This is a genomic window from Mesorhizobium waimense (assembly GCF_003601975.1).
Taxonomy (GTDB): Bacteria; Pseudomonadota; Alphaproteobacteria; order Rhizobiales; family Rhizobiaceae; genus Mesorhizobium; species Mesorhizobium waimense.
In genome coordinates this window covers 228128-283551 of the sequence record NZ_QZWZ01000002.1, presented here as the reverse complement: position 1 = coordinate 283551, position 55424 = coordinate 228128, and the positions used below count along the sequence as shown (strand labels likewise).

Genomic DNA, 55424 nt, shown 5'->3' with positions numbered 1-55424 from the left:
CTGCTCCAGCACATGCGGCGTGCCGCGCGTCACGATGGTGATGCGCGACAGATGTTTTTCGTGCTCGGTCTCGGAAACGGTGAGGCTCTCGATGTTGTAGCCGCGCCCGGAAAACAGGCCGATGACCCGGGCGAGCACGCCCGGTTCGTTGTCGACCAGCACGGAAAGCGTGTGGTTCTCGGGCTTTTCTGTTTCCTTGGCGATGAAATAGGCGGAGCCGGTTGGTTGCAGCTGTGCGTTCATGACATGAATCTCGATTTCAACTCTTGAGCTAATTATCTGTTTCCGCACGGCTTCTTCCGACAGCCCTGCCTCGGCTGATATCACACCAGTTCCCTGCCCTTGGCGTCGATGGCGTTGGCCACGGCCTCGTCGGTTGCCTCGTCGGGCAGGAGCATCTCGTTATGTGCCTTGCCTGATGGGATCATCGGGAAGCAGTTGGCGAGCGTGGCCACGCGGCAGTCGAACAGCACCGGCTTCTTCACCGAGATCATCTCCTTGATCGCGTCATCCAGTTCGTCCGGCTTGTCGCAGCGAATGCCGTGGCCGCCATAGGCCTCGGCCAGCTTGACGAAGTCCGGCATCGCCTCGGTGTAGGAATGCGACAGCCGGTTGCCGTGCAGCAGCTGCTGCCACTGCCGCACCATGCCCATATACTGGTTGTTGAGGATGAAGATCTTGATCGGCGCATTGTACTGCACCGCCGTGCTCATCTCCTGCATCGTCATCTGCACCGACGCGTCGCCGGCAATGTCGATGACCAGCGCATTGGGATGCGCGATCTGCACGCCGAGCGCGGCCGGCAGGCCGTAGCCCATCGTGCCAAGCCCGCCTGACGTCATCCAGCGGTTCGGCTTCTCGAAATGATAGTGCTGCGCCGCCCACATCTGATGCTGGCCGACCTCGGTGGTGATGTAGGTGTCCATGTCCTTGGTCAGCGCATAGAGCCGCTGGATGGCATATTGCGGCATGATCACGTCGTGGTTCATCTTGTAGGCGAGCGAGTCCCGCGCGCGCCATTTGGCGATCTGCTCCCACCAGGGGTGCAGCGCTTTCTTGTCGGCCTTGGCGCTTGCCCGCCACAGCCGCACCAGATCCTCCAGAACCCGGCCGACGTCGCCGATGATCGGCACGTCGGTGTGGACGTTCTTGTTGATCGACGACGGATCGATGTCGATGTGGATCTTCTTCGAATTCGGCGAGAACGCGTTGAGCCGCCCGGTGATGCGGTCGTCGAAGCGCGCGCCGATGCAGATCATCACATCGCAATCATGCATGGCCATGTTGGCTTCATAGGTGCCGTGCATGCCGAGCATGCCGACCCAGTTCTTACCGGAAGCCGGATAGGCACCGAGACCCATCAGCGTCGAGGTGATGGGAAAGCCGGTGAGATCGACCAGTTCGCGCAGCAGATGGCTGGCCTCGGAGCCGGAATTGATGACGCCGCCGCCCGAATAGATGATCGGCCTTTTGGCCCCGGCCATCAATTCGACCGCCGCCTTGACCTTGTCGAGGTCGCCCTGGACCTTCGGCTGGTAGCTGGTGCGCGGCGCCGTCTGCGGCGGCACATACATGCCCTTGGCGAACTGCACATCCTTCGGGATGTCGACCACAACCGGGCCGGGACGTCCCGTCGTCGCGACATGGAAGGCTTCATGGATGGTCGCGGCCAGTTCGTTGACGTCCTTCACCAGCCAGTTGTGCTTGGTGCAGGGGCGCGTGATGCCGACGGTGTCGCATTCCTGGAACGCGTCGGAGCCGATCAGCGAAGTCGGCACCTGCCCGGTCAGGCAAACCAGCGGGATCGAATCCATCAGCGCATCCTGCAGCGGCGTCACGGCGTTGGTGGCGCCAGGGCCAGAGGTCACCAGCATGACGCCTGCCTTGCCGGTCGAGCGCGCATAGCCTTCCGCCGCATGGCCAGCGCCCTGCTCGTGGCGAACCAGGATATGCTCGACGTCGTCTTGCTGGAAGATTTCATCGTAGATTGGGAGAACGGCGCCGCCCGGATAGCCGAAGACATGCTTGACGCCATTGTCCTTCAGCGCCTGCACCACCATTTCGGCGCCCGTCATTTCGCGCCGCTCACTCTGTCCATTGCTCATCGGTCTGGTCCCGTACTGTCCGCCATCTGGCGATTGCTGGTCGTTTAGTCGTGTTTCGGGCAATAAAAAAGGCCCCCGAGGGAGCCTGTGTGATGCGCATGGGAGGTTTTCGCCCGGCGGTTACACCGCCTTGCCCACGCGCTTTCCTACGAGAATGAGTGCCGTTTTCATGGTGGCGGACACTAGAGGCGGGCACGGCGGCCTGTCAACGGCAAAAATGACACCGTGCGGCCCCCTGCCCGTTCAAGCCCTTGAAAACGCGCCAAACTATTGGAGGGCGTGACGCGATGGCGGTTTTGGCGAAATACTTTCGTCGCGCCGGACAATGCCCCCGCCACGCGCTCACCCAAGAAGCGATCTCAAGACCCGGAGGAAACTGATGCTGGAAAAGGCCCCGAACAAGAAGCTTGCCGACCTGCTCGGCACATTTGGCTCGGCTCTCGCCGCCGGCGATATCGACAAGGCCGTCGCCTGCTTTCAGGACGACTGCTATTGGCGCGATCTCGTCACCTTCACCTGGAACATCAAGACCATGGAAGGCCGCGACCAGGTGCGCGACATGCTGGTCAGCCAGCTGGCGAAAACGAAACCTTCGAACTGGGCGATCGCCGAAGGCGAGGATGCCACGGAAAGCGACGGGCTGCTTGAAGGCTGGATCAGCTTCGAAACGGAAGTGGCGCGCGGCTTCGGCCATATCCGGCTGAAGGACGGCAAGATCTGGACGCTGCTAACCACCATGGTCGAGTTGAAAGGCTACGAGGAGCCGGCCGGCTTCGCTCGGCCGATGGGCGCCAAGCATGGTCACGGCAAGAACCGTCCAACCTGGAAGGAGGAGCGCGAGAGGGAAGCCGCCGAGCTCGGCTTCAAGACGCAGCCGCACACGCTGATCATCGGCGGCGGCCAGGGCGGCATCGCGCTCGGCGCGCGGCTGCGGCAGCTCGGCGTACCGACCATCATCGTCGAGAAGAACGAGCGCGCCGGCGACAGCTGGCGCAAGCGCTACAAGTCGCTCTGCCTGCACGACCCGGTCTGGTACGACCATCTGCCCTATATCGATTTTCCCAGGAACTGGCCGGTCTTCTCGCCAAAGGACAAGATCGGCGACTGGCTGGAAATGTACACCAAGGTCATGGAGCTGAACTACTGGTCCTCGACCGAGGCCAGGAGCGCCATTTATGACGACAAGAAGAAGGAATGGACGGTCGTCGTTCGCCGCGACGGCAAGGACATCACGTTGAAGCCGAAGCAGTTGGTGCTGGCGACGGGACAATCCGGCAAGGCCAACATGCCGAACTTCAAGGGCATGGACAGCTTCAAGGGCGATCAGCACCATTCCTCGAAGCACCCTGGTCCCGATGTCTATGCTGGCAAGAAGGCGGTTGTCATCGGCTCGAACAATTCAGCCCACGACATCGCCGCAGCCCTTTGGGAGGCCGGCGCCGATGTCACCATGGTGCAGCGCTCGACCACGCACATCTCCAGATCCGACACGCTGATGGAAATCGGACTGGGTTCGCTCTACTCGGAAAAGGCCGTCCAAGGCGGTATGACCACGGCCAAGGCCGACCTCATCTTTGCTTCACTGCCCTACAAGATCCTGCATGAATTCCAGATCCCGGCCTACGCCGAGATGAAGAAGCGCGACGCCGACTTCTACAAGGGCCTGGAGAAGGCCGGCTTCATGCTCGACTGGGGCGATGACGAGTCCGGCCTGTTCATGAAATATCTCAGACGCGGCTCGGGCTACTATATCGACGTCGGCGCGTCCGACCTGATCATCGACGGTTCGATCAAGCTGAAAAGCGGCGTCGAGGTGAAGGAGATCAGGGAGCATTCGGTCCTGCTCAGTGACGGACCGGAACTGCCGGCCGACCTCATCGTCTATGCCACCGGCTACGGCTCGATGAATGGTTGGGCGGCCGACCTCATTTCCCGAGAGGTCGCCGACAAGGTCGGCAAATGCTGGGGTCTCGGCTCCAGCACCACCAAGGATCCGGGTCCCTGGGAAGGCGAATTGCGCAACATGTGGAAGCCGACGCAGCAGGAAGCGCTGTGGTTCCATGGCGGCAATTTGCACCAGTCACGCCACTATTCGCAGTTCCTGTCGCTGCAACTGAAGGCGCGGCATGAAGGCATCCCGACGCCGGTCTACGGGCTGCAGCAGGTGCATCACAAAGGGTAGTCCGCGGCACATCCCTCTTGCGGACCCCGCGCGGCGTTTCCGCCGCGCGGGGTCTTGCGTTTCAGGCCCCGAGCACCACGCCCCTCGCCTTGGCCCAGCGCTCGACGATCTTGCGCTCCTCCAGCGTGGCGACGCGATTGCCGAAACCGCGCACCTGCAGCGCACGGTTTTGCGGGTCGAGCTCGATCGTCAGCAGCCGCTCGATCTTGCCGAGCGCGGTGCGCCGCAGCACCCAGATCGAGGCGTAGCCGGCGATGCATTTGGCCGCGTACATCGAGACGCAGTGATGCATCGCACGGCTCTCTGCAACCAGGTCCTCGGCCGTTTTCAACTGGCGAACGAAGAAGCGTTCGCCATGCGCCTTCGCCTCCTTGGCCGACGGCTTCCAGTCCCAGTCCTCGAGGCGCGAGCCGTCCCAGGCGCGCCGCTCCGACTGCGATCCGGCAGTACCTGGAACCCGCCCGGCGGCGCGGCGGCGCATTGCCTCGATGCGTTCTATCGCAGCAATGTCGCGGTGCCATTCTAGCATCTGCCGGCGCAGCGAGGCGAGCGTGCGGCCCTTCAGGCTGTACGCTGCATCGCGCTGGTGCATGGCGCCGATGTAGTCGCAGAGATCGTCGATCTCCTCCTTCGACGCCGGATGCCCACAGAAGAACCGCGCCACCTCGCGCCAGAAGGCGAGCTCCCCGCGCGGCGTCCTCGCGATCTTCGTCCGCGCAAGGCGAGTGGCCAACCCGGGATCATCCGTGTAAGACCGGGCGATCGCCAACCAGAACGCCTCATCGAAGGTGAAATCGCTGGCCACGTTCAGGAAGCAATGCACCTCCTTGCGCGACAGCCATTCATTGGCGCCAGCCTTGTAGAGCGAGTCGCCACGCGCGACCGCGACGTACCAGGCCTTGCGGAACGCCACCTCGTTGGCATCCAGCCCCGAAGCGTCCAGCCAGACGGCCTCGAGCGCGACCGAGACCGGGTAGCGCGCATAGAGATGGCGCGCCGCGGCCAGTCGCAGGCGCGCGCGGTCGCGCGTCTTCAGCTTCGGCCGCCACAACGCACCATCGCGGATCGCGACGCCGGCAAAGCCCCGGCGTGCCTCATCGAGCGCCCGCTCGAAATCCGGAGCGGGACGCGGGGCGGGCGAAACCCGCCGCAGTGTTGCGGTATATGCTTCAATGCGTTCGCGCTCGGCGTCCTGCCTGCGCTGGATCATGGACTTTGCCATGGCCGTTCTTCCTGATTGGAACCCTGTCAGCCGCACGCAATTCCAGCGTCGGCACGGACTGTGTCGATCTGGACTGCCGGGACATTGACGGGTCTCCTTTCAGGAAGACGAGTTAGGAATGGGCGGCGTCTCTACGCTCGCAACGAACTCGACGCAAGAGCTATTCTTTCAATGTTTACAATGGGCTGAGAGGGTGTTGCGAAAGCGCATCTCAGGCCTTCGGGCAGCCGCCATCGTCGGCGGAGAGCTCTCGGCTCTCCGCCGTTCTGGTGGAACGTTGCGACGCGACGAACCGCGTGCAGACGATGACCATGCATCGCAGCGCGGCGGTCGTCAGATTGTCAGGAAGTGGGGAACCCGCCGTGGCGCGAGCCAGCTGACCGTCCGCCGCGGAGGCGCAAAATGCGTGAACAAGATCTCATCGTCGCCTCCATCAAAAGCGTGGTTGACACGATGCGGCAAATGAAAGGAAGGCCGCATGTTGGGCGCGGCTAGTACATTGGAACAAGCGCGGCAGCAAGATGGTGAACCTGCCTGGCATCGATGGGTTCGAGCGCAGCGGCGAGCCGGCTGGGCTCGCGGCGGGAAGCGATCGGCCGCAAGGTGGGAGCGCCTGCGGCAGGCAGGCGCTCGCGGCAGTCATCCGGCCGGTATGCAGCAACCGCATTTTCGCCGTCGAAGCAGAAACACATGGGCTGTCTCCTCCCCAGTGATGAATTGCGTCAGGTGCGATCGCGAAACTCGCGAACGACCCGCTGCAGCAACGGCACGTAGTCGCGAAAGGTCCGTGTCTTCATGTTGGCGACCTTGCCGCCCTCGTCCCAGATGCGGACGCGCACCGCTTCTTCTTGGAACGGGTTCTTACGGAACGCCGCCACCTCCTCGGCGCTCATCGGCCCACCTTGCAGCGACAGCGTATGGACAGAGGCCTGCGAGAGCTTGCCGAAATAGGTCGGATCGGTGGCGCACAGATAGCGCTTGGCCGAGACGTGCAGCCTGACGCATTCGACGATCACCGGCGGGAAGAACGGCGCCAGCACTTCGCCGCCGGCCTCGTCATGGTGCTTGTCCTCGACATCGTCAGGCGAATAGGTGCCGAACTCGCTGGTGTAGTGGCCGATATCGTGCAGGAGTGCTGCCGCCACCAGGACATCGGGCGCGCCGTCCTGCTCGGCCAGCCAGGCGCCTTGCAGCATATGCTCGGACATGGTCACCGGCTCGCCGAGATAGGATTCGGCACCCCGGCGCTCGAAGATGTCGGCGATGAACTCGACGATGTTGTCCGCGTTCAGGTCCTGGCCGCTCATTCCGCTGCCTCCCTGAAACCGTGTTCGATCGCCGCGAGCGTCGACAGCAGGCCGTCTTTGTCGGCGTAACAGCCTTGCAGCCAGCGCTTGCCAGTGCCGGAAAACGCCTTGCGCGCATGCATGACGCGGGTGTTGTCGACGATGAAGGCCTGCCCGGCTTCGAGTTTGAATGTCACTTCGAAACGGGGATCCTCGATCAGTTCGGCGAACCGGCGATAGGCCGCATAGTATTTTCCCATCTCGGCGAAGGGCACGTCGACCGTCGGCGCCAGAGAGCGGTTGTTGAAGCGAATGCAGAGCAACTCGCCATCCGGTCCGAGTTCGATCATCGGCCGCTTGGCCTGCAGCCGCACGCCGGACGAGCCGGCATATTCGAAGCGCGCCGGATACGAGCTTAGCAGACGGAACCCTTCCGGGCTCTCGGTCTGCAATGCCTCGGCAACCGCAAAGCCGTCGACGACGCTGGACTCGCCGCCCTCCACCGTATTCTCGATGCAGGACAGGATCTGCAGCGTCGGCACCGGATCGCGATAGGGATTGTCGGTATGCGCCTGCAGGCCGAGATTGGTGTAGGCGAGATTGCTCGGATTGACCTCGGCGCGCACTTCGAACCAGCGGCCGTAATTGGTCTCCCTGATATAGCCGAACAGATCGGACACTTTGCACAGTGCACCGGATTCTGTGGGCACCCCGTCCATCACGGCAAAGCCGAAGCGCCTCACAGCCGAAAGCCATTCACGCAGGGTTTGGCGATCATGACCGGCGGCGGCGTAGCCGGCGCGCGGCACCGAATTCTGCATCGTCGTCTTGGTCCAACGCTCGATCGCATCGCTCGTCCAGCCCCCTTTGCGCAACTCGACGCGGTCGTAGGCGTGCGCGCTCAGCCATTGCGCGGGAAAGCTGACCGTCCTTCCTTCCGGCACGAAGCTAAGTTCCAGGGCACCGGGCCTGATCTGAGCCGCGCCGATGCGCGTATCGGCCGGGATGTCGAGAATGGTGATCAGCCGTTGGCCGTTGCCGGCGCTGCGGGTCTTGTCGTCGAGCGCATTGTCGCGCAGCCACATCGCATGGAAGCGGGTGCGCGTCCCGTCCTGCCAGCCAAGTTCGATCGTTCTTCCTTCGTCGCCGATGAGCGCGTGGGTCAGCATGGATATCCGTTCCTGTTGCTACCCCGGGGCTTGCTCCACAGGGTTTCGATTGCATGCTGACGGCACGACAGGCATAATTCAAATTATGATTTTTCAGCCAATGGCTATAAACTACTAATGGCTCGGACAACCCCTTTGCCCCCTCTCGATTGGCTGCGCAGTTTCGAGGCAGCCGCGCGGCTGTCGAACTTTACGGCCGCGGCTGCCGAGCTTGGCCTGACACAGGCAGCCGTCAGCCAGCACATCCGGTTCCTCGAGGAACGGCTGAAGATCCGGCTGTTCTCGCGCCTGGCGCGCGGCGTCGCGCTATCGCCGGAGGGAGCGGCATACCTGCCCCACATTCAGTCGGCATTCGCCACCATTCGCGACAGCACACGGGAGCTGTTCGAACCACGTGCGATCCAGACCGTCACTGTCCGGGTGCCGATCTCTTTTGCCTTGCTGGTGCTGGTGCCCGCAATGCCGGACCTTGCGAAGGCGCTTCCGCAGATCCAGCTCGACATGGTGACGATCCATCGTCCCGCCGATTACGATCAGTCAGGCTCGGCGCTCGACATTCGCTTCGGCAACGCAACCTTTCCCGGCCGCGAAGCCGACAGGCTGACCATCGAGCGGCTGGTGCCGGTGGCCTCCCCGGCCCTCGCCGGCAATGCCGACTGGGCCTCGCTGCCTTTGCTTCTGGTCGCCGGAGCGCGTGAAATGTGGGCGGAATGGTTCGCCGCCGCCGGCGTGCCGGGGCACCCCAGGTGCTCGCATCGCTTCGACAGTTTCGTTGCGGCCATGGAGGCAGCCAAGGCCGGTGCCGGCGTGCTGCTGGGTTCGCGGCCACTGATCGACGCCGCACTTGCCGGCAAGCATCTGGTGAGGCTTTCCGACTTCGAACTCTCGAGCAGCTCCGGGCATTTCCTGACACGAGCGTCGGCCGCTCCGCTGACGCGCGCCGAACAAGACTTCCGTCAGTGGCTTGTGTCGCGCCTAGCCGGCGCGGCGCCGACGTAGAGTCAGCGAGTCCCACCGATGCGCTTCCAATAGATAAGCGTACCGGTCAGCCCGCCATGCGGTTTCAATGCAAAGTCCGGGATCTCACCGGTGAGCGTGAACCCGAGTTTCTCGTAGAGGCCGGAAGCCCCCTCTTCGGTCGCGGTGTCCAGCACCAGCAGGGTCCGACCCTTCTCAACGGCAAGATCCTCTGCGGCTCGCATCAAGCGGGTTGCGATGCCCTTGCCACGATGGGTGAGCCGGGTCATCAGCTTGGCGATCTCGGCCCGGTGCGGCTGGTTGGGAGGAAAGTCGAGCAGCAAGGTGACGGTGCCGACCAGAGCCTTGCCATCCCATGCGCCTAGCACAATCCTTTCACCGCGCGCCGCAACCGCCAGAGACTGGTCCCAGAATGCCTCCGCCGCTTGCAGGGTCAGCGGATGCATGAAGCTGACCGATCCTCCGGCGGCAACCGTTTCGACCAGCATGTCGGCCAGTACTTCCCGGGTTTTCGCGCCATGGCTCAGAACCTTGATTTCAACGGGGCTCATAACTGTGACGTATCCCTCAAGTAGCGATTGTTCGGTGGTGGGCGAGGCGAGATAGCTGTTCGGGGTCGCCGGCATTCGAAGTGGTTGAAGCGCCTTCGCTTCCGCGCCCGGCGGATTTCCGCGATGCGCTCGGCGTCTTCTTCCTGCAGGTGCCGACCGCGCTCGAGGATTTCGAGCGTGTATTCCTCATAGGTCAGACCGAGCCGCTCGGCCCTGTCGAGCCGCATCAGCATGACGTCGCGGCTCGGCGCTTTCCAGGCTTTCGCATGGGCTGCCTGCCAGGCAAGGAAGACATAGGCATCGCGCTTGCCCCATGGCGGGCCGTCATAGTCGTCGAGCGGCGGCCCGCCATTGTGGAAGCGTCGGGGACGTCGAGCCACGCGATCACCCCCTGACCAGCGCAACCACATAGTCGGCTGCCTCCGGTCCCGGGGCGTGGAAAGTGCAGTCGGACGGCGCGCCGAGCGCCAGGCAGTCGCCGGGCCGCAGACTGTGCACGACCTCGCCTTCGGTGAAATCGAGCCGCCCGCCGATCAGCCAGATCTGCTGCTTGATGAAGGCATAGGAGGCCGCCGGGAAGCTGACCCTGGCGCCCGCCGGCAGCCGCACCTTGATCAGTTCGAGCGGCATGTCCGAGACCGGCGAGAGGTGGCGCCGGACATAACCCGTATCGGGGTCGCGCCACACCGGCTGATCGCTTTCGCGCAACAGGCCGCCGCCTTGCAGTTCCGCACGCGCAATGAGGGTGGAAAGCGTCATGCCGAAGGCCGCGGCAATGCGCACCAGCAGTGCCGCCGTCGGGCTGGTCTTGCCGCGCTCTATGGTGCTGAGCATGGCCTTGGAGACGTCCGACCGCTCCGCGAGCTCCGCCAGCGACCAGTCGCGCAGCGCCCTTTCGGAGCGTATCCTCTTGCCGATGCTGGACGAAATGTCGTTCGCTATATCGTTCATTGGTTCGATATAGCGAAATTCAAACGCGAGGAAAAGAGGCCGATAGATTGAATTTTCGTGCCGGCCTTAACGCCGCCTACACCATCCGACCACACCCGGCTTTAACCCCATTTGTGTAAGGTGGACGTTGCTGGGAATGGGATCAGATCGCTTATGTTTGTCGAACGCGAAGCCTCCGTCGGAGAACCGACCTCGCAGGAGCGCCGCCACGCGGAACAGAACGACAAGCGCATCCTGGGCAATGTCGTGCAATGCGACGGCGCGCGCGCCACCATCAGCGCCTATGCCGACGACATTGAAGGCGCGATCACCGGCCTGTGGACGGTCGGCAAGATGATCTCCATCAATCTCGGCTCGACGCGAACCGTCGGCCTTGTCTATGAAATCGGCAAGTCGGACCGCGCCTGGAGCAATGAAGGCCAGAACCCGATCGAGGTCAGCATCGAGCTCATCGGCGAAGTGCGCGATGCCACCGAGCCCGGCGCCAAACCGGTTTTCGATCGCGGCATCACCACCTATCCGCATATCGGCGCCATCGCCCACCGCATCCGCAGCCGCGACCTGCAGGCGGTCTACGATCTCGCCGGGCGTCATTCGATCACCATCGGTACGCTGTCGCAGGACGAGGCGATCGACGCCAACATCGCCATCGACGACACGCTGGCGCGTCACTTCGCCATTGTCGGCACCACCGGCGTCGGCAAATCCACCGCCGTCTCGCTGCTCCTGCGCAAGTCGATCGCCGCGCGGCCCGATTTGCGCATCCTCATTCTCGACCCGCACAACGAATTTGCCGCCTCGCTGCCTGAGCATTGCGTCAGGGTCGATTCGAAAACGCTGGACCTGCCCTTCTGGATGTTCAGGCTGGAGGAATTCGCCGAGGTGCTGTTTCGCGGACGCGAGACGGTGGCGGAAGAAGTCGATGCCTTGCGCGATCTCATCCCCGCCGCCAAGAACCTCTACCGCAACCCTGGTTCCGGCACCTATCTGAGGCGTGGCAGCGACGCGCTGACCGCCGATACGCCGGTGCCCTATCGTATCGCCGATCTCATCAAGCAGATCGACGAACGCATTGGCATGCTGGAAAGCAAGAACGATCGACCCATCCTCAAATCGCTGAAGACGCGCATCGAATCGGCGGCGTCCGATCCGCGCTACCGCTTCATGTTCAACTCGCGCCTGATCGAGGACACGATCCACGAGACGATCGGCAACATCTTCCGCGTGCCGCACCATGGCCGCCCGGTGACCTGCTTCGAGATGGCCGGCATGCCGTCCGAAGTCGTCAACTCCGTCTGCTCGGTGCTGGCGCGTCTGGCCTTCGACCTCGCTTTGTGGAGCGAAGGAAAGCTGCAACTGCTGCTGCTGTGCGAGGAAGCGCACCGCTACATGCCGGCCGATCCGCGCCTCGGCTTTGCGCCGACCAGGCACGCGCTGTCGCGCATCGCCAAGGAAGGCCGCAAATACGGCTGCTATCTCGGTGTCGTCACCCAGCGCCCGGGAGAGCTCGACCCGACCATCCTGTCGCAATGCTCGACCTTCTTCGCCATGCGGCTCGCCAACGAGCAGGACCAGGCGATCATCCGTTCGGCAATCGCCGACTCCTCGGCCTCGACGCTCGCCTTCCTGTCTTCCATGGGCCAGCGCGAGGCCATCGCGTTCGGCGAGGGTGTGGCAACGACGATGCGGCTGAAATTCGAGAGACTGCCACAGGATTTGATCCCCGGCACGGGCAAGCGCGAGCAGGCCTCGTCGTCCGAGACCGGCGACGACGTCGATCTCGCGGCGATCGTCGAACGGCTGCGCAACGTCCCGAAACCGCAGCAGCAGATGGCCTTCGCCGAGGTCGTCGATAGCGGCCGGCAGGCCGGCGACCCCGATTACCGCAAGCCGGCCACCACTACCCCACGCATCCAGCCGGACGACGATTTCGACATGCGCTACGGCCTAAAGCCGTCGACCTTCGGGCTGCGCCCGCAGAACGATTGAGCCGACGGCATTGGGTCCTTCCGCCAAACAGATTTGAGCTTCCAACGGCTCAGCTTCGTTGGACGGCGTGGGTAAAACCCGCAAGGGAATTCATCAGGCCGGATTGAATGACGTGGCTTTCGAGAACCCGGAGCGGAGCGGACATTTCAGTCCGCAGGCAACGGAAGTCGAGAAAGGCGCGTCAGTCGGCCGGCCTGATGAATTCTTCTGCGGGATTTTAGGCGCAGACGCGATTGCGGCCCTGCCTCTTGGCTTCGTAGAGCTGGCGGTCGGCGCGGCGGTAGAAATCCTCGGCCGTTTCCTTGCGGTCCCAGACGGCCAGGCCGACGCTGGTGGTGATCTTCAGGCGGACATTGCCTGACAGCACGGACATGTTGGCGATCGCCTTGCGGATGCGTTCGGCGAATTTGGACAGCAGTTCGGCGTCCATGTTCGGCGTCACCACGGCGAACTCCTCGCCGCCGAGCCGCGCCACCACGTCGTGATAGCGGGTCATGCCCTTCAAGCAGCCGGATACCGCCTTCAGCACTTCGTCGCCGACATCGTGACCATGCGTGTCGTTGACCTGCTTGAAGTGGTCGAGGTCGAGGATCATCAACCCGACAGGCTTCTCGATGCGGCGGAATTCTTCGAGATATTCCTTCAGCGCATCGTCGAAATAGCGGCGGTTCTGCATGCCGGTCAGGCCGTCAGTCAGCGCCGCATGCTCCAGCGTTTCCGAGCGCGCGCTGAGCGAAACCGTCATGGCGCGCAGCTTGCCCTCTTCCGTCGCCTGACCGCGGATCATCGGGTAGATGAAGAACACGCCGAAGAACAGCGCCGTCGCCAGAAGCACGCCGGTCGCAAACAGCAATTTGTTGAGATAGATGATCTTTTCGATGCGCGAGGCCGTATCCAGATCGGTCGCGATGCCTTGCAGAAGACCATAGGCGTGCAGCGTCACCAGGCCGGCGGCCAGGATCACGAAAATAAACACGAAAAATGCGGATTCCGCTTTATGGAAACGCATTTGCTCCCCGTAGCAAAACTGCCCATCGACTTTATGACATGCCGCCGCCTTACGGAGGGTTAATCAGAACAACCTGAGCGGGAAACTCCGGTTTTGTTTTCAGTTTCTTGATTGCATTAGGAACGGGGCATTAAACCGGGAGCGCCGCGCCATCGGACGGATGCAATCGTTGCCATTCTGGCCCCAGCTGATGCCGAAACCAGGTCGCCTGGCGCTTAGCATACTGCCGCGTGGCGATCTTGGCGCGCTCGATCGCCTCGGGAAAACCCATCTTCCCGGCCATTGCCGCCTGCAATTCGCGAACGCCGATCGCCTTCATCGCCGGGAAATCCGGATCGAGGCGGAGAGCCACCAGCCGCTTGACCTCGTCCAGCGCACCCTTGTCCAGCATGCGGTCGAACCGCGCCTCGATCCGTTCGACCAGTTCCGCCCGGTCCGGCTCGATCACCAGGAAGCGCGCGCTGTCGCGGTCGATCAGCGGCCGGCCGCGCGCGGCCTGCCATTCCGCAATGGAGCGACCCGAGGCGTCGAGCACTTCCAGCGCCCGCACGATGCGCTGGCTGTCGGTCGGTTTCAGCTGCATTGCGACCGCCGAATCCTCGCGCAGCAGGATGCTGTGCAGCTTGGCCGCGCCCTGCTCCTTCAATTCGTAACGCCAGCGGTCGCGGATCGCTGGCGGAATGTCGGGCATGTCCGAAATCCCTTCCGCAAGCGCCCTGAAGTAAAGCCCGGTGCCGCCGACGAAAATTACCGGCCGCTCCGAAAGCATGCCGTCGTCGATCAGCTTCGTCACGTCGCGCAGCCAGGCGCCGGTGCAATAGGCGACGGATGGATGGACATGGCCGTAGAGAAAATGCGGCACGCGGGCGAGTTCGGCTGCACTCGGGCGCGCCGTCAGCACATCGAGCACGCAATAGCCCTGCATGGAATCCGTGTTGACGATGACGCCGCCGCTGCGTTCGGCGAAATCGAGCGCAAGCGCCGACTTGCCGCTGGCGGTCGGCCCGGCTATCAGGATCGCGTTCTTCACGCGGCCCTCGCCCGCCTGCCCGCCGGAATTTTCGATGCCGCTGATTGCCACGCTTGTGTCCCATCCCGAAGGCCGCGCCGTATCGGCCGCGCTTGCGAATATGGCCTCGCGGTCGGTCGGCGCAAGCGCTGTTGATTGGCTGGCTGAAGACATCGCCTGCGATCTCGTTCTGCCCGAGCAAGCCGAAGCCGGCGAAATGACCGCCAGGCTTCGCACAGCACTGGCCTCCGAACCGGTCGACGTCATCGTGCAGCCGGCCGTCGGCAGGAGAAAGAAAATCCTCCTCGCCGACATGGATTCGACGATGATCGACCAGGAATGCATCGACGAGCTGGCCGACGAGATCGGCGTCAAGGATCGCGTCGCGGCGATCACGGCGCGGTCGATGAACGGCGAGATCGCCTTCGAACCCGCCTTGCGCGAGCGTGTCGGCCTGCTGAAGGGTCTCGACACGGCTGTCGTCGACCGCATCATCGCCAACCGGCTGACGCTGGCTTCCGGCGGGAGCACGCTTGTCCAGACCATGAGGGCCAACGGCGCCTGGACGGCACTCGTCTCTGGCGGCTTCGACGTCTTCACCAGTCGCATCGCCGCCATGCTCGGCTTCCAGGAGAACCGCGCCAACCGGCTGATCGAGGAGAACGGCCACTTCACCGGACTCGTCGCCGAGCCGATCCTCGGCCGCGCCGCCAAGGCTGAAGCGCTGCTCGACATCTCGGCAAGGCTCCGCCTCACTCCGGCGGATGCAATCTCGGTGGGCGACGGAGCCAACGACCTCGACATGATCCGCCTCGCCGGCACCGGCGTCGCCCTGCACGCCAAGCCCACCGTCGCTGCCGAGGCAAAGGTCCGCATCGATCACAGCGATCTGACGGCGCTGCTCTATCTGCAGGGTTACCGCCGGGAGGACTTTGTCGAATGAAGCCGATGCGCACCGAGCGCCTGATCCTGCGCAATTGGGAAGAGCGAGACCGCGAACTCTTCCACCGCATCAATTCCGACGAACGTGTCATGGAATTTTTTCCATTTCGCCGCGACCGGGCTGCGGCGGACGCCAAAATGGACGAGTTCCGCGCCTGGGTCGCGGAGGATGGTTACGGGTTCGCTGCTGCCGAGATTATTGAGACGCACGAATGCATCGGCTTCATCGGTCTCCTCGATACCGATCATGTGCCATCCCTGCCGGCCGGCACGATCGAGATCGGCTGGCGGCTGGCGCCCGAATTCTGGGGTAAGGGCTTTGTCACCGAGGCGGCGGAGGCCTGGCTGGCCTTTGGTTTCGAAACGCTTGATCTCGAGGAGATCGTCTCCTTCGCCGTGGCCAATAACCATCGCTCTACCGCCGTCATGAAACGCCTCGGCATGAGCGCCGACCGATCAAGCGACTTCGACCATCCCGGTATTCCCGACAGCCACCCTTCGCTCAAGCGGCATGTCCTTTACCGGTTGTCACGCCAAGACTGGCAGGCAAGGAAAAGGGCGGCCTGTTAGCCGCCCTTTTCCTTTCTAAATCAGACTATTGCTGGCTTTTCCGGACTCAGTCCATGCGGATCGTCACGAACCGCAACTCACCCGTCTTCGACGCCAGCATGAGCAGCGCATTCTTACGCCCCTGCTCCTTCAGCGCGCCGATACGATCCATCACGTCCTTCGGCGTCGCAACCGATTCCTGAGCGATCTCCGTGATCACCTCGCCGGGCTGGATGCCGCGCTCGGCCGCGGCCGAATCCTTGGTCACGTCTGTGATGACGACGCCCGACACATCGGCGGCAATGCCGAATTTGGTCCGCGTCTCGTCGTTGAGCTCGCCGATGGTCATGCCGAGCACCGCCGCCGTCGAAACCGCAGGCGCCTTGTCGCCATTGTCCTGGTCCGTATTGCTGCCGTCCTCGCCGCTGGACAGCTTCTCGCCGTCCTCGAGCCGGCCGAGTGTCACCTTCACGGTCTGCTCGACGCCCTTGCGCACGATGATGACGTCCACCGCCTTGCCGACCGGGCTTTCGGCGACGACGCGCGGCAGGTCGCGCATCTCGTTGATGTCCTTGCCGTCGAACTTGATGATGACGTCGCCGGCCAGGATGGTGCCGTTGTCAACTGGTCCGCCCTTGATGACGCCTGCCACCAGCGCGCCCTTGGCGGTCGCCATGCCGAGGCTTTCGGCAATGTCGTCGGTCACCGGCTGGATGCGCACGCCGAGCCAGCCGCGCCGCGTCTCGCCGAATTGGCGAAGCTGGTCGACGACACCCGAGGCGAGCTGCGCGGGAATGGAGAAGCCGATGCCGATTGAGCCGCCTGACGGCGAGATGATCGCCGTGTTGATGCCGATGACCTCGCCGACGCTGTTGAACAGCGGTCCGCCGGAATTGCCGCGATTGATGGCGGCGTCGGTCTGGATGAAGTCGTCATAGGGGCCGGAATTGATGTCGCGGTTGCGCGCCGAGACGATGCCGACCGTAACCGTGCCGCCAAGGCCGAACGGATTGCCGATCGCCATCACCCAGTCGCCGACCCGCATCTTGGTGGAATCGCCGAACTTCACCGCCGTCAGCTTGTGGCCCTTCGGATCGACCTTCAGTACCGCGACGTCGGTCTTGGTGTCGGTGCCGACCAGCGTCGCCTTCAGCGTCACGCCATCGGAGAAATTCACCTCGATATCGTCGGCATCGGCGATGACGTGGTTGTTGGTCACGACGATGCCTTGCTCGGCGTCGATCACGAAGCCCGAGCCCAGCGACTGCACCTTCTGGGCGCCACCATCCTTGTCGCCGCCGCGGTTCTTGAAGAAATCGTCGAAGAAATCCTGGAAGGGCGAGCCTTCGGGCAGTTGCGGCATCGGCACTGCGCCCGGTCCCTCCGAACCTTTCACCGTCTGCGACGTCGATATGTTGACCACGGCGCCAAGCAGCCCCTGGGCAAGGTCGGCGACCGAAGCCGGTCCGTCGGCGGCGATCGTCGGCGTCACGAAAGACGGGACGGCAAGCGAGCCGACGAGAAGCGCGGCGGCGCCGGCGACAAATGTCCGCCTCGCAGCGCGCAGAACGGTCTTGGTTGTCATCGAGGGCCTCCGGGTGTTTCTGAAAAGAAAAGCGCTTCCGCAAAAACGCCGCGTCGCGTCATGTTGGCAAGAAATACGGCACGTTTGCGGCTATGCCTATCGGCTGAGGATAAATCCTCCGTTACGCCGGGACTCATTTCCCCGACAGCCATGACCATGTCGCCATCGTCAGCCGCGCACCAGCCAGACGATGCCGACGCCGATGGCGATCGCCGCCAGCCCGGCTATGCGCAGTGCATTCTCCGGCATCGACAGCACCTCACCGGCCAGTCTCTTGGCGAGGTTCGGAAAGCCGCCATAGATCAGGCCCTCGACAACGAGGACCAGACCTATGGCTGCCAGAAAATCCTGCACCGGCCGCTACTGGCCGGTGCCTGGCTGCGCCGCCGGTGCGGCGGGCGCTGGTTGCGGCGCTGTTGGCGTCACCGGTGCTTCCTTACTGCTCGGATCGCGAAAATAGCGGAAGAACTCGGATTCCGGCGACAGCACCATCGTCGTGCCCGTATTGTCCAGCGCCGTACCATAGGCATTCATCGAGCGGTAGAAATCGAAGAAGGCCGGATCACGCTGGTAGGCTGCCGCGAAGGTCGCACTGCGCTGGGCTTCGCCCTCGCCGCGCAGGATTTCCGATTCCTTCTGCGCCTCGGCGACGATCTCGACCACTTCGCGGTCGGCGCGGGCCTTGATGCGCTGCGCCGCCTCATTGCCTCGCGCCCTCAGCCGTTCGGCTTCGGCCAGGCGTTCGGCCTTCATGCGGTCGAAGGTCTGCTGTGAAACCTCGGCGGTCAGGTCGGTCCGGCGAATGCGCACATCCTCGATCTGCAGGCCGAGCGACGTGGCGTCGGGCCGCAGCTGATCGCGCACCTCGCGCATCATCACCGCGCGCTCTTCCGAGAGCGCCGCTTCGAAATCGCGCAGACCGTAGACACGGCGAAGCGCCGCATCGAGACGCGTCCGCAGCCGTGCCTCGGCCAATTCGATCTGACCCGAAACCGCCGCACGGAAGACGCGCGGGTCCGAAATGCGATAGGCGATGAAGGCATCGACCTCGTAGAACTTGCCGCCCGACACCTGGACGCGGATGTTGTCGAGGTCGAAGCGCAGCACACGGTTTTCGATCAGCTGCACGCTGTCGGCATCGAAGAAGGCGAACGGCGCCTTGAAATAGATGCCCGGCTCCGTCTTGACTTCGACGATCTCGCCGAACCTCAAAACGATGGCCTGCTGGCGCGCATTGACCACGAAAACCGACGAATAGAGCAGGAACAGGATGACTGCCGCGACGACGGCGATGATGGGGAGACGGTTGGCCATCACTGGGTTCCTCCCGTCGTGGCGCCCAGGGGAGCCGGCGGCGGCGCCTTCTGCTGCAGTGCCGGCAGCGGCAGGTAGGGAACGACCCCCTGCCCGTTGCCCTGCTCGACGATGACCTTATTCGAATCTTTCAGCACCCTCTCCATCGTTTCCAGATAGAGCCGCTTGCGCGTCACCTCCGGCGCCTTGGCATATTCGTCATAGACCGAGATGAAGCGCTGCGCCTCGCCTTCGGCCTCCTGCACGACACGGTTCTTGTAGGCGGCCGCGTCTTCGCGGATCTGTGCGGCCTCGCCGCGCGCCTGGCCGAGCTTCTGGTTGGAATACTGGTTGGCCTGCTCGACGAATTTGTCCTCGTCCTGCTCGGCGCGCTGCACCTCGTCGAAGGCATCGGCCACCTCGCGCGGCGGCGCGGCATCCTCGATCGAAATGGCGTTGACGTTGAGGCCGGCCTTGTAGCCGTCCAGCGTCGTCTGGATGATCTCGCGCACCGATGCGGCAATACCCTGGCGGTCGTCGCGGAAAATGTCCTGGGCCGGCCGGCGGCCGACGGCCTCGCGCATGGCGCTTTCAGCAACCTGGCGCAGCATGCCGTCCGGATCGGAGACGTCGAACAGATACGCCCTCGGGTCGGAGACCTGATAGGCCACCGAGAACTGGACGTTGACGATGTTCTGGTCGCCGGTAAGCATCAGCCCGGACGTGTTGCCACTCGTCGCACCACCGCCGCCGATATCGACGAGCTGCTCGGCGATGTTGGCGGTCTCGACCGTTTCGACGGGCCACCAATGGAAATGCAGGCCGGGCTGGGAGAGCTCTGCCTTCGGCTTGCCGAAGCGCAGTTCGACCGCGACCTCATCGGGCTGCACGGTATAGACCGCCTTGAACGCCCACAGCACCACAAGTGCCGCTGCGATCAGCGCGAATACGGCCGGACTGGCGCCACCGCCGCCCGGCAAGGCGCGCCGCAATCTGTCCTGGCCGCGCCGGATGATGTCTTCCAGATCGGGAGGTGACCCTTGCGGGCCGCTCGGTCCCTTGGGTCCCTGCCCCCAGGGTCCCTGATTGCCGCCGCCACCCCATGGGCCGCCGCCGCCGCTCTTGTCGTTCCAGGGCATGAATGTCCTTTCGCTTGGAATTCCCTCGGCGCCAGCCTGATGGCGCAAAATCCAATGTTGTTCTTCTATAGGGACGCCAAGCCTCGCTTTCAACGCGATCTGCTGCCCGGCCATCCGTTTTGGGCGGTTCGCGACCCTTTATCGTCTTCAATGTGTGTCGCGGCGCCGTTCATAGACCGTATAGCGTGTCGCGTGGCTGTCCTTTTCGCCTGCCGGGACGTCCTCGGCGCTGACTACGGCCCATGTCTCGGGGTCGATCGGCGGGAAATGCGCGTCACCGGCGACCGAAGCCAGCACATGGGTGACATGCAGGCGGTCGGCCAGCGGCAGCGCCTGGGCGTAGATCTCGCCGCCGCCGACCACGCAGATCTCGTCGGCGCCGGCCATGCAGCGCCCGCGCACATTGGCGAGCTTGATCGCCTCGTCGAGTGAGTTGGCGATTTCGACGCCCTCGGCCCGCCAGGCTTTGTCGCGTGTCACCACGATGTTGAGCCGGCCCGGCAACGGCCGGCCGATGCCTTCATAGGTCTTGCGGCCCATGATGATGGGCTTGCCCATCGTGTCGGCCTTGAAGCGCTTGAGATCGGTGGACAGCCTCCAAGGCAGCCCGCCGTCCCGCCCGATCACGCCGTTTTCGGCGATGGCAACGTAGATCGCGATGTCCATCAGCCGCCGTACCCACCTTCGCCGCCGACACTGTCGTCCGACAGCTCCAGCAGCAATATGTCGATGTCGCGCTCGGGATAGAAATCCTTGCCCGTCATCTCAAACGTCGTTGGCCCCATCTTCTTGACGTCGCGGAAGACATAGTCGACCGTCACCTTTTCCGGCGAGATGATGAGATCCGCGCTCTCCATGGCGACCGCATCGATGTGCGACAGGATCAGCCCGCCGGTGCCCAGTTCGGCGATCGAATCGTTGGCGAAGGCCGTCGCGGCCGAAAGCGCCAGCGCTGCGGTCAGGACATAGCGAAACATGGACCCCCCTTCGGCAACAATCCAAGGCATGACCCCGGATGCGCATCACATCTAGCCGTTTCAATGTGGCGTTTCAAAGCCCTTCCGAGCTCTCGCAACGCTTGTCCCACGCTGTCTGGACACCGGCGTCCCGATCGGGCAGGAGTTCGCCATGCGCAAGCTTCTCGTCATCGGCATCGGCGCCGGCAATCCCGAACACATGACGGTCCAGGCCATCAACGGCCTGAACCGCGCCGAGGTGCTGTTCATTCCCGACAAGGGCGCCAAGAAGAACGATCTCGCCGAATTGCGCCGGCAAATCTGCGATCGCTTCGTCACCAACCCGAACTCGCGCCGCGTCGAGTTCGACGTGCCGGTGCGGGCCGAGCCGTCGCCCTCCTACCGCGCCACCGTCGATGACTGGCACGAAGCGATCGCCGCGATCTGCGAGGGCCTAATCCGCGACGAGCTTGTCGAAGACGGCTGCGGCGCCTTCCTGATCTGGGGCGATCCTTCACTCTATGACAGCGCGCTGCGCATCCTCGAGCGTGTGCGTTCGCGGGGCAATGTCGAATTCGAGCTTGAGGTCATTCCCGGCATCACCGCCGTCCAGGCGCTGGCCGCCAGCCACAAAATGGCGCTGAACCGCATTGGCGACCCCATCCTGATCACCACCGGCCGCCGCCTGACACAGGAAGGCATGCCGGCAAACGCCGGCAGCACCGTGGTCATGCTCGACGGCAAATGCGCCTTCAACACGCTGGATGACGAGGACTTGGTCATCCATTGGGGCGCCTATCTCGGCACGCCCGACGAAATCACCCTGTCCGGCCGCCTCGGCGATGTCGGCAAGGAAATCGCCGAAGTCCGGGAAAAAGCCCGAATGGAAAAGGGCTGGATCATGGACACCTATCTGCTGCGCAAACCCGGCGAGCCGGAAGACAACTAGCGAGAGCCCTGCTGCAGCTCTCGGCGTCGCGCGGGGTAACATGATCGGCGAGACGGGTCGGCAGCCCGCAAGAGTCAGAAAAAACAGCGTTTTATGCTAGTTTGATAATCATCTCCCTGCCTCGCAGAGAGCGACGCTCCGGCAGATATCACACATATTGACGTTAAATTCACAGAATTGTATGGTCGGTTGTGTTGGTTCGAATCTCGCCGCTGTTCATCCGGTGGTCGAATTCGGCAGCCGCCAATCCCGGCGAGGATAAATTCCATGATGCTCAGCGCCACCATCGTTCGGGACCAATTCGCAATGCGTGCCGGCAGGCGCTGACCGAGAAAAATCATGGCCAGCCTGCTTGGAATCGACAACGGCCTGACGGTGACCAAGGCGGTGGTCTTCGACGCCGACGGTTCGCAGCTGTCGGTGGCACGGCGCCGGGTGCCGCAGTCGATGCCGCAGCCGCGCTGGGTCGAGCGCGACATGGCGGGCCTCTGGCAAGCGACCGCCGAAGCGGTCGGCGAAGCGATCGCGCTCAGCGGCAGGCCGGCGCGCGACATCAAGGCGGTGGCGGCAACCGCGCATGGCGACGGCCTCTATCTGCTCGACAAGGAGCGCCGGCCGCTCGGCCCCGGCATATTGTCGCTCGACAGCCGCGCCGGCGACATTGTCGATGCTTGGTCGAAGAGCCCGGTATTCTCCGAGGCGCTTGCCCTGACCGGCCAGGTCCCGCATGCCTCCGCCCCCTCGGCGCTGCTCGCCTGGCTGAAAAATCACGCGCCAGAGCGTTTCGACCGGATCGGCCACATCATCGGCTGCAAGGACTGGCTGCGCTTCTGCCTGACCGGCACTATTGCCACAGATCTTACCGAGGCGAGCACCTCGTTCACCGACGTGCGCACGCAAGGCTTTGCGCCGGAGGCGATGCGTGTCTTCGGCCTGGAAGAGCTGTTCGCGGCCTTGCCGCCGGCTCTGCATCCGGCCGACATCGCCGGCTACGTCACGGCGGAGGCCGCGGCTTTGACCGGGCTCGCCGAAGGCACGCCGGTCGCCTGCGGCCTGCATGACGTCACCGCCTCGGCGCTTGGCATTGGCGGTCATGAAGACGGCGTGGTCAGCATCGTTGCCGGCACCTATTCGATCAATGAAGTGGTATCCAGCGAACCGCGCGTCGACCAGCGCTGGTTCTGCCGCAACGCAATCGATCCCGGACGCTGGAACAACATGTCGATCTCGCCGGCCTCGACGGCGAATTACGACTGGTTCCTCGACACGCTCTGCCGTGCCGAGCAGGAGGTAGCCAAAAGGACCGGCGGCTCAATCCACGAGATGCTGGCGGCCGAAATCGACGCGGCGCGGAACAAGCCGTCGACCCTCCTCTTCCACCCCTATCTGTTCGGCTCGCCCTACGGCAATTCCGCCAGCGCCAGTTTCGTCGGCCTGCGCGGCTGGCATGATCGCGGCGACATGCTGAAGGCGGTGCTGGAAGGCATCGTCTTCAACCACCGTACCCACGTCGAAGCCCTGCGCGACGGCTTCGCCGTTCGCGAGGTGCGGCTGACCGGCGGCGGCTCGCGTAATCCGGCGCTCGTGCAGATGTTCGCCGACGTGCTCAAGGTTCCGGTCAGCGTGACCTCGACCGATGAGGCGGCGGCCTTTGGCGCTGCACTTTGCGCCGGTGCTGCGGTCGGCCTGTTCGCCTCGCCGCAAGAGGGCGCGCGCGCAACCTGCACGGTGAGCCGGCAGTATCTGGCGGACCCGGCGCGCAGCGCCGTTTTCGACGAGCGGTATTCCGTTTATGGCCGCATTGCCGAGCAGCTCAGGCCGAAATGGGCGGAGATCGAAAGCCTTGCGGGGCAAAGCGTGGGGGGCACGGAATGATCAAGGCCGATGAACGGCGCGAAGAGATCGCCGAATACGTCATCAAGCTCGGCCAGGTGCGCATCGACGATCTGGTCGAGCATTTCGGCGTGTCGCGCATGACGATCCACCGCCACATCGACCAGCTGGCGCATCAGGGTGTGCTCCGAAAGCTGCATGGCGCCGTCACCGTGCAGCCGTCCGGCCTCTATGAAAGCGCCTTCCGTTACCGGGTGACGGTGGGCAGGGCGGAAAAGGACGCGCTGGCCCGTGCCGCGATGGACTATGTCGAACCTGGGCAGGCGGTGATCCTCGACGATTCGACCACGGCGAACGCCGTCGCGCCGCTGCTGCTCGAGGTCAAGCCGCTCACTGTCATCACCAACAGCGTCTCGACCGCAGCCCTCCTGACTAATGTCGACGACATCGACTTCATCTGCCTCGGCGGCCAGTACCACCGCACCTACAACGCCTATATCGGCATCGTTTGCGAGAACGCGATCTCGCGGCTGCGCGCCAACCTTCTGATCTGTTCGGCATCGGCGATCAGCGGCACCACGGCCTTCATCCAAGATCAGCATGTCGTGCGGGTCAAGCAGGCGATGATGGCCGCTGCGATCAAACGCGTGCTGCTTGTCGACCATTCCAAGTTCGACAAGGTCGCATTGCATGTGCTGGACGAGCTGACCAGCTTCGAGGCGGTCCTGGTGACCGACGGTATCAGCGACAAGCATGCGCAACAGCTTGAGCAGGCCGGCGTCAAACTGCGCATCGTCAAGACAAAGACGCCATGAAGCAGCCCGACGAAACCCGGGAGGACGCTCTGGCCGGCAAGGCCGGCGATGTCGATGTCGTCATTCTCGGTGCCGGCATCAACGGGGCCGGCCTGTTCCGCGATCTCTGCGCGCAGGGCGTCAACTGCTTTATCGTCGACAAGGCGGATTTCGGCTCGGGCACCAGTGCCGCGCCCTCGCGCCTGATCCATGGCGGGCTAAAATATCTGGAGACCGGCGAGTTCGGACTGGTGGCGCAGTCGACGCTGGAGCGCAACCTGCTCTTGAAGAACGCGCCGCACTATGTCAGCCCGCTGCCCACGGTCATCCCGATCTTTTCCTGGGGCAAGGGCATGTGGGCGGCGCTGCGAACGCTGCTCGGCTCGACTAGCGCGCCGCGCAGCCGTGGTGCCATCCTCATCAAGATCGGCCTCATGATCTATGATTTCTATGGCTCGCGGCACCGGGTCATGCCGCGCCACAGGCTGGTCGGGCGGCGCAAGGCGCTGCGCGACATGCCGGCCCTGACCGGGTCGATCGTCGCCACCGGCACCTACTACGACGCCAAGATCAGCCACCCCGAACGGCTGGTGGTCGAGCTGATCGCCGACGGGCTGGAGGCCAATGCAGCCTCCACGGCCGCCAATTATACGTCGCTGATCTCCTCTTCGAACGGGGTGCTGAGGTTCAACCGGAAAAATGGCGGCGCCTTTTCGCTGCGGCCAAAGCTGGTCGTCAACGCCGCCGGCCCATGGATCGATTACGTCAACGCCGCGCTCGGCGCACCGTCAAAAATGATCGGTGGAACCAAGGGCTCGCACATCCTCCTGAAGCACGACGCGCTGGTGCAGAGCCTGGCCGGCCGCATGCTCTATTTCGAGGCCGACGACGGCCGCATCTGCCTCGTCTACGACTATCTCGGCAAGGCGCTCGTCGGTTCGACGGACCTTCCGGCCGACAACCCAGACACGGTCCGCTGCGAGCCGGAGGAAATCGACTACCTGCTCGAAAGCGTGCGCACGCTTTTGCCGGGCATGAGCTTCGAACGCGACCAGATCGTCTATGCCTATAGCGGGATCAGGCCCCTGCCCTCATCCGACGCCTCGATCCCCGGCCTGATCAGCCGGGATCATTCGGCTCTCGTCGCCGAGCCGGATCTTTCGAGGCCCTTCCCGATCATCTCGCTGATCGGCGGCAAATGGACGACGTTTCGCGGTTTCGCCGAGGAGGTCGCCGATACCGTGCTCGATCGGCTCGGCCGCAGCCGCAAGGTGACGACGCAATCGATGCCGATCGGCGGCGGCAAGGGCTTTCCGATGGACGCAGCGGCGCGCGCAGCCTGGCTGGCCGATGCCGCATCGGCCAGCGGCATCGACATGACTAGCCTCGACCAGTTGCTGTCGCGCTACGGAACCAGCGCAGCCCTGATTGCGCGCCACCGGAGCGCTTCCAGCAATGGAGACCGCTTGCCGGATTCGAACGACTACAGCCTGTCCGAGATCGATTACATCGCTCGCAACGAATTCGTTGAACATCTCGCCGACATCGTCATGCGGCGCACGACCCTGGCAATCAGCGGTTCCCTGACGACAAGCGACCTGCAGCAGATCGCCTCGGTTGCCGGCCAGGCGCTCGGCTGGAGTCCGCAGCGCATGGATGAGGAGATCGATGCCGTCGTCGCTCAGCTCAGCGGCAACAATTTGATGCAACTGCAACCCGACAGCCACGCGCGAAGCGCAGGCGACCGCGCCAAACAGGCCTGAGGACGATATGGCCTCATCACCGTCACAAAGCTCGCAGCATCACAGCGTTGTTGAGATATTGCTAAGACTTATAAAAAATAAACAAAAACAATATGTTGAACCAGAATGCAGTCAAAGTTCGCTCACGCACATGTTACAATGCGGGGAAAGTATCACAGTCATTGACGGTAATTTAACATCACGGTATGGTCGATTGCGCTTAAGGAGCGCGCTACGGGAGGTTTTCGATGGACACTGCCCGCATAGCGGCTTCAGCGGCACCTCGCGCAACAGCAACGAAATGCCATCCCTGATCGCCGCGACAGCACGGGTCGTCACAGCATGAGTTCGCAGCCTGCCACCCCAACGATGAACCGGCGACCGGCCTCGAATGTTCGCTGGATTGTCCTTGCGGCCGGAGTGCTTGTCGTACTTGGCGCGATGATCCTCGACACCAAGGTCGTGACGATCGGCTCGGCGGAAGACACGCGCAAGGCCGCCTTTTCGCCGGAGGCATTCGGCAAGGCTGAGTTCCCGAACGTGCAGGCCGCTGTCGAGCAGCGCGCCGTGGATGCCCCAACTCTGGCTTCGGCCATCGCCAAGGACAAGGCTGCTGCGGAGAAGCAATATGGTGTGCCGGCCAATGTCGGCACTGAATTCCCGGTCAAATTCTCAGGCGTCGTCGGCGAGGGAAAATCCGGGATCTACACCGTCAAGGTCGCCGACGTGCCCGACACCCTGGTCGTTCGCGTGCAGACCGGGCCGGCAATCAACGGCACCGACCTGCGCGATGCCACCGGCGCCATCACATTCGGCCAGTTCATCAACCAGATCGAGTATCAGAACGCGGGTTCGGCCCTGAACAACGAGATGAAGAAGCAGGTGCTGTCGACCATCGACAACACCAACCTCACCGGCAAGACCATCTCGGTCGTCGGCGTCTTCAAGCTGATCAATCCCAAGGGCTGGCTGGTCACGCCCGTGAAGCTGAGCGTCCAATGAATGCGGCGCCCGAATTCGAGCCTGCGGCCGGCGACACCGTGCTTGCGGCCCGCAACATCGTAAAGACCTATGGCGGCACGCATGCCCTCAAGGGCGTCAATTTCGATATCCACCGCGGCAAGGTCACGACGCTGTTCGGCGAGAACGGCGCCGGCAAATCGACCCTGATGAAGATCCTTTCCGGCGTGACGACGCCGACATCGGGAAGCATCGAGCTCGATGGCCAGTCCGTTACCTTCTCCTCGTCTTCCGATGCCCGCAACCGCGGCATCTCGATAATCCATCAGGAGCTCAGCCTCGCCCCCAATCTGAGCGTGCGCGACAACATCTTCATGGGTCGGGAAATACCCGGCGCGACCGGCGTCGATTTCGCCGAGGAGGCCCGCCAGACGCGACAGCTGATGGCCGACCTTGAGGAAGACATCGATCCGATGACGCTGGTGCAGGACCTGCGCCTGGGGCAGCAGCAGATCGTCGAGATCGCGCGCGCGCTCTCGGTGGATTCGCGCATCCTGATCATGGACGAGCCGACCTCGGCGCTGAGCGCCACCGAGGTGGAGGTGCTGTTCAAGGTGATCCGCGACCTGACGGCCCGTGGCGTCTCGATCGTCTACATCTCGCACCATCTCGAGGAGGCGCTGCAGATCACCGACTATGCCGTGGTGCTGCGGGATGGATCGATCACCGCCACTGCCAATGCCAGGCACATCAATCTCGAATGGATCGTCCGCAACATGGTGGGCGAGAATTTCGACCTGGGTACGCCACCCACCGGCCATGCCTTCGGCGAGATCGCCTTGTCGGTCTACGAGGTCAGCGTCGCCGATGTCACGAGTTCGGAACGCCTGGTCGTCGACAGGCTTTCGCTTGATGTGCGCAGCGGCGAGATCGTCTGCATTTACGGGCTGATGGGCGCCGGACGCACGGAATTGCTCGAATGCATTGCCGGGCGCCTGTCTGCCGCCGGCGGACGCATGCTGCTTGAAGGCAATGACATCTCCCGGCTCAGCATTGCCGAGCGCATCGCAAGGGGCCTTGTGCTGGTGCCCGAGGACCGCCAGCGCGACGGTCTTGTCCAGACGATGTCGGTCGGCGCGAACCTGTCGCTCGCCAGCATCGGCGCCTTCGTCAAGGGGATGTTCTTGTCCCGCTCGCAAGAGCGATCGCTGGTCGATGGGTCCATCCGCGACGTACGCGTCAAGACGGCGGGCGGCGGCGCGCCGATCGGATCGCTGTCCGGCGGCAACCAGCAGAAGGTGGTCATCGGCAAGATGCTGACCACCAGCCCCAAGGTCATGCTGCTGGACGAACCCAGCCGCGGCATCGACATCGGCGCCAAGGCGGAAGTGTTCCGGCTGCTCAGCGAGCGCGCGGCACGTGGTCTCGCCGTGGTGTTCTCGACCTCGGAAGTCACCGAGTGCCTGAGCATCGCGCACCGCGTCATCGTCATGCGTCGCGGCAGGATCTCGGCCGAGTTCGGCGCCGATGCCACCAAGGAGGAGATCATGGCCGCTTCCGGCGAGGCCGTGGTCTCCGACCATGAAGAACACAGGAGCCATCACCGTGACCGACGCTAGCCCCGATCGCAGCCGCTCCCGTCCTAGGGCATCGGGCGACGGCTTCAGCCTGGCCAAGCTGTTGCTGGAGGGCCGCGCCTTCTTCGCGCTGATCGCCATCATCATCGTCTTCTCGATGCTGTCTCCCTACTACTTCTCGGTCGCCAATTTCCTGACCATGGCCTCGCATGTCGCCATCTTCGGCATCCTGGCGGTCGGCATGCTGCTGGTCATCCTCAATGGCGGCATCGACCTCTCGGTCGGTTCCACGCTCGGTTTCTCCGGCGTGGTCGCCGGTTTCTTCATGCAGGGCGTGCAGCTGACCTCGCTCGGCGTCATCCTCTACCCGCCGGTCTGGGTCGTCGCGGTGCTGGTCTGCGTGCTCGGCGCGCTAGTCGGCCTGGTCAACGGCGTGCTCATCGCCTGGCTGAAGGTGCCGGCCTTCGTCGCCACGCTCGGCATGCTCTATGTGGTGCGCGGCGCAGCCCTGCTGATGACCAACGGCCTGACCTACAACGACCTCGGCGGCAAGCCGGAACTCGGCAACACCGGCTTCGAGTGGCTGGGCTTCAACCGCCTGCTCGACATTCCCGTTGGCGTGCTGGTCATGGCGGTCATCGCGATCATCGGTAGCATCATCCTCAACCGCACCGCCTTCGGCCGCTGGCTCTATGCCTCCGGCGGCAATGAGCGTGCCGCCGAACTTTCCGGCGTGCCGGTCAAGCGAGTGCAGGTCTCGGTCTACATGCTCTCCGGCATCTGCGCCTCGGTGGCAGGCCTGATCCTGTCTTCGGAGCTGACCTCGGCCGGACCGACCGCCGGCACCTCATACGAGCTCACCGCCATTGCGGCCGTCGTCATCGGCGGCGCCGCGCTCACCGGTGGCCGCGGCAACATCCGCGGCACGCTGGTCGGCGCCTTCGTCATCGGCTTCCTGTCCGACGGCCTCGTCATCATCGGCGTCTCTGCCTACTGGCAAACAGTGTTCACCGGCGCGGTCATCGTGTTGGCGGTGCTGCTCAACGCCATTCAGTATCGCCGCCGCGTCAAGCTCCCGAGCTCGACCGGCAGCCCCCCGACTTCTCCACAAAAGGACAAGGCCCAAACGGCCGATCCCGCTCTCGAGAAGACTGCCGGTTGACCGGCACGATTGCTAACCAAAGGAGGAACTCCATGTATCGCAGTGCCCGAATTCTGATGCTCTCGACGCTCGCCCTCGCCGCCCCGATCCTCGCAGGATCGGTAACCGCGGCATCGGCCGAAGGCCTCATCTCGATCATCGTCATCGATCCCGCCAACCCCTACTGGCTGACCGAAGGCAACGTCGCCAAGGCCGAAGCCGAGAAGCTCGGCTATACCGCGACCGTCGGCGCCTCGAAGGCCGACACCAACACCGAGAGCAAGCTGATCGACACCGCGATCACCAACAAGTCGGTCGCGATCATCCTCGACCCCGCTGACGCCAGCGGCTCGATCGGCGCGGTGAAGAAGGCGATCGCTGCCAACATCCCGGTCTTCCTGGTCAATGCCGAGATCAATCAGGAGGGTCTGGCCAAGGCGCAGCTCGTCTCGAACAACGCACAAGGCGCGGCGCTCGGCGGCCAGCAATGGGTGACCGACATCGGCGAGAAGGGCAACTATGTCGAACTGCTCGGCGCGCCCTCCGACAACAATGCCGCCACGCGCTCGAACGGCTACGAGACCGTGATCAGCCAGTATCCCGATCTCAAGAAGGTCGGCTCGGAAGTCGCCAACTGGGACCGCACCCAGGGCCACGACAAGATGCAGAGCCTGCTGCAGGCCCACCCCGACATCATCGGCGTGACCAGCGGCAATGACGAGATGGCACTCGGCGCGATCGCCGCGCTGAAGGAAGCCGGAAAGCTGTCGAGCATCAAAGTCGGCGGCTTCGACGGCTCGCCGGACGCCGTCGCCGCCATCAAGGCGGGCGAACTGCAATACACGGTGCTGCAGCCGGTGGCCGTCTACTCGGCCAAGGCCGTGCAACAGGCAGACTCCTTCATCAAGACCGGCAAGACCGGAGCCGCGACCGAGAAGCAGCTCTTCGACTGTCTGCTCATCACCAAGGACAATGTCGACAAGTACACGGCTCCGTTCACCCTTTCGGAGTAATGTCGGAAGAGGGGTGTCCTTCGCGTCACCCCTCGCCTGCCCTGCAGGCCATTCAGCCCGCGTCGATTTCCGCCTGCAGCGCTTCCATATGCCCAGCCGCCGCGGACGCCGCCGCCCGCTCTATTGCCCGGAAGCGGCTGACGACCGCCAGGCCGACCGAGGTCAGCTGGGCGCCGCCGCCCTTCCTGCCGCCGGTCTGCGCCGCTACCAAAGGCTTGCCGAACACCCGGTTCATATCCTCGACCAGGTCCCAGGCGTGCTTGTAGGACATCTCCATGCGACGCGCCGCGGCCGAGATCGAGCCGAAGGCGGCGATCTGCTCCAGAAGCTCGATCTTGCCGGGCCCGACGCGCCCATCGGGATCGAGGTTTATGCGCAAACTCAGCGACGGCATGTCGTCCTCTCCGCTGTCACGCCCAGACTAGCCCTTCCGCGGCCAAATCGCTATTCCAAAGCAACATAGCGGTATTGTCCTTTGGGTTACCCATCGGCCTCGACCGGTAGCCCGGCGCCCGTGGTCGCGCTGTCGAAGCTCACCGTCTTGATCACCGCAAAAACCTTGCCGCCAAGCCTGAGCCGCAGCGTGTGTTTCGACTGCTCGGTGATGCGCGCCAGCACGATCACGCCGTTGCAGTCGATAGCGATTTCCACCGTAGGCCCCATGCCCGGCCTGACGGCCACAATCGTTCCCGGCAGTATGTTGAGCGCGCTGAGGCCAACCGGCGGCTCGGTTGCGATCATGACGTCGCGAGCACGAACACGGATGCGGACCGGCGCCCCCATCGGCACCGCCAGACGCGGCACGCGGATTTCGCCCGCCGCCGAGCCGAGCACGCTCATGCCGAAGGCCTCATCGTGGCGCAGCACATTGGTGTCCAGCACCGCGCCGCCCTCGCCGCGCTCTTCGGCGGGTAAAAGGTCGAGCCGCTGCATGATTGCTCCGGTCGCTCCTGAGGCCACGACCTTGCCTTGCGCAAGCACCACGACGTCGCTGGCCAGCCGCGCCACCTCGGCGACGGAATGGCTGACATAGACGATCGGGATCTTCGTCTCGTCGCGCAGCCGCTCGATATAGGGCAGGATCTCGGCCTTGCGGGCTTCATCCAGCGAAGCCAGTGGCTCGTCCATCAAAAGCAATTTTGGGCTTGCAAGCAGCGCCCGGCCGATCGCCACGCGCTGCTTCTCGCCGCCGGAAAGCTTTGCCGGCCGCCGCTCGAGCAGATGGCCAATGCCGAGCAATTCGACCACGGCATTGAAGTCGGCATAGCGCTCCGCCGCCGGCGTGAACCAGCGACCGTAGCGCAGATTGCCGGCGACGCTCATATGCGGGAAGAGCCGCGCATCCTGGAACACCATGCCGATGCGACGCTTGTGCTTCGGCACGAAGAGACCGGCATCGGTATCGACCAGCACACGGCCGTCGACCGCGATGCGGCCCTTGTCGGGGTGGATCAGCCCGGCAATCAGATTGATCAGCGTCGTCTTGCCCGATCCGGAAGGCCCAAACAGTGCCGTCAGCCGCCCGGCGCTCTCTAAACTGGCGTCGACCGCGAAATCGCCAAGCCGGTGGCTGATGTCGACCAGGACCGTCATTCGATGTCCATCCGCCGGCCAACGCGCTGTGCCAGCACCTCCGAGGCGACAAGCGCCGCCATCGAAATGACGATTGAGATCAGCGTCAGCCTGAGCGCGCCGGCGTCGCCGCCCGGTACCTGCGTGAAGGTGTAGATCGCCGACGGCAGCGTCTGGGTCTCGTTCGGGATGTTGGAAACGAAAGTGATCGTGGCGCCGAATTCGCCCATCGCCTTGGCAAAGGACAGGATCGCGCCTGCGATCAGCCCGGGCAGGATCAGCGGCAGGGTGATGGTGGCGAACACCCAGAGCGGATTGGCGCCGAGCGTGCCGGCCGCCGCTTCCATCTTGCGGTCGACCGCCTCGACTGACAGCCGGATCGCCCGCACCATCAGGGGAAAGCCCATGATCGCGCAGGCGAGTGCTGCGCCTGTCCAGCGAAAGGAAAAGACAATGCCGAATTGCTCGGCCAGGAATGCGCCGGCCAGACCGCGCCTGCCGAAGGTCAAAAGCAGAAGATAGCCGGTCACCACCGGCGGCAGGATCAGCGGCAGGTGGACCAGCCCGTTGAGCAAGGTCTTGCCCCAGAACCGGCCGCGCGCCAACACCAGCGCGATCAATATGCCGGGCGGCAGGCTGGCGAGCATCGCCACCGTCGCCACCTTGATGGACAGCCGGACCGCATTCCATTCGTCGGGAGTGAGGTCCAGCAGCCAGTTCATGCCTTGGTGTCGTGCCTCAGTTGCTCGGCGCCAGAATGGTGAAACCCTGCGCCTTGAAAAGCTCGGCCGCCTTGGCGGACTCAAGGCATCTCAGGAAGACCGGTGTGTCCTTGTCCTTCGAATCCGCGGTCTGGGCAACCGGATAGACGATCGGCGGATGCGAATCCTCGGGGAAGGTGCCGATCACCTTGACGCCCTTTTCGGCATGCGCGTCGGTGGCATAGACGATGCCGAGCGGGGCTTCGCCGGTCGAGACCAGCTTCAGTGCCGCGCGCACGTTCTCGGCCTGCGCCACCTTACCCTCGACCGAGGACCAGACGCCGAGCGATTCCAGTGCGGCCTTGCCGTATTTGCCGGCCGGCACCGCCTTGAAATCGCCCATGGCGAGCCTGCCGTCGCCGATCAGCCTGGCAAGGTCAAAGCCCTTTTCGATCTTGGTTTCGGCCTTGGAATCTTTCGGCACCACCAGCACGATCTGGTTGCCGAGCAGCTTCACTTCGGTGTCCGGCTTGGTCAATTTCTTGTTGGAGAGGTAATTCATCCAGTCGAGGTCGGCCGAGATGAACACATCGGCCGGCGCACCGCCCTCGATCTGCTTGGCCAGCGCCGAGCTTGCCGCATAGGAGATGGTCGCCGCTTCGCCGACATCGGCCTCGCAGACCTCGTTGACGGCGTCGAGGCCGTCCTTGAGGCTGGCCGCCGCGAACACGACCACCTTGTCTTCGGCACGGGCGGCCGGCGCTGTGGCCATCAAAATTGCCGTCAGCCCGCCGATCGCGATTGCCTTCAACCCGAAATCAAGCATGAAAACCCTCCCAGGGTTTGAAAAATCCGTTCGGCTCAAAGCCTGCAATCGATATATCCGTATGAATATAACAAGGAAAGGCCTTTCGCGAGCTACAGCGTTGTGTGTCGAGGTTTTCTCGGCCTACGATGACCTTCATTAAATACAGCGACGGAGACTCCCATGAAGATTAGCGCCCGCAACACGCTCAAGGGAACTATCGTCGAGATCGTCAAGGGAGCCACCTCGCATGTCCGCATCGACATCGGCGGCGCCATCGTCACCGCGTCGATCACCAACGAGGCGGTGGACGACCTCAAGCTCGAAAAGGGCAACCCGGCCTATGCCGTGATCAAGGCGTCCGACGTCATGGTCGGCATCGACTGACGGATTGTACGCAAAGCACCAGGCAAGGCCTGGCTTCCGATCAGACGGCGATCGGCGCCTTGATGGTCGCGTCGGCAAAGTAGTTCTCTAGCCGGAAGTCTTCGAAACGGAAGGCGAAGAGGTCTTTGACCTCCGGATTGATCCACATCGTCGGCAGCGCCTTGGGCGTGCGCTGCAACTGTTCGCGCGCCTGCTCGAAATGGTTCGAATAAAGATGCGCATCGCCGAGCGTATGGACGAAATCACCGGGCTTTAGCCCGGTCACCTGCGCCACCATCAGGGTCAGCAGCGCATAGGAAGCGATGTTGAAGGGAACGCCGAGAAAAATATCGGCCGAGCGCTGGTAGAGCTGGCAGGAGAGCCTGCCCTCCGAAACGTAGAACTGGAACAGGCAGTGGCAGGGCGGCAGCGCCATAGCCTCCACCTCGGCCGGGTTCCACGCCGAAACGATCAGCCGGCGCGAATTAGGATTCTTGCGTATCTCCTTCAGAAGATTCGTAATCTGGTCGATCTCACCGCCATGGCCGTCCGGCCACGATCGCCATTGCTTGCCGTAGACAGGGCCGAGATCGCCATTCTCGTCGGCCCATTCGTCCCAGATGGAGACGCCGTTATCGTTGAGGTATTTGATGTTGGTGTCGCCGGCCAGGAACCACAGAAGCTCATGGATGATCGACTTCAGATGCAGCTTCTTGGTGGTGGTGACCGGAAAGCCGCGCGACAGGTCGAAGCGCATCTGGTGGCCGAACACCCCACGCGTACCGGTGCCGGTGCGGTCGCCGCGATCGACGCCGTTTTCTAGCACATGCTTCAACAGGTCGAGATACTGGCGCATCGGCTTGGCCTCGATTCGGGATTGCAGGCATTATAGCTGCCAGACAGTCGGCTGAACACAGCAAAGCGAAAATGGCTCTGGATATCACCCCGCAGCCGGCGCGAAAATCGCGCCGGTATCCATCTGCGGCGGCGCCGTGACCGATTAAAGGGCGCCGAGCTTGCCCAGATCTTTCGCGACCAGATAGTAGAAGGTCACGCGGCTCTTGGTGTTGTCGGCGGCCATCGCCTTGCAGGTCTTTTCGATCGACGCGTCGGCTTTGCTGGCGTCGGCGACGCCGAGCTTCTTCGCGGCCCAGTTGTCCCTGACGCGCTCCAGTTCCTTGGGATCGGTGCAGGACACCAGCGAAGAATCCCGGTTGCGCAGCGCAATGCCCAGATGCTTCACGATCTTGTCGACCGCATCGGCGCTGGCGCCGGCGTCGTACTTCTTCACGTCTGCGAGATAGTCGGCCATGAAAAATTCCCCTCGTCGGCGCCACGGATCCGGTCGATGAGGATTGTGGCGCGCTGACGCAACTTGTGCGCTAGGCTGAAACTCCTCACCGCCCGGAAGCTTCGGTTGAGCGCGCGAGCAAGTCAACCCTCAACGATCCAATTTGACACATGCACGAAAGGACATTGCGGCCTTTCATTTTCCACGATCGGCCCCTATATTCGTTTTGTCGGCTTGACCGACTATGGCGATAAATGGGCGATGAAATAAGCCGTTCGGACCCGGGGGCGGTACCCGGCGCCTCCACCAAAAACCGCTCTTTCAAAAGAGCGGCTTTTGCTGGGGGCGAAATAGGATCGACGAAGGTGTAAAGATCGTACTTTTGCCCGGCATTGTACCACCGTCATCGGGCTAAACTTATAGTTGCCAACGACAACTATGCGGAAGCTCGTCTCGCTGCTTAATGCAGTGCGAACGCTTCAAATCAAGCCCTAGAGGTTCGCACTTCTAGGCGGGGTTCGGAGGTACCTGGCAACAGAAACCTCCACTTTCTCCTCCTCTGTACATGCATGCCAAAGGCCTTCCTGGCTTGGCTTTCGCACCTGAGACACTGCTACGACAGGCGCAAAAAGGCCGGGACTGACCCGGCCTCTTTGGTTTCTATCGATGTCTGTTATTCCGCCGGCGCTTCCACAGCATCGCGCGACCGGCAGAGCGTTACCTTGGCCAGGCTGAACGAAATCACCGCGCAGAGCGTGATGCCGGCAACCATCGGCAGCGGCGTGCCGTCGAAGAACAGGCCAGCGACACCCATGGCTAAAGCGCCGATGGCGAAGTGCAGCGTGCCCATCAGGGCCGAGGCCGTTCCCGCGATCTCGCCATGCTCTTCCATCGCCAGCACCGACGTCGTCGGGATGACCAAGCCGAGGAAGCCATAGCCGACGAACAGCAGCGCCGCCATCATGTCGAGCCGGTCGACACCCGTCGCCATGATGGCCAACAGCACCACCATCGTGGTTGCGTAGCCCGTCACCGCGACGCGCACCAGGCGCCTCAGCCCGAACCGCTCGGCCAGCATTCCGGTCAGCTGCGACATGCCGATGAAGGCAACCGCGTTGATCGAGAAGAACACGCTGTAGACCGACGGCGACAGCCCATAATGGTCGATCAGGATGAAGGACGAGCTCGACAGATAGACGAAGAAGCTGGCAATGCCGAAGCCCGCGATCGCCACCAGACCGAGGAAATTGCGGTCGCCCATCAGGAAGCGATAGCCGGAAAGCGCTGTGCCGAAAGAGGAGCCGGCGCGTTCCTCGACCGGACGTGTCTCCTTGAGCGAGGTCGCGAGCAGGATGGTGGCGAGCGCTGCGGCACCCGTCACCGTCCAGAACACGGCGCGCCAGCCGAACATCTCGATGATCTGGCTGCCGGTCAGCGGCGCCAGGATCGGCGACACCGAAAACACCAGCATCAGCAAGGACATCAGCTTGGCGGCTTCATTGCCGGTGTGCAGGTCGCGCACGATGGCACGCGGCACCGCCATGCCGGCACTGGCGCCGAGCCCTTGCAGGAAGCGGAAGGCGATCAGCCACTCGATCGAAGGCGCCAGTGCCGAGCCGACACCGCCAACCATGAACAGCACAAGACCGCCATAGAGCGGCAGCTTGCGCCCGACCATGTCGGAGATCGGCCCGACGATGATCTGGCCGAAGCCCATCGACAGGAAGAAGATCAGCAGGCTCATCTGCACGGCCGACGTGCCGGCCTTCAGATCCTCGCCGATCGAAGGCAGCGCCGGAAGATACATGTCGATTGCGAACGGGCCTATCGCGGACAACAGACCGAGCACGACCGCGATGCGGAGGAATTTGGGACTCATGATAAAGGCTTCTTTCGAATCTGGTTGCCGCCGCTAACCCGACGTCTAACCCCAGGACGTTGCATCCTGTGACATTGCGACACCTCAGAGCGAATTCATTCGTCTCTCCGGCGCGAATGTCCTTATGTTATGTCCACAAAATTAGACACTCTTGTCCAATTCGTCAATCACCGCTATATAGATTTTTATGAAGCTCGGCGTTTCTCCTGACACTTTCCCGCCACGCAGCCACGAGGCAAAACGCATTTCGGTTGTCGGGGCTGCTGCCTCGGTCTTTTGCCGCGAAGGCTTTGCCGGCGCCAATATCGACCTGATTGCGGCCGAGGCCGGCGTGTCGCGCCAGACGGTCTATAACCACCATGGCGACAAGGAAAAACTCTTCGTCGCCGTGGTCCGCGATCTCACCGAGCGCTGCAACGCCGGCATCTTCGCCACCATCGCCACCTTCCCCGACCAGCCCGGCAACCTCGAAGCCGATCTGATCGGCTTCGCCATGCGCATGAACCGCAACTGCATCTGCAACCGCGACGGCAGATTCCTGCGCAAGCTGATCCAGACAGAGGGCGAGCGCTACCCCGAACTCTTTGCCGAATGGCGCGAACAGGGGCCAGGCCGAACCTGGTCGGCGCTTGCCGCCCGCTTCGCCCGGCTTGCCTATGCCGGTCACCTCGCGATCAAGGATCCTGACGTGGCGGCACGCCAGTTTCTCGCGCTGATCAACGCCGAGTTGCAGATAAGCTTCATGCTTGGCGGTATGCCTGATGACGAAGAGGTGCTTCAGTCCGCCACCAACGGCGTGCGCACCTTCCTCAGCGCCTTCGGCAGGCAAAAGAGCGCAAGCCACGCGGCCAGAAAAAGCGCTCTGGTCGGCGCCTGAACGGTCAAATCGTCGCCAATGGCCTTCGCTTCGAGGCGCCTGCGATCTATATCCGGTTTACGCCGCGCTCAAGCTTGATTACAGCTAGGCGCACGATTCAACGGAACCCGACCGCCACATGGCCGACGACCACATCCGCTACGACATTCTGGCCCAGGAGGCGTTGCGCGGCGTCATGCGCAAGGTTCTGGCCGAAGTCGCGCGCACCGGCCTTCCCGGCAACCATCATTTCTTCATCACGTTCCTCACCGGCGCGCCGGGCGTGCGCGTGTCTTCGCGGCTGCGCGAGCGCTATCCCGAGCAGATGACCATCGTCATCCAGTTCCAGTACTGGGACCTGAAAGTGACCGACACCGGCTTCGAGGTCGGACTGTCCTTCTCCGATGTGCCGGAAAAACTCGAGATCCCCTTCTCCGCCGTGCGCGGTTTCTATGACCCGTCCGTCAATTTCGAACTCGAATTCGACGTCAAGACGGACAGCGCGGCAGAAGATGAGCAAGCCGCGCCGGCTCCTGAACCACTCGCCGTCGTTACCGAGAAGAAGCCGGAGACGAAGAAGAAGGCTGCAGCCGAGGCCGAGAAGAAGCCTGCCGCGACCGACGCCGCCGGCAAGGGCGCCGACGTCGTATCCCTCGACGCCTTCCGCAAGAAGTGATCCGAAAGGCGGCGCGACATGGGCGACGTCGTCAATCTCCGCCAGGCCCGCAAGCAGAAGCTGCGGAGCGAGAAGGAACGGCTCGCCGAACAGAACCGGGCGCTGCACGGCCGTTCCAAGATCGATCGAGACAGTGAGCGGCTGACATCCGACAAGGCCGAGAAATTCATCGCCGGCCATCGCCGCGAAAAACCCGGCGACCCGGACGCCTAGCGCAAGTGAGCCCGGTCGAAAAACGCTCCGTGACAATCCGCGGCCACCGCACCAGCTATTCGCTCGAAAAGCCTTTCTATGACGATCTCGTCGCCATCGCCGCGGCGCGCAACCTCACGCTTGCCGCTTTGGTCGCGGAGATCGACGAAACCCGCCCCCGCGACGCCAACCTCTCCTCCGCACTAAGGCTTTTTGTGCTGGACTGGGCCAAGAACAACGCAGGTGGCAGGGCTTAGACCAGATCGGCCGCGCTGTCCTGCTTCCGCCGCCGAACTCCGAAGCCCAGCATAGCTGAGCGGTCGCGTTCCTCGGCCTGCTTCTTGGCCCTGACCCGCATCAGATCCTTCCAGCCGATATAGCCGACCAACCTCGCATCCTCGCGCGCCACCACCGGCAGATGCGAGATGTTGGCCGTCAGCAACTTGTCTGACAGGCCTTCCAGATATTCGTCGGGATAGGCGAGCGTCACTTTGCTGCCGGCCAGCAGCTCGCCGAGTGTCGTCGTGCGGTGCTTGCCGGCGCGGCGCCAGCGCAGGATCGCCGGTGGATCGATGACGCCAAGCACATGGCCCTTTTCATTCACCACAGGGAAGCTCGGATGCCGTGTTTCCGGCGCCGTCAGGAAGGCGGCCGCGCCATGCAAGGTCATCGTTTCGGGCACGCTCTCGACCTTGATGGTCATCACCTCGCGCACCCTGGTCAAGGCGAACGGATCGACGCGGTATTCGCGAACGAGGTGATGCCCTCGCCTTGCGACTTTCTCGGTCAGGATCGAGCGTTTCATCAACAGCACGGTGACCGCATGCGCGGTGGCGCAGGCGGCGATCAGCGGCACCAGCATATGCGTGTTGCCGGTCAGCTCGACGGCAAAGAAGGTGGCGGTCAGCGGCGCGCGCATGGTGCCGCCCATGGTCGCCGCCATCGCCAGCAGCGGCCAGAAGCCAGGCGTTGCCTCGGGCAGGATGCCGGCGAGCACCGCACCCATGGCTCCGCCCATGATCAGCAGTGGCGCCAGCACGCCGCCCGATGTTCCCGAACCGAGCGCCACCGACCAGATGATCGCCTTGACCACCAGAAGTGTTAGCGCCGCGGCCGCCAGGGTACGGCCGTCCAGCATGTTGGCGATGTTGTCGTAGCCGACGCCCAGCGCCTGCGGTTCGATCAGCCCACCTATGCCGACCACCAGGCCGCCGAGCATCGGCCACCACATCCAGTGGATGGGAAGCTTCTGGAAAGCGTCCTCGCAGGCATAGACCATCTGCGTCAGCAGTCCCGACAGCAGGCCGGCGGCAATGCCGATCGACACCCAGCCGCCAAGCCCGAGGAATGATGCCTCCATGCTGCCGTGGAAGGGAAAGATCGGTCCCGGCAGATGCAGCATCGTGCGTTCGACTTCGGCCACTATGGCCGCGGCCGCAACGGGGATGAAGCTGCGCGGTGTCCATTCGAACAAAAGCAGTTCCACCGCCAGCATGATGGCGGCGATCGGCGTTCCGAAGACGGTGGTCATGCCCGCCGCCGCACCCGCCACCAGCAGCGTCTTGCGTTCATTGTCGCTGACCGGCAGCATCTGCGCGATCAGCGAGCCGATGGCGCCGCCGGTCATGATGATCGGGCCTTCGGCGCCGAACGGGCCGCCAGTGCCGATCGAGATTGCCGATGACAGTGGCTTCAAGATCGCCACCTTGGCATCGAGACGCGAGCGCCCGAGCAGGATTGCCTCGATGGCTTCGGGAATGCCGTGGCCGCGGATTTTTTCGCTGCCGAAGCGGGCCATCACACCGATGATCAGCGCGCCGATCACCGGCACAATCACTGCGGCATAGCCGAGCGGCGTATTCTCGAGCCTGAGCTCGGCGAGCGTGAACTGGCCGAAATAGGCGATGTTGGTGGCAAGCCGGATCAGCTTCAGCAGCGCGATGCCGGCAAACAGCCCCGCCGTCGCCACCACAACGGCGATGGCCGCGATGAACAGCACCCGCGCATCGGTGGTGAAGTCACGGAGGTGGCCGTTTGCGGCGTTAGGGGATTTCATTGGAGAGCCCAGCTTTCTGGCGGCGCATGCACCGTCGGTTGTCAGGCGAACTCATATCGTAATACGATATAAATATTCAAGGCCGTTTTCGGCCACTGCTCCGCGTCATTTTGGACGGCGCCACGCCGTTGAGCTTTTTTGGGAAAGGACCATAAGTCGGGAATGACCGCTTCGCAGAAATCACACCCCGATATCAGCCTCGCCGACTACCAGCGGCTGTCCGAGTTTCGCTATCTGATCCGCCGCTTTCTCGAATTCAGCCAGGTCCAGGCGCACGATGCCGGCCTGACCCCGCGCCAGCATCAGGCGCTGTTGGCGATCAAAGGCTTTCCGGATGGCGGGCCGGTGACGGTCGGCGATCTGGCGGAGCGCCTGCGCATCCGCCACCACAGTGCGGTGGAACTGGTCGACCGTCTCTGCGAAGCCGGACTTGTTGCAAGGGATCAGGACAAGGAGGATCACCGCCGCGTGCTGCTGCGGCTGACCGAGCGTGCCGACGACTGCCTCGCCGATCTCTCGGCCGCGCATCTCGACGAGCTCTCGCGAATAGAGCCGATGCTGAGGCGCCTGCTCGTTCGCCAGGAGTAGGCAGCCGCTGTCGGCGGTTCGCCGTGCCTTCAGCGCACCACGATCATCCGCCGTCCAGCGACTTCAGCAAATTGTCGATCGTGAACGGATTGGCCTTGGGCTTCTGCGGCGCCGGGGCCGAATTGTCATTGACGCCGGGAAGTGAGCGGTCGACCTTTTGCGCCTGCTCGGCGGCCTTGCGTTTGGCTTCGAGCCTGGCCCTTTCTTCCGACGCGATCCGCATCGCCTCCTCCGCCTTCCGGCGCTCCTGCTCCGCGGCCTTGGCTGCATCATCGGCCGCCTGTTGCTCCGCCTTGGCCTTTGCATCGGCGTCAGCCTTGGCTTTCGCGTCCGCCTCGGCTTGTGCTTCCGCATCGGCCTTGGCTTTGGCATCCGCTTCGGCTTGCGCTTTGGCATCAGCCTCCGCCTTGGCTTGTGCCTCGGCTTCGGCCTGGGCTTTTGCCTCGGCGTCGGCTTTTGCCTTTGCCTCGGCCTGCAGCCGCGCCTCTTCCTCTTGCCGCCGCAATTCCTCGGCTGCCCTGTCGCGTTCGGTCTGCAGGGCGGCGTAGTAGCGCACCTCGCGCCGCAGCCGCTGCTTCTCCAGCAGTGCCGCCTGCATCGCCTCGACCCGCTGCTGCTCCTTCTCCAGCGCGCGCTGCGTCAAGAACTGCGCCAGCGGTTCGCTGTCGAATTCACGGTTGGCGGCGCCGAGCGGACCCTCGACGCTGAAGTTCACCGCCGGGTCGGAGCCGACCAGCGCCTCGTCGCCGGGCCGGTAGGTGATCGACCCGCTTGCGTCGACGGTGCTCGCGTTGAGATCCGCAGAGATGTCGGCAGACAGCGTTGCCGCCGGATTTTCGAGACGGATCGGCGGCGCCCGCAGAATGCCGCCGGCAAGTGTGAAGGCAATGTCGGTATCACCCGCCGCAAAACTGCCGGCGGCGGCGATCTCAGGCGCGAAGCCGGCGGTCTTGGCCGCATCGATATCGCGCCCCATCGCATCGGCCTTGGCGATTAAAGGTGCAAAGGCACCGGGATTGACGCCGGCGATGGCGAGGCCCTTCAGCGCTGCCGTGCCGGAGCCGGACAGCGCCGCCACCATGGCATCGACCGATTTGCCGCTAGTCGACAGCGTTGTCGAGACATCGCCGCTGCCGCTCAAGCCGGCCCCCGGCAGCACGGCCGAGAGATCGCCGCCGGCAAGTCTCATCTGGCCGGAGAAAAGCCCGGTGCCGTCATTGTTCTTCAGTTCGAACAGGCCGGTCAGCGCGCCGCCGAAGAGCTTGGCCTTCAGGTCGGAAACGCGCATGCCCTCCAGGTCGAGCTTCAGCGACAGCGCCGCGTCATAGGCGGTGGCGAACGGGCCGGCGGCAAGTGCCGCTGTGGTGAGATCGAGATCGGCGGTGAACGGCAGGTTAGGCTTCTGGCTGAACGGCGCCGTCGGCCAAGCACCTTTGCCGGCGAGGAAGGACGGGTCGCCGAACAGCGCCACCGCCATCGGGTCGAGGTCAAGTTCGTCGAGCACCAGCGCCCCGGCCAGATGCGGCACCCCGTCCTTCACGTCGACATTGACGTCGCCTGAAACCGCCGCTTCGTTGAGGGCACCGCTGAGCTCGTTCAGCACCAGCAGACCATTGCCATAGTCGGCCTGTGACGTCAGCGACGCCGACATGCCGGTGCCCATGCCTGGCAATCCGACTCCGGTCGTCATCAGCCACGGTTCGATGTCGGCGGCGTCGAGGCTGATCTTGCCCTTTGCGGTCGGCCCCTGCGGCGTCTCGGCAACCGTTCCCTCGAACCCCGCCCTGAAATCATCGCCCGTAAGGTTGAAGCTCGTCGCAAGGCCACCGCCAAACGTGCCTTTCGCCGAGATATCGGTGGTTGCCTGGCCAAGCATGCCAAGCGGCAGCGCCGGCAAGCCATAAAGCGCGAGCAGCGCCGTGGCGTCGCCGCTCCTGGCATTGAATGTCAGCATCACCGGCGCCTCGAGAAGCCTGTCGGCCGCCCCCTTGCCGGAAAGCGATGCCGAAAAGGCCGAGCCGCCGGCCTTGCCCTGCGCGCTCACCGCCAGCCCTGTCGTGCCGTCGCCATTGTCGGCCGCACTCGTCACCAGATCGATGCGGGCGTCCTGGAACAGTTCGGGATAGGCGGCCGCGCGGGCCGCCAGGCCCTTCAGCACCTCATTGCCAGGATAGTGCTGCGTGGCGACATCGACCAGCGGCTTCAGATCGACGGCGACCACCGAGGCGTCGAGCTTGCCGGTCGGGCTCTCGGGAAAATCCTTGATCCGGCCGGTCGCGCTGATCGAGGCGCCGGCCAGGTCGCCAACCGAAAGTCTATCGATTTCAAGCAGGCCTTGGCGCAACCTCAGCGCCGTATCGACCGTGTCGGCGGTCAGGCCGCCGGCGCTGACCGGCCCGGCCTTGATCTGGAAATCGAGATCGCGGTCTGAAAAGCGGTTGGCACCCTTGTCACTGACGAAGATCGAGGCGAAGGCGGTCAGCCCGTCGACGTCGAGCTCGCCACCCTCCAGCCGCATCAGCACCGACGGCCTGGCGTCGTCGGGCTGGCTGGAATCGATGCGGCCGGAAAACCTCGCTTTGCCGAGGATCAGTTCGAGATCGCTGAACGCCTGGCGCTTCTCGCTGAGATCGACCTTGGCCTTGAAGCCGGCGGCGGGCAGCCGGCGGATCGCTTCGTCGACATCCTTCGACAGCCAGGCGGCAAAGCCGGAAGGCTGCGCCACGGCGAGCAGCAGCGAGCCGGTGAAGCCAAAGTGATCCTGGACGCTGAGCATGCCGTTGGCTTCCAGCGTGGCGCGGCCGGGCAGAGTCGCGGCCAGCGACTTCACCGACCAGCCGCCATCGGTCGGCTCGGCCGACACATGCACGTCGCGCACTGTCGTATCGCCGGCCACCACCGCCGGCAGCTTGACCTCGACGGTGCCTGGTATGGTCGGCTTGGGCATTTGCAGCAGCGCCCGCTCCAGCGCGTCGACCCGCTGCGACAGCGTCAGCCCGGCACCAGCCGCACCCACGGCCTCGTCGAACTGCACCTGCGCACCATTCGCTTCAATCGAGAAGCGCGGATCGACACCGAGATCGACCGAAGCCTTGCCGTCGGCCGAATAGGGATTGTCGAGCGGCCCGGTCTCGAAGCGAAACTCATCGAAGGAAAGTTTGTGGTGGTCGAGCGAGAACTTGCCGTTGAGCCGGAAGCCGGGATCAGGCTTGCCGGTGGAGATCTTCACCGTCTCGCCATCGGTGCCGCGCAGCTCGGCCGAGTTCTTGTCGGCGTCATTCCTGCCGGAGCCATTCTTGTCGGAGGCCGAGATCTTGAACTGACCCGAATACACCGCGGCGCCCTTGACGATGCCGGCATTGCCGTCGGTCTCGATGACCAGCGGATAGGCGTCCGGATCGGCCTTGAGCCGCAGCCGCATCTGCCCATTGCCTTCAGCCTTGCCGGTCGACGCGATGACCTCCGTGCGCAGCCCGTCGAAGCGCAGCGAACCGTCCATCCGCCATGGCCCGGCGAGCGACTTGGCCGAGATGGTCGAGTTGATCTCGGAAATCAGATGATCGCGCCCGCCGGCGGCATGGTGCAACGCGACCTCTCCTTCGGTCACCGTCAGCTTCTCGATCGAAATCTGGTTGATGTCGAAGGGCGAGGTCGGCCGCATCGCCCAGTCGACCGTGCCGTCGGCGGCGATATCGATCGTCGCCTTCGGCCGCACCAGCCGCATGTCGACGATTAGCACCTCACCGCTCAGGAACGGCGCCAGCTCCGCATCCATCGAAAATGTCTCGACGGTCATCGCCGGCTGGCCGCCGGGGCCGCCGGCAACCGCGACATTGGAAAAGGTCACCGAAGGAAACGGCAGCAGCCTCGCCGTGGCGTCACCTTGCACGGTGACCTTGCGGCCGAGAATGGCGCTCGCCTCGCGCTCGAAATCGGCACGGTAGCCTGTCCAGTCGACGAAATGCGGCACCACCAGCGCCGCGCACAGCACCAGCACAAAAAGGCCACCGAAGATCACGAACAGGCGTGCGAGCATCTGCTCCGATTGGGTTGATTGAAAATCAGCCGCACTCTACCCGCATCCGCGTGTCTATAAAGAGGCAATTCAGCTGCGTCCGACAGTCTCCATCAGCACGGCCAAAACCGCTCCCTCATGAAGGCTGGTCGAAAAGCTCTCGGCGATGAATTCCAGCGTCGAGTCATGGAACGTCAGGATGAAATGCCGATAGTCCGAAAACAGGTCCGGCGTATGCGACGAGTGAACGCGATTTGCCTTTTCCAGGGAGCTGATCCACGACGAGTTGAGAACCTCGAATACGGAATAAGGCCGCAAGCCCAGAACGTACAGGCGGTGCCCGCTGATGGCTTCGTCGTTCGGCGGACCGAATTGCAATGCCAGATAGGGATCGACTGTCAGTATCGCGACAGTCTGGTTGCGCGTCGTAGCCGAAACCGAGCGCGGATTCGTGCCATCGAATGACCGATCCGGAACATTGGCGAGATGGGCAATGAGCAGACTGCCTTCATCCGCGAAGATGTGAGGCGATGGCGCGCCGGCGGACGATGGCGGCACCTCGATCGGCAGAAGTGTCTCGAACGCCGACATCTAGTGGTCGGTGCCAGGCAATATCTTGCCCGGGTTCATGATGTTGAGCGGATCGAGCGCCTGCTTGATCGTGCGCATGATGTCGACACCATGGCCGAGTTCGTGGCGCAGGAAGCCGATCTTGCCTTGGCCGATGCCGTGCTCGCCGGTGCAGGTGCCTTCCATGGCGATCGCCCGCATGTTGAGCCTGGCCACGAATCTCTCCGCCAGCGCGATCTCCTGTGGGTCGTCGACATCCATCAGCACCAGCACATGGAAATTGCCATCGCCGGCATGGCCGACGATCGGCGCGATCAGTCCCATCTCGGCGATGTCGGCCTCAGTCTCGGTGACGCATTCGGCAAAACGCGAGATCGGCACGCAGACATCGGTTGACAGCCCTTTGGCGCCGGGCCGCAGCGTCAGCGACGACCAATAGGCATCGTGCCTGGCTTTCCAAAGCTTTGTCCGCTCTTCGGCGATGCTGGTCCACAGGAACGGCCCGCCGCCATTCTCCTCCGCGATCATGCCGAAGGTCTCCGCCTGCTCGGCGACGCCCGCGTCGCTGCCGTGGAATTCGACGAACAGGCACGGGCTCTCCGGATAGTCGAGCTTGGAATAGTTCTTCATCGCCCGCATCTGCAACGCGTTGACCAGTTCGATGCGCGCCACCGGAATGCCCATCTGGATGGTCGCGATCACCGCATTGCAGGCCGCTTCCAGGCTGGGAAACGGGCAGACGCCGCCGGAGATCGCCTGCGGAATGCCCTGCAGTTTGAGGGTCAACGCGGTGATGATGCCAAGCGTGCCTTCCGAGCCGACCAGCAGCCGCGTCAGGTCGTAGCCGGCCGAACTTTTCTTGGCGCGCTTGCCTGTCGTCACCGCCTCGCCATCGGCCATGACCGCCGTCAGCGACAACACGTTCTCGCGCATCGTGCCATAGCGCACGGCATTGGTTCCGGACGCGCGCGTCGCCGCCATGCCGCCGAGCGAGGCATTGGCGCCGGGGTCGATCGGGAAGAACAGGCCGGTGTCGCGCAGATGCCGGTTGAGGTCCTCGCGCGTCACCCCGGGCTCGACGGTGCAATCGAGATCCTGGGGATTGACCGAAAGGATGCGGTTCATCCGCGACGTGTCGATGGAAATGCCGCCACCCGGCGCGTTGGTGTGGCCCTCGAGCGATGAGCCGACACCGAAGGCGATCACCGGCACGCGGTGCGTGGCACAAGCGCGCACTATCTCCTGCACTTCTGCCGTTGTCTCGACAAAGGCGACGCCATCAGGTGCCTGCGTCGGGATATAGGTGGTGGTGTGGGCATGCTGGCCGCGGATCGCCTCGCCGGTCTGGAACCGCTCGCCGAGCGTCTGCTTGAGGATGCCGAGCACGGCGGCGATGCCCTCCTCGTTGCGCTCGACCGGATTGAGGTCGCTCAGAGCCATGAATTCCTCCGCGAATGGACCAGCGGCCACCCTTGTTGTGCAGCTATGGATGCGTAGTCTCACCTGCCACGCCCTGTCCAGCGATCCAGAAGGAAAACAAGATGCCAAACCCCGCCCCCTTCCTATCTCGGGCCATGGATATCGAGAAGGACTGGATCGACTACAACGGCCATCTCAACATGGCCTATTACAACGTGCTGTTCGACCGTTGCTCGGACGACGCCTTCGAGATGATGGGGATGGGGCCGAACTACGCCAGGGAGCGGCGGCTGACCATCTACACGGCCGAAGTGCATGTCTGCTACGTCCAGGAACTGCACCTGGAGCACAAGGTCGTGGTCTCCTTCCAGCTCATCGACCATGACGACAAGCGGCTCCGGGTCTACCAGGAAATCCGCCATGTCGACGGCTGGCTCGCCGCCACCTCCGAATCGTTGTCGCTGCATGTCGACATGTCCGGGCCGAAAGTGGCGCCCTTCCCGGCCGACGTGCGTGCAAATGTGGAAGCGATGCGATCAGCCCATGCCGCGCTGCCGATGCCGGAGCGCGCCGGCCGCTCGATCGGGATTCGCCGCAAGAGCGCTTGAAGCTGCCTGGCGCCCACGTTAACCTTACCCAGGTTTTAACGTGAACAAGCCAATTGAGTCGTTGAACGACTCAGTGAGGCGTTTGAAAACGGTACGCATCGGGTTGCGGTACCGGCGGCGGGCAAGGCGGTTCGAGGAACGTGCATGAAAACCGACATCAAGGTCGAAGTGGACAGGCTGGCGGCCGATCCACGCATCACCGACTATGATTTCTGGCGCTCGCTCAAGAACGTCAACAACGAGATTTTTCATATCGCCAACAGCAACGAGCCGATCCCCTTCGACATGATCCGCTGGCGCGCCATCCTGAAGCAGGCGCGCATGAAACGCGGTCATATTTGACGCTTCTGCAGGCGCGCACTTCATTTCCTGAACATCAAGGCTGGCGCTTGAGCGCTCCCAAAGGCGAACGCGCCACCACAGGCGACGACTGGATGATCGCGGTGTTGGTCATCGCATAGGGGATGATGCGGTCGATCACCCGTTCGAGTTCGGCCACCGATCCGAGATGGGCCAGCGCAATGAAGCAGTCCTCGCCGGTCACCCGGTCACATTGCGCGATCTCGGGCAGGTCGCGGATGATGTCGGCAACGACAGCCAATTGCCCCGGCACCGGCCGGATCCGCAGCCATGCCGACAGCTTCATGCCTAGGGCAGCTGGATTGATCCTGACCGTATAGGTCTCGATGACGCCGTTCTCCTGCAGCCGCTTGATGCGCTCGGCGACGCTCGGCGCCGACAGGCCGACGGCACGCGCCAGTTCCGCCGTGCTGGTGCGTGCATCCTTTTCCAGCAGGCGCAGGATCTTCAGGTCCGCCGCGTCGAGTTCGGGATTTTCGTTTCGAAGGCGTTTCAATGAAAACTCCTTGTATCCAGAAAGATGACGATCGAGAAGGTCGATCATCACCCATATAAATCGAAAAATACGCCTGCGATACTGATCGCATGAAAGATCGAGCGCAACCTCCAGCCACGCACCCTGCCCTCGCCGGCCCTGCCTTCGGTACGATGGCGGCCTCCGTGCCGCCACATGTCTGGTTCGGCGTCAGTGCGGTGTTCCATTATCTGGGACCGGCCTTTGCCGTTCTGCTTTTCCCGCATGTCGGCGTTCTCGGCATGGCCTGGCTGCGCATCGCCACCGCCGCGCTCGTCTTTGCGCCGCTGACCCGGCCATGGTCGGTCTTCGGCCGAGCCGACCGGCCGGCACGGCTGCTGCTTCTGGCCTTGGGCGCCTGTCTGGCGGTAATGAACTGCTGCTTCTATCTTGCGCTCGACCGTTTGCCCATTTCGCTGGTGGCGGCGATCGAATTCGTCGGCACTATCGGCGTAGCACTCATCGGCCTGCGCAGCCCGCGTAACCTCGCCGCGCTTGCCGTGGCCGTCATCGGCACTTTGCTTTTGATCGACGTCAAATGGTCGGATGATCCGGTCGGGCTGTTCTGGGCCTTCCTCAACGGTGCGCTGTTCGTCTGCTACATAGTGCTCGGCCACCGCATCGCCGCTTCAGGCGCCAGCGGTGGCATCGCCGCGCTTGGCGCGGCCATGGCGATCGCCTTCCTGATGGTGCTGCCCATCGGCTTCACCGACGCGCTGCCTGCCTTTTCGTCGCCGCCACTGCTGCTGGCTGCCATCGGCGTCGGCATCTGCTCGTCGGTCATCCCCTACATCTGCGACCAGCTCGCCATGTCGCGGCTGCCGCGCGCGAGCTTTGCGCTGATGCTGTCGCTGCTGCCGGTCACTGCGACGCTGATCGGCGTCGTCGTGCTTCGCCAGATCCCCAGCCTCACCGACTGCCTCGGCATCGCGCTGGTGGTCGCCGGCGTCGCATTGCACAGACCGGCGCCGGAGTGATCCGCCCGCGACCGGCTAAGCCAGCTTCTCCTTCAGGAAAGCTACCGTCCTTCCCCAGGCCAGATCCGCCGCCTTCTTGTCGTAGCGCGCCGCCGAGGTGTCGTTGTTGAAGGCATGATTGACGCCGTCATAGACGTAGACCGTGTATTCGACATGGGCCGCATCGAGCGCCTTCTTGTAGGCATCGATCCCGGCATTAATGCGCTCGTCCAGCCCCGCATAATGCAGCAGCAGCGCCGCCTTGATCTTCGGCACATCCTCGGCTTTCGGCTGCATGCCGTAATAGGCGACCCCGGCGATGAGGTCCGGCGAATTGACAGCCAGCGTGTTCACCGTACCACCGCCCCAGCAGAAGCCGACCGCGCCGACCTTGCCGTTGCCGTCCTTGTCGCCCTTGAGGAAGGCGACCGTTGCCACGGCATTGGCTCCTGTCTGCGCCGGATCGAGCTTCGTGAACATGTCGCGCGCCTTGTCCTCGTCGCTCGGCGTGCCGCCAAGCGGCGACAAGAAATCCGGCGCCAGCGCCACGAACCCTTCCAGGGCCACGCGCCGACCCACGTCTTTGATATGCGGATTGAGCCCCCTGTTCTCATGCACCACGATGACGGCGCCGCGCTTGCCGGTCTGGTCCGCCGGCTTGACCCGATAACCCTTCATCTCGCCGCCGCTACCGGGATAGGTGATGTCCTCGCCCTTCACGCGCGGATCGTCCTCGCCAACGATCGCCGCCTGGGCGGAATTTGCTGCAAGCAACGGCACGATCGCGGCGGCCGCGGCGCCCGATCCGGCAAGCCTGGTCAACTGTTCCATGAAGCGGCGGCGGTCGAGCGTCAGGTGCGTGTATTCGTCATAGGCGTCGATCATCGCCTGGGTGATGGCAGGCCTGGCGGTTTCGGGGGCGGATTCTGTCATGGCGCGCGCCTCGCTTGGGGATGACCTTGCTGCGCAAGATAGGGTCGAGGCCGGCATGGTCCAGTCCCGGATCAGTGAGGCGGTCGTCGCAGTAAACCGCAACGTCAGTTGGGCTGCCAATGGAGCACAACCTCTGGCTGGCACTTGTCGCAGCGCTGGTATGCAGCGCCGGTTCCTGGGCGACGATCAGGCTTTTCCTGCGCGCTCACTGGTGCAGGACGGCGAATTCGTCGCCCGTCTCGGCGGTGACGAATTTGCCGCCATCAAGCGCATGAAAGGACAGGCGGACCTCCTGGATTTCGTGTCGCGGTTGGAAGCAGCCCTTTTTGCACCGATCCAGATCGATAATTTCGAAGCCGCCACCGGCGCCAGCCTCGGTGTGGCGATCTATCCCACCGACGCGCACAACCGCGAAACCCTCGTCAACAACGCCGATCTGGCGATGTACCGCGCCAAGGCGAATGTGACGCAGACCGTCTGTTTCTACGAGCAGGCCATGGATGAGGCCGTCCGCGCCAACCGCGCGCTGGCCAACGACCTGCGCGATGCGGTGGAGAACTGCACTACCAGGTGCAGACTTCGGTCTCGACCGGCGACATCCGCGGCTATGAGGCGCTGCTGCGCTGGAAGCATCCGACGCGCGGCAACATCCCCCCGATCGAGTTCATCCCGCTGGCCGAGGAAAACGGTCTGATCCTGCCGCTCGGCGAATGGGTGCTGCGCACCGCCTGCGCCAAGGCCGCCTCGTGGGAGCATCCCTACAAGGTCGCCGTCAACCTCTCTCCGGTGCAGTTCGCCCATGCGGACCTGCCGAAGCTCGTCCACGAGATCCTGCTCGAGACCGGCCTGCGCCCGAACCGGCTCGAACTGGAAATCACCGAATCCACCATCATTGCCGACAAGAACCGCACCTTGACCATCTTGCGGCGCATCAAGGCGCTGGGCGTCACCATCGCCATCGACGATTTCGGCACCGGCTATTCGTCGCTGGAAACGCTGCGGGCCTTCCCGTTCGACAAGATCAAGCTCAGGCCAAGGCCATCATCCGCGCCGTGCTGGCCCTTGACCAGAGCCTTCACATCCCGGTGCTGGCCGAAGGCGTCGAAACGCACAGCCAGCTGTCGATCCTGCGCGCCGAAGGCTGCAACGAGGCGCAGGGCTTCCTGCTCGGTGGGCCCGCGCCCTTCGCCGAGATACATGCACGGGCGCAACGCGACGACGTAGCTGTGGCGATCGGGATGTCGCCAGCACTGCCTGCCCAGGCCGTCGCCTAGTTCGATAGGTGTGTTGAGATTCAGGTCAGGCCGTGCCGAGAATGGTGGGGTCCGAGAACCGGAGCGGAGCGTACTAAAGTAGGTGAGCACCGTAAGCACAGGAACCCGCCGTTCGCAGGCCGGCATCACCTGAACATCAGCACACCTATTTCGGGAGTGTATAGGCCATCACATAGTCGCCCGGCTTGGTGCCAACCGAGCCGTGCCCGCCGGCAACGATGACCACGAATTGGCGCCCGTCGGCGACCGTATAGGTCATCGGCGTCGACTGGCCGCCGGCCGGCAGCCTGGCTTTCCAGAGTTGCCTGCCTGATGTCAGATCATAGGCGCGCAGATAGTCGTCGACCGCCGCTCCAAGGAAGGCGACGCCGCCGGCGGTGATCATCGGCCCGCCGATGCCCGGTACGCCGACCTTGAACGGAAGCGGCAGCGGCGTCATGTCGTAGACGGTGCCGTTGCGGTGCTTGTAGACGATCTTGCCGGTCCTGAGATCGGCGCCCGCTACATAACCCCAGGGCGGCGCCTGGCAGGGAATGCCGAGCGGCGACAGGAACGGTCCCATCACCACCGCATAGGGCGCGCCTTCGTTGCGGTTGAGCCCCTGCTCGCTGCCACGCCCTTCGTCCGGCGGCGGCACCTGGTCGCGCGGAATGAGCTGCGATTTGAACGCCAGATAGGTCGGCATGCCGAACATAACCTGCCTGACCGGATCGACTGCGATGCCGCCCCAGTTGAAGGTGCCGAAATTGCCGGGGTAGATCAGCGAGCCCTGCACGGAAGGCGGCGTATAGCGGCCTTCATAGCGCAAGCCTTGCAATTCGATGCGGCAGGCCAGCTGGTCGAACATGGTGATGCCCCACATGTCGGCACCGGTCAGCGGCTTCGGGTTGAAGGAGAGATCCGACTCCGGCTGTGTCGGCGAGGCATGGTCGCCCTCGATGGCACCGCCCGGCGCCGGCACTTCCTTGACCGGAACGATCGGCTCGCCGCTGCGCCGGTCGAGCACATAGAGGTCGCCCTGCTTGGTCGGCCCGACCAGCGCCGGCACGACGCCGCCAGCGGTGGTGATGTCGACGAGCGTCGGTTGCGCCGGCACGTCCATGTCCCACAGATCGTGATGCACAGTCTGTCTCACCCAGCGCAAATGCCCGGTGTTGAGGTCGAGCGCGGTGATCGAGGAGGAGAATTTCTCGACATTGGCGCTGCGGCCCATGCCGAGCTGGTCCGGCGTCTGGTTGCCGAGCGGCACATAGAGCAGGCCGAGCTTCTCATCGGCGCTCGGCGTCGACCACATGTTGGGCGAGTTGTTGGTGTAGGTCTGGCCTGCAGGCAGCGGCGTCGTCTGGTCCGGATTGCCGGAATCCCAGTTCCACAGCAGCGCGCCGCTGTCGACGTCGAAGGCGCGGATGACGCCGGACGGCTCCTCCGTCGAATAGTTGTCGTTGACCGCGCCGCCGACGATGATCTTGCTGCCCGATATCAGCGGCGCCGAGGTCGAGTAGTAATAGCCCGATTTGGGGTAGGGCATCCCGGTCAGCAGGTTCAGCGTGCCGCCTTCGGCGAAGGACGGGCAGACCTGGCCACTCGCGGCGTCGAGCGCGATCAGTCGCGCATCGGAAGTCGGCAGGTAGACGCGGGTTGCACAGGGCTGGCCGACGGCGATCTTGGCGTCGACATAGTAGGACACGCCGCGGCAGGTCTGGTGCTGGCGGTCTTTGTCCAGCTTGACCTTGGGGTCGAAGCGCCATTTCTCCTTGCCGGTCGCGGCATCGATGGCGATGGCGAAATTGTGCGGCGTGCAGATATAGAGCGCATCGCCGATTTTCAGCGGTGTCACCTGATAGGTCGTCTCGCCGATGTCGTCGGGACCCTTCAAGTCGCCGGTGCGGTAGGTCCAGGCCGGCTGCAGCGAAGCGACATTGTCCGGAGTGATCTGGTCGAGCGGCGAGTACCGCTGGCCATATTGCGTGCGGCCGTAAAAGTGCCATTCGCCTGCGGGCACATCGCCGCCGAGGTCGGCCGTCGGCGTCACCTTGTCGGTGCTGAGTTGACCCGCGGTGTCCTTGGGATCGGCGGTCATCGAATAGCCAGCCACCGCAAGCGAGGCCAGCACCGCCAGGATGAGCGGCGCCCGCCCGTCGGGGCCGGTGAGCCCCCGCCTCGCCCAGGGCGTCAGCAGCCATATCGCCAGAAGCACGATGATGCCGCCGCGCGGCCCGAGTTCCCACCAGTCGAAGCCGATCTCCCAGACCGCCCAGCACAGCGTGCCGATGACGATCGCCGCGTAGAGCCAAAGCGCGATGGATTTGCGCCTGTAAAGCAGCCAGGCGGTGATCAGGAAGCCGAGACCGGTGATGACGTAGTACCAACTGCCGCCGAGCGACGCCAACCAGATGCCGCCGCCGCCAAGTACCAGACCGATGAGAGCAAGGACCATGGCGGTTAGGACGGTTGCCACAACGACACTCCTTCAAGCGCAGCAGGCGAGCGGCCGAAAACCGCCGTCACGAAATGGAAACGCAGCCCGCTTTCCATTCTGTTTCATCTCGCCGCCGCAGTTTTCCGCCCGCTCGCGCGAGGTGTCAAATTAGCAGGACAACATCTTTTGATACCGCGGGCATCGTTCTGGCATGTGCTTCGGTCCTGTTGCTGCTCACGTCGAAATGAACGGGATGCCGGTTGCCATTCTTCTGCCCGTTATCGGGCAATGCTATGCTTTGCCTATGAAAGCCGATGCCGCCTCGTTGCTCGAACGGGCCCGCCACGCCTATGGACAGCGGGCATGGGCGGATGCATTCGAGCTACTGCGGGCAACCGACGCGATCACGCCTCTCGGCGCGGAAGACCTTGAACGGCTGCTCTGGACGGC

53 protein-coding genes, 1 other RNA gene and 2 pseudogenes (2 of these 56 running past the window's edge) are annotated in these 55424 nt (G+C 63.6%); 25 read left to right on the top strand and 31 right to left on the bottom strand.

All coding sequences use genetic code 11. The annotated features are described in order from the left end of the window. Positions 1-243, bottom strand: the 5' end (the start) of a protein-coding gene (gene ilvN, locus D3227_RS03900) for an acetolactate synthase small subunit (RefSeq protein ID WP_006204962.1). The gene continues 330 nt to the left of window position 1, outside the view; 243 of the gene's 573 nt are visible here — the first part of the coding sequence; it begins with the start codon at positions 241-243; its stop codon lies beyond the left edge, outside the window. An 80-nt stretch (positions 244-323) separates the two neighbouring features. After that, positions 324-2105, bottom strand: a complete 1782-nt coding sequence (locus tag D3227_RS03895) for an acetolactate synthase 3 large subunit (RefSeq protein WP_120012692.1) — start codon at positions 2103-2105, stop codon at positions 324-326. Positions 2106-2484: 379 nt separating this feature from the next. Between D3227_RS03895 and D3227_RS03890 the strand changes: the two genes are divergently transcribed. Next, entirely contained in the window at positions 2485-4287 is a 1803-nt protein-coding gene (locus D3227_RS03890; protein ID WP_120012690.1) for an NAD(P)/FAD-dependent oxidoreductase, read from the top strand. 61 nt (positions 4288-4348) lie between these two features. Here the strand turns inward: D3227_RS03890 and D3227_RS03885 are convergent, their stop codons facing one another. From D3227_RS03885 to tmpA, 4 genes are all read right to left on the bottom strand, one after another. Next, entirely contained in the window at positions 4349-5509 is a 1161-nt protein-coding gene (locus D3227_RS03885; protein ID WP_120012688.1) for a PcfJ domain-containing protein, read from the bottom strand. 491 nt (positions 5510-6000) lie between these two features. After that, positions 6001-6201, bottom strand: a complete 201-nt coding sequence (locus D3227_RS03880) for a hypothetical protein (RefSeq protein ID WP_120012686.1) — start codon at positions 6199-6201, stop codon at positions 6001-6003. A gap of 30 nt (positions 6202-6231) precedes the next feature. After that, complete coding sequence (gene tmpB / locus D3227_RS03875) at positions 6232-6816, bottom strand: (R)-1-hydroxy-2-trimethylaminoethylphosphonate oxygenase (protein WP_120012684.1); 585 nt, start codon at positions 6814-6816, stop codon at positions 6232-6234. Further along, complete coding sequence (gene tmpA / locus D3227_RS03870; RefSeq protein ID WP_120012682.1) at positions 6813-7964, bottom strand: 2-trimethylaminoethylphosphonate dioxygenase; 1152 nt, start codon at positions 7962-7964, stop codon at positions 6813-6815. Before tmpA ends, tmpB begins: the two co-directional genes overlap by 4 nt. A 117-nt stretch (positions 7965-8081) precedes the next feature. Here tmpA and D3227_RS03865 point away from each other — a divergent pair, with 117 nt between their 5' ends. Next, positions 8082-8963: a LysR family transcriptional regulator gene (locus tag D3227_RS03865; protein ID WP_120012680.1), complete on the top strand. Its 882-nt coding sequence runs from the start codon at positions 8082-8084 to the stop codon at positions 8961-8963. A 2-nt stretch (positions 8964-8965) separates the two neighbouring features. Here the strand turns inward: D3227_RS03865 and D3227_RS03860 are convergent, their stop codons facing one another. The 3 genes and pseudogenes from D3227_RS03860 to D3227_RS03850 form a co-directional block, all read right to left on the bottom strand. Next, positions 8966-9493, bottom strand: a complete 528-nt coding sequence (locus tag D3227_RS03860) for a GNAT family N-acetyltransferase (protein WP_120012678.1) — start codon at positions 9491-9493, stop codon at positions 8966-8968. Between the two features lie 74 nt (positions 9494-9567). Next, a pseudogene (locus D3227_RS03855) lies at positions 9568-9873 on the bottom strand (hypothetical protein); the annotation flags it as partial. A 4-nt stretch (positions 9874-9877) separates the two neighbouring features. Next, positions 9878-10444 (bottom strand): XRE family transcriptional regulator, encoded by a 567-nt coding sequence (locus D3227_RS03850; protein ID WP_120012676.1) that lies wholly within the window; start codon positions 10442-10444, stop codon positions 9878-9880. 153 nt (positions 10445-10597) lie between these two features. Between D3227_RS03850 and D3227_RS03845 the strand changes: the two genes are divergently transcribed. Further along, positions 10598-12433 (top strand): ATP-binding protein, encoded by a 1836-nt coding sequence (locus D3227_RS03845; protein WP_120012674.1) that lies wholly within the window; start codon positions 10598-10600, stop codon positions 12431-12433. Positions 12434-12650: 217 nt separating this feature from the next. Here the strand turns inward: D3227_RS03845 and D3227_RS03840 are convergent, their stop codons facing one another. Next, positions 12651-13442: a GGDEF domain-containing protein gene (locus D3227_RS03840; RefSeq protein ID WP_120012672.1), complete on the bottom strand. Its 792-nt coding sequence runs from the start codon at positions 13440-13442 to the stop codon at positions 12651-12653. A gap of 130 nt (positions 13443-13572) precedes the next feature. Further along, complete coding sequence (gene miaA, locus D3227_RS03835) at positions 13573-14517, bottom strand: tRNA (adenosine(37)-N6)-dimethylallyltransferase MiaA (protein WP_120013042.1); 945 nt, start codon at positions 14515-14517, stop codon at positions 13573-13575. Between miaA and serB the strand changes: the two genes are divergently transcribed. Together serB and D3227_RS03825 are read left to right on the top strand one after the other, a co-directional pair. Next, complete coding sequence (serB, locus tag D3227_RS03830) at positions 14507-15394, top strand: phosphoserine phosphatase SerB (RefSeq protein ID WP_120012670.1); 888 nt, start codon at positions 14507-14509, stop codon at positions 15392-15394. The two genes, miaA and serB, sit on opposite strands and share 11 nt — an antisense overlap. Next, on the top strand, positions 15391-15963 hold the full coding sequence (locus D3227_RS03825) for a GNAT family N-acetyltransferase (RefSeq protein WP_120012668.1): 573 nt from the start codon (positions 15391-15393) through the stop codon (positions 15961-15963). Before serB ends, D3227_RS03825 begins: the two co-directional genes overlap by 4 nt. 46 nt (positions 15964-16009) lie before the next feature. Here the strand turns inward: D3227_RS03825 and D3227_RS03820 are convergent, their stop codons facing one another. The 6 genes from D3227_RS03820 to D3227_RS42575 all read right to left on the bottom strand — a co-directional run bounded on the left by D3227_RS03820 (position 16010) and on the right by D3227_RS42575 (position 20936). Next, complete coding sequence (locus D3227_RS03820) at positions 16010-17527, bottom strand: DegQ family serine endoprotease (RefSeq protein WP_120012666.1); 1518 nt, start codon at positions 17525-17527, stop codon at positions 16010-16012. A gap of 168 nt (positions 17528-17695) precedes the next feature. Then, the gene (locus D3227_RS03815; RefSeq protein WP_006204937.1) at positions 17696-17881 is read right to left on the bottom strand and encodes a DUF2065 domain-containing protein; all 186 of its coding nucleotides are present in this window, start codon (positions 17879-17881) and stop codon (positions 17696-17698) included. A gap of 6 nt (positions 17882-17887) precedes the next feature. Further along, positions 17888-18841, bottom strand: coding sequence for a protease modulator HflC (gene hflC, locus D3227_RS03810; RefSeq protein WP_120012664.1), 954 nt, complete (start codon positions 18839-18841; stop codon positions 17888-17890). Continuing rightward, a complete protein-coding gene (gene hflK, locus D3227_RS03805; RefSeq protein ID WP_120013041.1) occupies positions 18841-19959 on the bottom strand; it encodes an FtsH protease activity modulator HflK in 1119 nt (372 codons plus the stop codon). Before hflK ends, hflC begins: the two co-directional genes overlap by 1 nt. Before the next feature lie 147 nt (positions 19960-20106). Beyond that, positions 20107-20625 (bottom strand): dihydrofolate reductase, encoded by a 519-nt coding sequence (locus D3227_RS03800; RefSeq protein WP_120012662.1) that lies wholly within the window; start codon positions 20623-20625, stop codon positions 20107-20109. Continuing rightward, positions 20625-20936, bottom strand: coding sequence for a DUF4424 family protein (locus tag D3227_RS42575; RefSeq protein WP_167480581.1), 312 nt, complete (start codon positions 20934-20936; stop codon positions 20625-20627). The genes D3227_RS03800 and D3227_RS42575 overlap by 1 nt, the downstream gene beginning before the upstream one ends. Before the next feature lie 151 nt (positions 20937-21087). Here D3227_RS42575 and cobF point away from each other — a divergent pair, with 151 nt between their 5' ends. The 8 genes from cobF to D3227_RS03755 all read left to right on the top strand — a co-directional run bounded on the left by cobF (position 21088) and on the right by D3227_RS03755 (position 30924). Continuing rightward, positions 21088-21864, top strand: a complete 777-nt coding sequence (gene cobF / locus D3227_RS03790; RefSeq protein ID WP_120012660.1) for a precorrin-6A synthase (deacetylating) — start codon at positions 21088-21090, stop codon at positions 21862-21864. A gap of 339 nt (positions 21865-22203) precedes the next feature. After that, positions 22204-23739 carry an FGGY-family carbohydrate kinase gene (locus D3227_RS03785; RefSeq protein ID WP_120012658.1) on the top strand — a complete coding sequence of 512 codons (1536 nt, stop codon included), beginning with the start codon at positions 22204-22206 and terminating at the stop codon, positions 23737-23739. Then, the gene (locus D3227_RS03780) at positions 23736-24512 is read left to right on the top strand and encodes a DeoR/GlpR family DNA-binding transcription regulator (protein WP_120012656.1); all 777 of its coding nucleotides are present in this window, start codon (positions 23736-23738) and stop codon (positions 24510-24512) included. The genes D3227_RS03785 and D3227_RS03780 overlap by 4 nt, the downstream gene beginning before the upstream one ends. Continuing rightward, the gene (locus tag D3227_RS03775; RefSeq protein WP_120012654.1) at positions 24509-26254 is read left to right on the top strand and encodes a glycerol-3-phosphate dehydrogenase/oxidase; all 1746 of its coding nucleotides are present in this window, start codon (positions 24509-24511) and stop codon (positions 26252-26254) included. The genes D3227_RS03780 and D3227_RS03775 overlap by 4 nt, the downstream gene beginning before the upstream one ends. Positions 26255-26575: 321 nt before the next feature. After that, positions 26576-27235, top strand: a complete 660-nt coding sequence (locus tag D3227_RS03770; RefSeq protein WP_120012652.1) for a DUF2291 family protein — start codon at positions 26576-26578, stop codon at positions 27233-27235. Beyond that, positions 27232-28812: a sugar ABC transporter ATP-binding protein gene (locus tag D3227_RS03765; RefSeq protein ID WP_120012650.1), complete on the top strand. Its 1581-nt coding sequence runs from the start codon at positions 27232-27234 to the stop codon at positions 28810-28812. Before D3227_RS03770 ends, D3227_RS03765 begins: the two co-directional genes overlap by 4 nt. After that, positions 28775-29932 (top strand): ABC transporter permease, encoded by a 1158-nt coding sequence (locus D3227_RS03760; protein ID WP_167480580.1) that lies wholly within the window; start codon positions 28775-28777, stop codon positions 29930-29932. Before D3227_RS03765 ends, D3227_RS03760 begins: the two co-directional genes overlap by 38 nt. 32 nt (positions 29933-29964) lie before the next feature. After that, positions 29965-30924, top strand: a complete 960-nt coding sequence (locus D3227_RS03755) for a D-ribose ABC transporter substrate-binding protein (RefSeq protein ID WP_120012648.1) — start codon at positions 29965-29967, stop codon at positions 30922-30924. 52 nt (positions 30925-30976) lie between these two features. Here D3227_RS03755 and D3227_RS03750 read toward each other — a convergent pair whose 3' ends face one another. The 4 genes from D3227_RS03750 to modA form a co-directional block, all read right to left on the bottom strand. Continuing rightward, the gene (locus D3227_RS03750; RefSeq protein ID WP_120012646.1) at positions 30977-31318 is read right to left on the bottom strand and encodes a winged helix-turn-helix domain-containing protein; all 342 of its coding nucleotides are present in this window, start codon (positions 31316-31318) and stop codon (positions 30977-30979) included. An 86-nt stretch (positions 31319-31404) separates the two neighbouring features. Further along, positions 31405-32517, bottom strand: coding sequence for a molybdenum ABC transporter ATP-binding protein (gene modC, locus D3227_RS03745; protein ID WP_120012644.1), 1113 nt, complete (start codon positions 32515-32517; stop codon positions 31405-31407). After that, the gene (modB, locus tag D3227_RS03740) at positions 32514-33218 is read right to left on the bottom strand and encodes a molybdate ABC transporter permease subunit (RefSeq protein ID WP_120012642.1); all 705 of its coding nucleotides are present in this window, start codon (positions 33216-33218) and stop codon (positions 32514-32516) included. Before modB ends, modC begins: the two co-directional genes overlap by 4 nt. A 16-nt stretch (positions 33219-33234) precedes the next feature. After that, the gene (gene modA, locus D3227_RS03735; protein WP_120012640.1) at positions 33235-34023 is read right to left on the bottom strand and encodes a molybdate ABC transporter substrate-binding protein; all 789 of its coding nucleotides are present in this window, start codon (positions 34021-34023) and stop codon (positions 33235-33237) included. 162 nt (positions 34024-34185) lie between these two features. Between modA and D3227_RS03730 the strand changes: the two genes are divergently transcribed. Next, on the top strand, positions 34186-34389 hold the full coding sequence (locus D3227_RS03730) for a TOBE domain-containing protein (protein ID WP_120012638.1): 204 nt from the start codon (positions 34186-34188) through the stop codon (positions 34387-34389). Positions 34390-34429: 40 nt separating this feature from the next. Here the strand turns inward: D3227_RS03730 and D3227_RS03725 are convergent, their stop codons facing one another. Continuing rightward, positions 34430-35224, bottom strand: coding sequence for a thymidylate synthase (locus D3227_RS03725; protein WP_120012636.1), 795 nt, complete (start codon positions 35222-35224; stop codon positions 34430-34432). Between the two features lie 144 nt (positions 35225-35368). Next, entirely contained in the window at positions 35369-35680 is a 312-nt protein-coding gene (locus D3227_RS03720) for a DUF2853 family protein (protein ID WP_120012634.1), read from the bottom strand. A gap of 168 nt (positions 35681-35848) precedes the next feature. Here D3227_RS03720 and ssrA point away from each other — a divergent pair. After that, positions 35849-36208: a transfer-messenger RNA gene (gene ssrA, locus D3227_RS03715) on the top strand. A gap of 124 nt (positions 36209-36332) precedes the next feature. On the opposite strand, the gene D3227_RS03710 is transcribed toward ssrA, so the two are convergent. Then, a complete protein-coding gene (locus D3227_RS03710; protein WP_120012632.1) occupies positions 36333-37538 on the bottom strand; it encodes a multidrug effflux MFS transporter in 1206 nt (401 codons plus the stop codon). A 187-nt stretch (positions 37539-37725) separates the two neighbouring features. Between D3227_RS03710 and D3227_RS03705 the strand changes: the two genes are divergently transcribed. The 4 genes from D3227_RS03705 to D3227_RS03690 all read left to right on the top strand — a co-directional run bounded on the left by D3227_RS03705 (position 37726) and on the right by D3227_RS03690 (position 39519). Further along, on the top strand, positions 37726-38415 hold the full coding sequence (locus D3227_RS03705; RefSeq protein ID WP_120012630.1) for a TetR/AcrR family transcriptional regulator: 690 nt from the start codon (positions 37726-37728) through the stop codon (positions 38413-38415). 118 nt (positions 38416-38533) lie between these two features. Further along, positions 38534-39070 (top strand): SspB family protein, encoded by a 537-nt coding sequence (locus tag D3227_RS03700; RefSeq protein ID WP_120012628.1) that lies wholly within the window; start codon positions 38534-38536, stop codon positions 39068-39070. A gap of 18 nt (positions 39071-39088) precedes the next feature. Further along, complete coding sequence (locus D3227_RS03695) at positions 39089-39283, top strand: DUF4169 family protein (RefSeq protein ID WP_120012626.1); 195 nt, start codon at positions 39089-39091, stop codon at positions 39281-39283. Positions 39284-39288: 5 nt separating this feature from the next. Beyond that, positions 39289-39519 (top strand): ribbon-helix-helix domain-containing protein, encoded by a 231-nt coding sequence (locus D3227_RS03690; protein ID WP_120012624.1) that lies wholly within the window; start codon positions 39289-39291, stop codon positions 39517-39519. Here the strand turns inward: D3227_RS03690 and D3227_RS03685 are convergent. Then, complete coding sequence (locus tag D3227_RS03685; RefSeq protein ID WP_120012622.1) at positions 39516-41318, bottom strand: chloride channel protein; 1803 nt, start codon at positions 41316-41318, stop codon at positions 39516-39518. The two genes, D3227_RS03690 and D3227_RS03685, sit on opposite strands and share 4 nt — an antisense overlap. A gap of 162 nt (positions 41319-41480) precedes the next feature. Between D3227_RS03685 and D3227_RS03680 the strand changes: the two genes are divergently transcribed. Then, the gene (locus D3227_RS03680) at positions 41481-41906 is read left to right on the top strand and encodes a MarR family winged helix-turn-helix transcriptional regulator (protein WP_120012620.1); all 426 of its coding nucleotides are present in this window, start codon (positions 41481-41483) and stop codon (positions 41904-41906) included. A 43-nt stretch (positions 41907-41949) separates the two neighbouring features. Here the strand turns inward: D3227_RS03680 and D3227_RS03675 are convergent, their stop codons facing one another. The 3 genes from D3227_RS03675 to D3227_RS03665 form a co-directional block, all read right to left on the bottom strand. Next, the gene (locus D3227_RS03675; protein WP_120012618.1) at positions 41950-45942 is read right to left on the bottom strand and encodes an AsmA family protein; all 3993 of its coding nucleotides are present in this window, start codon (positions 45940-45942) and stop codon (positions 41950-41952) included. Positions 45943-46011: 69 nt separating this feature from the next. Beyond that, complete coding sequence (locus tag D3227_RS03670) at positions 46012-46512, bottom strand: hypothetical protein (protein WP_120012616.1); 501 nt, start codon at positions 46510-46512, stop codon at positions 46012-46014. Beyond that, positions 46513-47931 (bottom strand): FAD-binding oxidoreductase, encoded by a 1419-nt coding sequence (locus D3227_RS03665; protein WP_120012614.1) that lies wholly within the window; start codon positions 47929-47931, stop codon positions 46513-46515. Positions 47932-48032: 101 nt separating this feature from the next. On the opposite strand from D3227_RS03665, the gene D3227_RS03660 reads away from it, so the two are divergent. Continuing rightward, complete coding sequence (locus D3227_RS03660; RefSeq protein ID WP_120012612.1) at positions 48033-48518, top strand: thioesterase family protein; 486 nt, start codon at positions 48033-48035, stop codon at positions 48516-48518. Between the two features lie 144 nt (positions 48519-48662). Further along, on the top strand, positions 48663-48860 hold the full coding sequence (locus D3227_RS03655; protein ID WP_120012610.1) for a hypothetical protein: 198 nt from the start codon (positions 48663-48665) through the stop codon (positions 48858-48860). A 34-nt stretch (positions 48861-48894) separates the two neighbouring features. Here the strand turns inward: D3227_RS03655 and D3227_RS03650 are convergent, their stop codons facing one another. Continuing rightward, positions 48895-49374, bottom strand: coding sequence for an Lrp/AsnC family transcriptional regulator (locus D3227_RS03650; RefSeq protein WP_120013038.1), 480 nt, complete (start codon positions 49372-49374; stop codon positions 48895-48897). An 89-nt stretch (positions 49375-49463) separates the two neighbouring features. Here D3227_RS03650 and D3227_RS03645 point away from each other — a divergent pair, with 89 nt between their 5' ends. Continuing rightward, positions 49464-50369: an EamA family transporter gene (locus D3227_RS03645; RefSeq protein ID WP_120012608.1), complete on the top strand. Its 906-nt coding sequence runs from the start codon at positions 49464-49466 to the stop codon at positions 50367-50369. Positions 50370-50384: 15 nt separating this feature from the next. Here D3227_RS03645 and D3227_RS03640 read toward each other — a convergent pair whose 3' ends face one another. Beyond that, positions 50385-51281 (bottom strand): dienelactone hydrolase family protein, encoded by an 897-nt coding sequence (locus tag D3227_RS03640; protein WP_120012606.1) that lies wholly within the window; start codon positions 51279-51281, stop codon positions 50385-50387. Positions 51282-51492: 211 nt separating this feature from the next. Between D3227_RS03640 and D3227_RS03635 the strand changes: the two are divergent. Beyond that, positions 51493-52555 (top strand): annotated as a pseudogene (locus D3227_RS03635) (putative bifunctional diguanylate cyclase/phosphodiesterase); the annotation flags it as partial. 145 nt (positions 52556-52700) lie between these two features. On the opposite strand, the gene D3227_RS03630 reads toward D3227_RS03635, so the two are convergent. Further along, positions 52701-54992, bottom strand: coding sequence for a glucose/quinate/shikimate family membrane-bound PQQ-dependent dehydrogenase (locus tag D3227_RS03630; protein WP_208646336.1), 2292 nt, complete (start codon positions 54990-54992; stop codon positions 52701-52703). A gap of 235 nt (positions 54993-55227) precedes the next feature. On the opposite strand from D3227_RS03630, the gene D3227_RS03625 reads away from it, so the two are divergent. Further along, positions 55228-55424 carry the beginning of a helix-turn-helix transcriptional regulator gene (locus D3227_RS03625; RefSeq protein ID WP_245451633.1) on the top strand. 1495 nt of this gene lie beyond the right edge of the window, so only the first 197 of its 1692 coding nucleotides appear in the window; its start codon is at positions 55228-55230; its stop codon lies off the right edge, out of view.

What these genes read in the sequence shown, in the direction of transcription:
- D3227_RS03895 (WP_120012692.1), bottom strand. Translation starts at nt 2,105, where the DNA reads ATGAGCAATGGACAGAGTGAGCGGCGCGAAATGACGGGCGCCGAAATG.
- D3227_RS03890 (WP_120012690.1), top strand. Translation starts at nt 2,485, where the DNA reads ATGCTGGAAAAGGCCCCGAACAAGAAGCTTGCCGACCTGCTCGGCACA.
- D3227_RS03885 (WP_120012688.1), bottom strand. Translation starts at nt 5,509, where the DNA reads ATGGCAAAGTCCATGATCCAGCGCAGGCAGGACGCCGAGCGCGAACGC.
- D3227_RS03880 (WP_120012686.1), bottom strand. Translation starts at nt 6,201, where the DNA reads ATGTGTTTCTGCTTCGACGGCGAAAATGCGGTTGCTGCATACCGGCCG.
- tmpB (WP_120012684.1), bottom strand. Translation starts at nt 6,816, where the DNA reads ATGAGCGGCCAGGACCTGAACGCGGACAACATCGTCGAGTTCATCGCC.
- tmpA (WP_120012682.1), bottom strand. Translation starts at nt 7,964, where the DNA reads ATGCTGACCCACGCGCTCATCGGCGACGAAGGAAGAACGATCGAACTT.
- D3227_RS03865 (WP_120012680.1), top strand. Translation starts at nt 8,082, where the DNA reads ATGGCTCGGACAACCCCTTTGCCCCCTCTCGATTGGCTGCGCAGTTTC.
- D3227_RS03860 (WP_120012678.1), bottom strand. Translation starts at nt 9,493, where the DNA reads ATGAGCCCCGTTGAAATCAAGGTTCTGAGCCATGGCGCGAAAACCCGG.
- D3227_RS03850 (WP_120012676.1), bottom strand. Translation starts at nt 10,444, where the DNA reads ATGAACGATATAGCGAACGACATTTCGTCCAGCATCGGCAAGAGGATA.
- D3227_RS03845 (WP_120012674.1), top strand. Translation starts at nt 10,598, where the DNA reads ATGTTTGTCGAACGCGAAGCCTCCGTCGGAGAACCGACCTCGCAGGAG.
- D3227_RS03840 (WP_120012672.1), bottom strand. Translation starts at nt 13,442, where the DNA reads ATGCGTTTCCATAAAGCGGAATCCGCATTTTTCGTGTTTATTTTCGTG.
- serB (WP_120012670.1), top strand. Translation starts at nt 14,507, where the DNA reads ATGCCGCTGATTGCCACGCTTGTGTCCCATCCCGAAGGCCGCGCCGTA.
- D3227_RS03825 (WP_120012668.1), top strand. Translation starts at nt 15,391, where the DNA reads ATGAAGCCGATGCGCACCGAGCGCCTGATCCTGCGCAATTGGGAAGAG.
- D3227_RS03820 (WP_120012666.1), bottom strand. Translation starts at nt 17,527, where the DNA reads ATGACAACCAAGACCGTTCTGCGCGCTGCGAGGCGGACATTTGTCGCC.
- hflC (WP_120012664.1), bottom strand. Translation starts at nt 18,841, where the DNA reads ATGGCCAACCGTCTCCCCATCATCGCCGTCGTCGCGGCAGTCATCCTG.
- hflK (WP_120013041.1), bottom strand. Translation starts at nt 19,959, where the DNA reads ATGCCCTGGAACGACAAGAGCGGCGGCGGCGGCCCATGGGGTGGCGGC.
- D3227_RS03800 (WP_120012662.1), bottom strand. Translation starts at nt 20,625, where the DNA reads ATGGACATCGCGATCTACGTTGCCATCGCCGAAAACGGCGTGATCGGG.
- D3227_RS42575 (WP_167480581.1), bottom strand. Translation starts at nt 20,936, where the DNA reads ATGTTTCGCTATGTCCTGACCGCAGCGCTGGCGCTTTCGGCCGCGACG.
- cobF (WP_120012660.1), top strand. Translation starts at nt 21,088, where the DNA reads ATGCGCAAGCTTCTCGTCATCGGCATCGGCGCCGGCAATCCCGAACAC.
- D3227_RS03785 (WP_120012658.1), top strand. Translation starts at nt 22,204, where the DNA reads ATGGCCAGCCTGCTTGGAATCGACAACGGCCTGACGGTGACCAAGGCG.
- D3227_RS03780 (WP_120012656.1), top strand. Translation starts at nt 23,736, where the DNA reads ATGATCAAGGCCGATGAACGGCGCGAAGAGATCGCCGAATACGTCATC.
- D3227_RS03775 (WP_120012654.1), top strand. Translation starts at nt 24,509, where the DNA reads ATGAAGCAGCCCGACGAAACCCGGGAGGACGCTCTGGCCGGCAAGGCC.
- D3227_RS03770 (WP_120012652.1), top strand. Translation starts at nt 26,576, where the DNA reads ATGAGTTCGCAGCCTGCCACCCCAACGATGAACCGGCGACCGGCCTCG.
- D3227_RS03765 (WP_120012650.1), top strand. Translation starts at nt 27,232, where the DNA reads ATGAATGCGGCGCCCGAATTCGAGCCTGCGGCCGGCGACACCGTGCTT.
- D3227_RS03760 (WP_167480580.1), top strand. Translation starts at nt 28,775, where the DNA reads ATGAAGAACACAGGAGCCATCACCGTGACCGACGCTAGCCCCGATCGC.
- D3227_RS03755 (WP_120012648.1), top strand. Translation starts at nt 29,965, where the DNA reads ATGTATCGCAGTGCCCGAATTCTGATGCTCTCGACGCTCGCCCTCGCC.
- D3227_RS03750 (WP_120012646.1), bottom strand. Translation starts at nt 31,318, where the DNA reads ATGCCGTCGCTGAGTTTGCGCATAAACCTCGATCCCGATGGGCGCGTC.
- modC (WP_120012644.1), bottom strand. Translation starts at nt 32,517, where the DNA reads ATGACGGTCCTGGTCGACATCAGCCACCGGCTTGGCGATTTCGCGGTC.
- modB (WP_120012642.1), bottom strand. Translation starts at nt 33,218, where the DNA reads ATGAACTGGCTGCTGGACCTCACTCCCGACGAATGGAATGCGGTCCGG.
- modA (WP_120012640.1), bottom strand. Translation starts at nt 34,023, where the DNA reads ATGCTTGATTTCGGGTTGAAGGCAATCGCGATCGGCGGGCTGACGGCA.
- D3227_RS03730 (WP_120012638.1), top strand. Translation starts at nt 34,186, where the DNA reads ATGAAGATTAGCGCCCGCAACACGCTCAAGGGAACTATCGTCGAGATC.
- D3227_RS03725 (WP_120012636.1), bottom strand. Translation starts at nt 35,224, where the DNA reads ATGCGCCAGTATCTCGACCTGTTGAAGCATGTGCTAGAAAACGGCGTC.
- D3227_RS03720 (WP_120012634.1), bottom strand. Translation starts at nt 35,680, where the DNA reads ATGGCCGACTATCTCGCAGACGTGAAGAAGTACGACGCCGGCGCCAGC.
- D3227_RS03710 (WP_120012632.1), bottom strand. Translation starts at nt 37,538, where the DNA reads ATGAGTCCCAAATTCCTCCGCATCGCGGTCGTGCTCGGTCTGTTGTCC.
- D3227_RS03705 (WP_120012630.1), top strand. Translation starts at nt 37,726, where the DNA reads ATGAAGCTCGGCGTTTCTCCTGACACTTTCCCGCCACGCAGCCACGAG.
- D3227_RS03700 (WP_120012628.1), top strand. Translation starts at nt 38,534, where the DNA reads ATGGCCGACGACCACATCCGCTACGACATTCTGGCCCAGGAGGCGTTG.
- D3227_RS03695 (WP_120012626.1), top strand. Translation starts at nt 39,089, where the DNA reads ATGGGCGACGTCGTCAATCTCCGCCAGGCCCGCAAGCAGAAGCTGCGG.
- D3227_RS03685 (WP_120012622.1), bottom strand. Translation starts at nt 41,318, where the DNA reads ATGAAATCCCCTAACGCCGCAAACGGCCACCTCCGTGACTTCACCACC.
- D3227_RS03680 (WP_120012620.1), top strand. Translation starts at nt 41,481, where the DNA reads ATGACCGCTTCGCAGAAATCACACCCCGATATCAGCCTCGCCGACTAC.
- D3227_RS03675 (WP_120012618.1), bottom strand. Translation starts at nt 45,942, where the DNA reads ATGCTCGCACGCCTGTTCGTGATCTTCGGTGGCCTTTTTGTGCTGGTG.
- D3227_RS03670 (WP_120012616.1), bottom strand. Translation starts at nt 46,512, where the DNA reads ATGTCGGCGTTCGAGACACTTCTGCCGATCGAGGTGCCGCCATCGTCC.
- D3227_RS03665 (WP_120012614.1), bottom strand. Translation starts at nt 47,931, where the DNA reads ATGGCTCTGAGCGACCTCAATCCGGTCGAGCGCAACGAGGAGGGCATC.
- D3227_RS03660 (WP_120012612.1), top strand. Translation starts at nt 48,033, where the DNA reads ATGCCAAACCCCGCCCCCTTCCTATCTCGGGCCATGGATATCGAGAAG.
- D3227_RS03655 (WP_120012610.1), top strand. Translation starts at nt 48,663, where the DNA reads ATGAAAACCGACATCAAGGTCGAAGTGGACAGGCTGGCGGCCGATCCA.
- D3227_RS03645 (WP_120012608.1), top strand. Translation starts at nt 49,464, where the DNA reads ATGAAAGATCGAGCGCAACCTCCAGCCACGCACCCTGCCCTCGCCGGC.
- D3227_RS03640 (WP_120012606.1), bottom strand. Translation starts at nt 51,281, where the DNA reads ATGACAGAATCCGCCCCCGAAACCGCCAGGCCTGCCATCACCCAGGCG.
- D3227_RS03630 (WP_208646336.1), bottom strand. Translation starts at nt 54,992, where the DNA reads ATGGTCCTTGCTCTCATCGGTCTGGTACTTGGCGGCGGCGGCATCTGG.